General features: G+C 67.6%; 46 protein-coding genes. 30 read left to right on the top strand and 16 right to left on the bottom strand.

Annotation, left to right across the window (positions count from 1 at the left end):
- Nucleotides 1–81 precede the first annotated feature (81 nt).
- The 3 genes from SAZ01S_RS13860 to SAZ01S_RS13870 all read right to left on the bottom strand — a co-directional run bounded on the left by SAZ01S_RS13860 (nt 82) and on the right by SAZ01S_RS13870 (nt 3,754).
- Entirely contained in the window at nt 82–1,536 is a 1,455-nt protein-coding gene (locus tag SAZ01S_RS13860; protein WP_084582865.1) for a carbohydrate porin, read from the bottom strand.
- Nucleotides 1,537–1,737: 201 nt separating this feature from the next.
- Nucleotides 1,738–2,679: a VOC family protein gene (locus SAZ01S_RS13865; protein ID WP_245824863.1), complete on the bottom strand. Its 942-nt coding sequence runs from the start codon at nt 2,677–2,679 to the stop codon at nt 1,738–1,740.
- 67 nt (nt 2,680–2,746) lie between these two features.
- The gene (locus SAZ01S_RS13870) at nt 2,747–3,754 is read right to left on the bottom strand and encodes a LacI family DNA-binding transcriptional regulator (RefSeq protein WP_084582866.1); all 1,008 of its coding nucleotides are present in this window, start codon (nt 3,752–3,754) and stop codon (nt 2,747–2,749) included.
- A gap of 150 nt (nt 3,755–3,904) precedes the next feature.
- Between SAZ01S_RS13870 and SAZ01S_RS13875 the strand changes: the two genes are divergently transcribed.
- The 14 genes from SAZ01S_RS13875 to SAZ01S_RS13940 all read left to right on the top strand — a co-directional run bounded on the left by SAZ01S_RS13875 (nt 3,905) and on the right by SAZ01S_RS13940 (nt 17,877).
- Nucleotides 3,905–5,128: an MFS transporter gene (locus SAZ01S_RS13875; protein ID WP_084582867.1), complete on the top strand. Its 1,224-nt coding sequence runs from the start codon at nt 3,905–3,907 to the stop codon at nt 5,126–5,128.
- Complete coding sequence (locus SAZ01S_RS13880) at nt 5,125–6,189, top strand: sugar phosphate isomerase/epimerase family protein (protein ID WP_084582868.1); 1,065 nt, start codon at nt 5,125–5,127, stop codon at nt 6,187–6,189. Before SAZ01S_RS13875 ends, SAZ01S_RS13880 begins: the two co-directional genes overlap by 4 nt.
- A complete protein-coding gene (locus tag SAZ01S_RS13885) occupies nt 6,186–7,331 on the top strand; it encodes a Gfo/Idh/MocA family protein (RefSeq protein WP_084582869.1) in 1,146 nt (381 codons plus the stop codon). The genes SAZ01S_RS13880 and SAZ01S_RS13885 overlap by 4 nt, the downstream gene beginning before the upstream one ends.
- The gene (locus tag SAZ01S_RS13890; RefSeq protein WP_084582870.1) at nt 7,328–7,693 is read left to right on the top strand and encodes a c-type cytochrome; all 366 of its coding nucleotides are present in this window, start codon (nt 7,328–7,330) and stop codon (nt 7,691–7,693) included. The genes SAZ01S_RS13885 and SAZ01S_RS13890 overlap by 4 nt, the downstream gene beginning before the upstream one ends.
- The gene (locus SAZ01S_RS13895) at nt 7,690–8,592 is read left to right on the top strand and encodes a hydroxypyruvate isomerase family protein (protein WP_084582871.1); all 903 of its coding nucleotides are present in this window, start codon (nt 7,690–7,692) and stop codon (nt 8,590–8,592) included. Before SAZ01S_RS13890 ends, SAZ01S_RS13895 begins: the two co-directional genes overlap by 4 nt.
- A 190-nt stretch (nt 8,593–8,782) precedes the next feature.
- A complete protein-coding gene (locus SAZ01S_RS13900) occupies nt 8,783–9,613 on the top strand; it encodes a 3-keto-disaccharide hydrolase (RefSeq protein ID WP_084582872.1) in 831 nt (276 codons plus the stop codon).
- Complete coding sequence (locus tag SAZ01S_RS13905; RefSeq protein WP_174596118.1) at nt 9,610–10,173, top strand: gluconate 2-dehydrogenase subunit 3 family protein; 564 nt, start codon at nt 9,610–9,612, stop codon at nt 10,171–10,173. The genes SAZ01S_RS13900 and SAZ01S_RS13905 overlap by 4 nt, the downstream gene beginning before the upstream one ends.
- Nucleotides 10,170–11,015 carry a sugar phosphate isomerase/epimerase family protein gene (locus SAZ01S_RS13910; protein ID WP_084582873.1) on the top strand — a complete coding sequence of 282 codons (846 nt, stop codon included), beginning with the start codon at nt 10,170–10,172 and terminating at the stop codon, nt 11,013–11,015. Before SAZ01S_RS13905 ends, SAZ01S_RS13910 begins: the two co-directional genes overlap by 4 nt.
- A gap of 32 nt (nt 11,016–11,047) precedes the next feature.
- The gene (locus SAZ01S_RS13915; RefSeq protein WP_084582874.1) at nt 11,048–12,721 is read left to right on the top strand and encodes a GMC family oxidoreductase; all 1,674 of its coding nucleotides are present in this window, start codon (nt 11,048–11,050) and stop codon (nt 12,719–12,721) included.
- Nucleotides 12,722–12,799: 78 nt separating this feature from the next.
- The gene (locus SAZ01S_RS13920) at nt 12,800–13,567 is read left to right on the top strand and encodes an ATP-binding cassette domain-containing protein (RefSeq protein ID WP_084582875.1); all 768 of its coding nucleotides are present in this window, start codon (nt 12,800–12,802) and stop codon (nt 13,565–13,567) included.
- A complete protein-coding gene (locus SAZ01S_RS13925; RefSeq protein WP_084582876.1) occupies nt 13,564–15,087 on the top strand; it encodes an ABC transporter permease/substrate-binding protein in 1,524 nt (507 codons plus the stop codon). The genes SAZ01S_RS13920 and SAZ01S_RS13925 overlap by 4 nt, the downstream gene beginning before the upstream one ends.
- A gap of 124 nt (nt 15,088–15,211) precedes the next feature.
- Nucleotides 15,212–16,063: an alpha/beta fold hydrolase gene (locus tag SAZ01S_RS13930; RefSeq protein WP_084582877.1), complete on the top strand. Its 852-nt coding sequence runs from the start codon at nt 15,212–15,214 to the stop codon at nt 16,061–16,063.
- 12 nt (nt 16,064–16,075) lie between these two features.
- Complete coding sequence (locus tag SAZ01S_RS13935; protein ID WP_084582878.1) at nt 16,076–16,900, top strand: alpha/beta fold hydrolase; 825 nt, start codon at nt 16,076–16,078, stop codon at nt 16,898–16,900.
- 41 nt (nt 16,901–16,941) lie between these two features.
- Nucleotides 16,942–17,877 (top strand): MBL fold metallo-hydrolase, encoded by a 936-nt coding sequence (locus SAZ01S_RS13940; protein ID WP_084582879.1) that lies wholly within the window; start codon nt 16,942–16,944, stop codon nt 17,875–17,877.
- A gap of 36 nt (nt 17,878–17,913) precedes the next feature.
- Here the strand turns inward: SAZ01S_RS13940 and SAZ01S_RS13945 are convergent, their stop codons facing one another.
- Both SAZ01S_RS13945 and SAZ01S_RS13950 read right to left on the bottom strand, forming a co-directional pair.
- Nucleotides 17,914–20,892, bottom strand: a complete 2,979-nt coding sequence (locus tag SAZ01S_RS13945; RefSeq protein ID WP_167693161.1) for a sensor histidine kinase — start codon at nt 20,890–20,892, stop codon at nt 17,914–17,916.
- Nucleotides 20,893–20,932: 40 nt separating this feature from the next.
- Nucleotides 20,933–21,703, bottom strand: a complete 771-nt coding sequence (locus SAZ01S_RS13950) for a sensor histidine kinase (RefSeq protein ID WP_084582881.1) — start codon at nt 21,701–21,703, stop codon at nt 20,933–20,935.
- A gap of 207 nt (nt 21,704–21,910) precedes the next feature.
- On the opposite strand from SAZ01S_RS13950, the gene SAZ01S_RS13955 reads away from it, so the two are divergent.
- Nucleotides 21,911–22,510, top strand: a complete 600-nt coding sequence (locus SAZ01S_RS13955) for a response regulator (protein ID WP_439951228.1) — start codon at nt 21,911–21,913, stop codon at nt 22,508–22,510.
- On the opposite strand, the gene SAZ01S_RS13960 is transcribed toward SAZ01S_RS13955, so the two are convergent.
- The 3 genes from SAZ01S_RS13960 to SAZ01S_RS13970 are packed head-to-tail and all read right to left on the bottom strand — an operon-like array spanning nt 22,497 to nt 25,336.
- Complete coding sequence (locus tag SAZ01S_RS13960) at nt 22,497–23,678, bottom strand: M48 family metalloprotease (RefSeq protein ID WP_084582883.1); 1,182 nt, start codon at nt 23,676–23,678, stop codon at nt 22,497–22,499. The two genes, SAZ01S_RS13955 and SAZ01S_RS13960, sit on opposite strands and share 14 nt — an antisense overlap.
- Nucleotides 23,679–23,737: 59 nt before the next feature.
- Nucleotides 23,738–24,502: an SDR family oxidoreductase gene (locus tag SAZ01S_RS13965; RefSeq protein ID WP_084582884.1), complete on the bottom strand. Its 765-nt coding sequence runs from the start codon at nt 24,500–24,502 to the stop codon at nt 23,738–23,740.
- A gap of 30 nt (nt 24,503–24,532) precedes the next feature.
- Nucleotides 24,533–25,336 (bottom strand): SDR family NAD(P)-dependent oxidoreductase, encoded by an 804-nt coding sequence (locus SAZ01S_RS13970; protein WP_084582885.1) that lies wholly within the window; start codon nt 25,334–25,336, stop codon nt 24,533–24,535.
- Nucleotides 25,337–25,443: 107 nt separating this feature from the next.
- On the opposite strand from SAZ01S_RS13970, the gene SAZ01S_RS13975 reads away from it, so the two are divergent.
- Nucleotides 25,444–26,388 carry a GlxA family transcriptional regulator gene (locus SAZ01S_RS13975; RefSeq protein ID WP_084582886.1) on the top strand — a complete coding sequence of 315 codons (945 nt, stop codon included), beginning with the start codon at nt 25,444–25,446 and terminating at the stop codon, nt 26,386–26,388.
- 102 nt (nt 26,389–26,490) lie between these two features.
- Here SAZ01S_RS13975 and SAZ01S_RS13980 read toward each other — a convergent pair whose 3' ends face one another.
- A complete protein-coding gene (locus SAZ01S_RS13980; protein WP_084582887.1) occupies nt 26,491–27,114 on the bottom strand; it encodes a glutathione binding-like protein in 624 nt (207 codons plus the stop codon).
- Nucleotides 27,111–27,521: a hypothetical protein gene (locus SAZ01S_RS13985; RefSeq protein WP_084582888.1), complete on the bottom strand. Its 411-nt coding sequence runs from the start codon at nt 27,519–27,521 to the stop codon at nt 27,111–27,113. The genes SAZ01S_RS13980 and SAZ01S_RS13985 overlap by 4 nt, the downstream gene beginning before the upstream one ends.
- Before the next feature lie 173 nt (nt 27,522–27,694).
- Between SAZ01S_RS13985 and SAZ01S_RS13990 the strand changes: the two genes are divergently transcribed.
- The 5 genes from SAZ01S_RS13990 (at nt 27,695) to SAZ01S_RS14010 (ending at nt 32,850) form a co-directional block, all read left to right on the top strand.
- Nucleotides 27,695–28,156, top strand: a complete 462-nt coding sequence (locus SAZ01S_RS13990) for a (2Fe-2S)-binding protein (protein WP_084582889.1) — start codon at nt 27,695–27,697, stop codon at nt 28,154–28,156.
- A complete protein-coding gene (locus tag SAZ01S_RS13995; RefSeq protein WP_084582890.1) occupies nt 28,153–30,297 on the top strand; it encodes a xanthine dehydrogenase family protein molybdopterin-binding subunit in 2,145 nt (714 codons plus the stop codon). The genes SAZ01S_RS13990 and SAZ01S_RS13995 overlap by 4 nt, the downstream gene beginning before the upstream one ends.
- A 1-nt stretch (nt 30,298) precedes the next feature.
- The gene (locus SAZ01S_RS14000; protein WP_084582891.1) at nt 30,299–31,633 is read left to right on the top strand and encodes a c-type cytochrome; all 1,335 of its coding nucleotides are present in this window, start codon (nt 30,299–30,301) and stop codon (nt 31,631–31,633) included.
- A 118-nt stretch (nt 31,634–31,751) separates the two neighbouring features.
- Nucleotides 31,752–32,399 carry a response regulator transcription factor gene (locus SAZ01S_RS14005; protein WP_084582892.1) on the top strand — a complete coding sequence of 216 codons (648 nt, stop codon included), beginning with the start codon at nt 31,752–31,754 and terminating at the stop codon, nt 32,397–32,399.
- A gap of 106 nt (nt 32,400–32,505) precedes the next feature.
- Nucleotides 32,506–32,850 carry a carboxymuconolactone decarboxylase family protein gene (locus SAZ01S_RS14010; protein ID WP_245824867.1) on the top strand — a complete coding sequence of 115 codons (345 nt, stop codon included), beginning with the start codon at nt 32,506–32,508 and terminating at the stop codon, nt 32,848–32,850.
- A 33-nt stretch (nt 32,851–32,883) separates the two neighbouring features.
- Here SAZ01S_RS14010 and SAZ01S_RS14015 read toward each other — a convergent pair whose 3' ends face one another.
- Together SAZ01S_RS14015 and SAZ01S_RS14020 are read right to left on the bottom strand one after the other, a co-directional pair.
- Nucleotides 32,884–33,756 carry an aldo/keto reductase gene (locus tag SAZ01S_RS14015; protein WP_084582894.1) on the bottom strand — a complete coding sequence of 291 codons (873 nt, stop codon included), beginning with the start codon at nt 33,754–33,756 and terminating at the stop codon, nt 32,884–32,886.
- Between the two features lie 3 nt (nt 33,757–33,759).
- Nucleotides 33,760–35,187 (bottom strand): aldehyde dehydrogenase family protein, encoded by a 1,428-nt coding sequence (locus SAZ01S_RS14020; protein ID WP_245824869.1) that lies wholly within the window; start codon nt 35,185–35,187, stop codon nt 33,760–33,762.
- Nucleotides 35,188–35,380: 193 nt separating this feature from the next.
- Between SAZ01S_RS14020 and SAZ01S_RS14025 the strand changes: the two genes are divergently transcribed.
- From SAZ01S_RS14025 to SAZ01S_RS14065, 9 genes are all read left to right on the top strand, one after another.
- Nucleotides 35,381–35,752 carry a response regulator transcription factor gene (locus SAZ01S_RS14025; RefSeq protein WP_084582896.1) on the top strand — a complete coding sequence of 124 codons (372 nt, stop codon included), beginning with the start codon at nt 35,381–35,383 and terminating at the stop codon, nt 35,750–35,752.
- A 214-nt stretch (nt 35,753–35,966) separates the two neighbouring features.
- Nucleotides 35,967–36,686, top strand: coding sequence for a hypothetical protein (locus SAZ01S_RS14030; RefSeq protein ID WP_084582897.1), 720 nt, complete (start codon nt 35,967–35,969; stop codon nt 36,684–36,686).
- Nucleotides 36,687–36,689: 3 nt separating this feature from the next.
- On the top strand, nt 36,690–38,318 hold the full coding sequence (locus SAZ01S_RS14035) for an FAD-dependent oxidoreductase (protein WP_084582898.1): 1,629 nt from the start codon (nt 36,690–36,692) through the stop codon (nt 38,316–38,318).
- Nucleotides 38,319–38,448: 130 nt separating this feature from the next.
- Nucleotides 38,449–40,425: a PAS domain-containing sensor histidine kinase gene (locus tag SAZ01S_RS14040; protein WP_084582899.1), complete on the top strand. Its 1,977-nt coding sequence runs from the start codon at nt 38,449–38,451 to the stop codon at nt 40,423–40,425.
- Nucleotides 40,426–40,499: 74 nt separating this feature from the next.
- Nucleotides 40,500–41,333, top strand: coding sequence for an alpha/beta fold hydrolase (locus tag SAZ01S_RS14045; protein WP_084582900.1), 834 nt, complete (start codon nt 40,500–40,502; stop codon nt 41,331–41,333).
- A 508-nt stretch (nt 41,334–41,841) separates the two neighbouring features.
- The gene (gene proA / locus SAZ01S_RS14050; protein ID WP_084582901.1) at nt 41,842–47,832 is read left to right on the top strand and encodes an anti-phage protein ProA; all 5,991 of its coding nucleotides are present in this window, start codon (nt 41,842–41,844) and stop codon (nt 47,830–47,832) included.
- Nucleotides 47,829–48,959, top strand: coding sequence for a metallophosphoesterase family protein (locus tag SAZ01S_RS14055; protein ID WP_245824871.1), 1,131 nt, complete (start codon nt 47,829–47,831; stop codon nt 48,957–48,959). The genes proA and SAZ01S_RS14055 overlap by 4 nt, the downstream gene beginning before the upstream one ends.
- Nucleotides 48,956–51,580 (top strand): AAA family ATPase, encoded by a 2,625-nt coding sequence (locus tag SAZ01S_RS14060; protein WP_084582903.1) that lies wholly within the window; start codon nt 48,956–48,958, stop codon nt 51,578–51,580. Before SAZ01S_RS14055 ends, SAZ01S_RS14060 begins: the two co-directional genes overlap by 4 nt.
- Nucleotides 51,581–51,686: 106 nt before the next feature.
- Complete coding sequence (locus SAZ01S_RS14065) at nt 51,687–52,589, top strand: HNH endonuclease (RefSeq protein ID WP_084582904.1); 903 nt, start codon at nt 51,687–51,689, stop codon at nt 52,587–52,589.
- A gap of 481 nt (nt 52,590–53,070) precedes the next feature.
- Here SAZ01S_RS14065 and SAZ01S_RS14070 read toward each other — a convergent pair whose 3' ends face one another.
- From SAZ01S_RS14070 to fumC, 4 genes are read right to left on the bottom strand one after another with little or no spacing between them, the layout of a single operon-like run.
- Nucleotides 53,071–54,312: a threonine/serine exporter family protein gene (locus tag SAZ01S_RS14070; protein ID WP_167693162.1), complete on the bottom strand. Its 1,242-nt coding sequence runs from the start codon at nt 54,310–54,312 to the stop codon at nt 53,071–53,073.
- Nucleotides 54,305–55,807 (bottom strand): malate dehydrogenase (quinone), encoded by a 1,503-nt coding sequence (gene mqo, locus SAZ01S_RS14075; protein ID WP_084582906.1) that lies wholly within the window; start codon nt 55,805–55,807, stop codon nt 54,305–54,307. Before mqo ends, SAZ01S_RS14070 begins: the two co-directional genes overlap by 8 nt.
- Entirely contained in the window at nt 55,804–56,199 is a 396-nt protein-coding gene (locus tag SAZ01S_RS14080) for a cupin domain-containing protein (protein WP_084582907.1), read from the bottom strand. Before SAZ01S_RS14080 ends, mqo begins: the two co-directional genes overlap by 4 nt.
- A gap of 12 nt (nt 56,200–56,211) precedes the next feature.
- Nucleotides 56,212–57,660, bottom strand: a complete 1,449-nt coding sequence (gene fumC / locus SAZ01S_RS14085) for a class II fumarate hydratase (protein WP_084582908.1) — start codon at nt 57,658–57,660, stop codon at nt 56,212–56,214.
- Nucleotides 57,661–57,671: the final 11 nt, after the last annotated feature.

Consider the following 57,671-nt stretch of genomic DNA (forward strand, 5'->3'; position numbering starts at 1 on the left):
ATGACGGACGATCGGCGGATTCGCTGCCAGATCAGCCCCCACCCCAACCCCTCCCCTGAAGGGGAGGGGCTAAGGAGCACCCTACAACGTCAGCGCGAACTTCATCCCCACCACGCCGACGTCCTTCGCGTTCCGCACCCCGCCCGGCTGATGGATCCACTGCACGTTGGGCTGCACCACCAGCCATTCGGTCGGCGACACGCTGTAGTAGAGTTCCGCCGCATATTCGGCATCGCGCGGCCGCTTGCCGGCCAGCCGATCCGCCGTCTCCAAGCGGCCGTTGACGTTGGTCCGCGCGACCGCCAAGCCGATCACGTCGCCCGGCAGGCTCGGTGCGAGGCCTTTGTAGAACAGGCCGACCGAGACCTGGTTGTCGGTCAGCGTCGTCGCGCGATCGGCGAAGGTGACGTTCGCGAACATGCTGAAGCCGGTCAGCGCACGCCCGTCCTTCGAGGCCCCCGTCAGCTGCTGCTGGACGCTGCCATAGACGCCGTAGCGGCTCGAATGCTGGAGCGGCGCGAGACCCGTCACCGCGCGCGGCTGGCGATTGATGTCGAGCACCAGATCGTCGCCATCGGCGGTCGAGATCCAGCCGCCCAGCTTGTACGAGCCGACATGCCCGTTGTCGCCGCCGCGCGTCCAGCCGATCTCGGCAGGCAGCAGCACGCCGGTCGCGCCTTTGAAATGCCCGATGAAGAAGGTGTTCTCCAGGTTGCGCGGGTTCACCTCATAGGCGCCGCCCTGCACATAGACGCCCGGTGCGACGTCGACATGGACGTTGGCGCCCCATTGGCTGACCGGCCAGTTGTACCAATAGTCGCCCGCGAGATTGCCCGGCTGCGCGCCGCAAAAGCTCAGATTCTGAAAGTGGCACGAGAAGACCGCGAAATCCTCGCCGGGATTGGTGCGGCCCAGCTTCACTTCCACCTTGTCGCCCAGCTTCTGCTGGAGCCACAGTTGGGTGACGCGCACCGTCTGGCCGCGACCATAGACTTCCTGCACCTGCTGCAGCGTGCCCAGTCCGGCGGTGGTGGTGAGATCGATGCCGCGCCGCCAGGTAACGGTCCCCTGCAGCGCCGCGCCACCCCAGCCGACCAGCTTGTCGAGATCGAGCAGCGCGCCGAAATCGAACTGGCCGGTCTCCGCCACCAGGCTGCGATCGCCGCCCGTGAAATTATAGGCGGTCTCGGAAGCATAGCGCGCGGAGAGGCCGATGCCGCGCTCGCCCATGCGGGTGCGGACCTTCTGCCAGTCGCCGATCAGGCCCGGCGGCGGCGCGCTCTGCGTGTCACCGGCCAGCGACGAGGGTGACGGATCGCGCGGGTGGAGCATGTGGCTGCGCGCACGGCGCTGGGTATCGGCGCGCGGCCCCGAGCTCGCATCCTGCTGCGTCGCATCGGGCTTCGGCTTGTTGAGTTCGTCGGCAGGCGGCGGCGGCGCGCCGACATCGACCTGCTGCGCCAACGCGGGCGTCGATGCCACCCCCATGATCGCGAGCAGCGCCCCCTGCGCCACGCGCCAACTCCCACGCTTCATTGCACATCCTTATATGTCGCGGCGCATCAAAGAACCGAGCGGCCATTTGGTTGCGCGAAGTTGCAAGCTCAGCCAAATCCTTCGCACAGGTGGCGCCGTATCGAAGCGCCGTGCGCTACCGGATTGCACGAGGGTGCGAGAGCTATACGATGGATGGGGTGGCTAGATCCCGGCCGAGGCGTTCGCTGCGCCGCCGCAACGTCAGCGTTCCGGGCTCGCCGCGGTGAAGGCCGAGCAGCACGGCTTCATCACCGGCTTGAACTCCATCAGTTCCACGCGGGTGCCGTCAGGATCGTAGAAATTCGCCTGCCACTTGCCGTCCAGCCCCATTTGCGGACCGTCATGGCGCGGGCTCAGCCGGTTCTCGCGATATAGCGTCGTCACCGCCGCCTGCATGTTCACCACGCCGAGCGACACATGGTTGAGCACGCCGAGCTGCCGCGCGTCCACCTTGTCCATCGTCACGTCGGAGCCCGGCCCCACCATCATATATTCCAGCCAGTCGCGGCCGTCGGGCAGCTGCTGCGAGACCCAGTCGACCTTGTCTTCGTGGAATGCGCCATACCAATAGGGCCGGAACCCGAGCAGCGCGCGGTAGAAGCCATCCTGCTTCGCACGATCGTGCACGGCATAGCCGACATGGAGGATGCGGCCGCTGATCGCGCCCCGCTCGGGCGCCGTCGCACGGCTGGCGGGCTGGACGAACTGGACGGCGTTGCCTTCGGGATCGCGTCCGCCGAACCATTGGTCGCCCCCCGCCCCGCGCTGCACCGGCGTGAGGTCCCCGGCCCCATGTGCGGCGAGCCAGGCCCGCAGCTTGCCCGCATCTGCCGTGATATAGCCGACATGCGCGAGCATGCTGGGCCCATGGTCCTTCGCCGCGGGCAGCACTTCGACGAACTGGCGCGGGCTGAAATAATAGCGGACCCCCGCCGGATCCTCCGGGTCTGGGCCTTTCCGCGCGCCGAGCACGACGCGGTAGAACTGATCGGTGGCAGCCATGTCGGTCGCATAGACCGCGAGGTGCGAGATGCCGGTGATCGCCGGCCGACCCGCTTCCGGCGGCGCGGCGCCGATCATCGCTGCAGCGATCAGGCCGAGCGCAGCACAGCGCCGCGACCGCGCGGCATGGAACATCGGCATCCTCTCTCTCCCGGCAGCGCGCAGTTTCGCACGCCTTTCCAGCAGCATAGCACGCCTTCACGGCGTGTCACCGGGTGTTTGGCGCGGGGCCCGTGCTGGTGCGGCGGATCAGTTCATGGGCCAGCGTGAGTTGCCGCTCGACCGGCTCGATACCGCGCAGGATGCCGACCAGCAGTTCCACCGCGCGCCGGCCGATCATCCCCTTGGGTTGGGCGATGGTCGTCAGTGCGGGATGGAAGAAGCGCGCCAGCGGCAGGTCATCAAAGCCGATCACCGACACGTCGCGCGGGCAGGACAGCCCCGCAGCGCCCACCGCGCTGATTGCACCCAGCGCCATCTCGTCGCTGAAGCAGAACAGCGCGGTCACGCCCTCCGCAAGGAGCTCCCGGGCGGCACGATGTGCGGAGTCGGCGCCATAATCCCCCTCGCGCAGGCAAAGCCGGTCCTTGAGGCCATGCCGCTCCGCCGCGCGCAAGGCGCCGGTCAGGCGGTCGCGGCTGATCGGACTGATCGGCGGCCCGGTGATCACGCCGATATCGCGATGCCCGAGTTGCACCAGATGCTCGATCGCATCGGCGCTGCCCGCGGCATTGTCGATATGGACGCTCGGCACGCCAATCTCGGGGCTGTACTCGCAGCCATTGACGATCGGTGCCGACGCCCCCTGGCGCGCGACGAGGGCCTCAAGGCTGGCCGGCAGTCGATGACCGAGGAACACCAGCCCGTCGACCTCGCGGCGCGACAGCATCTCGGCATATTGATCCTCGACTTCCGGATCGTGCCGCGTATCGCCCAGCACCATGGCATATCCCGCGTCGCGCGCGGCCTCCTCTGCGCCGCGGATGACGCTGGCGAAGAAGGGGTTGGAGATATCCGGCACCGTCAACAGGATCTTGGCCGCGCGCAGCGTGCGCAGCGTGCGTGCGGCGACATTCGGCCGGTAATCCAGCGCCGCGACCACCTCCATCACCTTGGCGCGCGTCGCCTCTGCCACCCGCCCGGGCTGGCTGAGCACGCGCGACACCGTGGCGGTGGAAACACCCGCGGCCGCGGCGACTTCGATAATCGTAGCCATGCAGATATCTTGTCGCTTGCGGCGAGCCGTGTCGAGCCCTGCGGATGTAATCCTTTACATCACCCCTCCTTCTGCATAGGCTGTGATTCGAACAGCGGCAAAGCCGCACCGGGGGAGAGGAAGCGCATGGTCGCTGCTGGAGGGGTCGTCATGAACCGCGCACAGCCGGTATCGGGATTGCTGACGGGGCGTCTCAGCGCCTTGATGTTCATGCAGTTCTTCGTCTGGGGCGCATGGAACGTCACGCTGGGGCTGGTGATGCAGACGGTCGGCCTCGGCAGCCTGATCGCCAACGCCTTCTCGGTCGGCCCGATCGCCTCGATCGTCGGCTCCTTCCTGCTCGGCATGGCTGCGGCGCGGTTCCTCAGCCCCAAGATGCTGATGGTGGTGCTGCACCTGATCGGCGGCGTGCTGCTCTTCATCCTGCCGACGCTGCTCACGCCCGAGCATGGCGCCAGCTTCGTCTGGCTGCTGCTCGGCTACATGATCCTCTACATGCCGACGGTGGGCCTCGCGAACACGATCGCGCTCAAGAGCTTCGGCGAACGCGTCGATCGCTTCCCCTTTGTCCGCGCCTTCGGCACGCTCGGCTGGATCGTCGCGGGGCTGATCATCGGCTGGGCGCACCTCTCGGCCAGCCCGCAGATCTTCCAGGTGGCGGGCGTCGTTTCGCTCGCGCTGGGCCTGTACAGCATCACCCTGCCCAATGTTCAGCCCGATGCGCCGCAGGGCAAGAGCCTGGCCGCGGAGGTGTTCTGCACCGAAGCCTTCGGGCTGATGCGCAACCGCTCCTTCCTGATCTTCATCCTCTGCGCCACGCTGATCTCGATCCCGCTGGCGATGTACTATGCCTATGCCTCGCCGTACGTCGGCGCGGTGGGAATCGAGAATGTGGGCGGCACGCTGGCGATCGGGCAGATGTCCGAACTCGTCTTCATGTTCTCGATGCCCTGGCTCTATCGTCGCTTCGGGGTGAAGCCGCTGCTGCTCGTCGGCATGGTCGCCTGGGCGCTGCGCTACGCGCTGTTCGCGATCGGCGACGGTGGCGCGGGCATCTGGGCGATCTATCTCGGCGTCGCGCTGCACGGCGTCTGCTACGACTTCTTCTTCGTCGCCGGCGCGATCTACACCGGCACCATCGCGACGCCCAAGGGCGTCAATGCGCAGGCGCAGGGCATGCTGACGCTGTTTACCTATGGCGTGGGCATGCTGCTCGGCTCGCAGATCGGCGGGCTGCTCTATGCCCAGCTGCCGGCGAACGCGACCGTGGCCGACTGGCACCATCTCTGGTGGTATCCGGCGATCGCCGCCGCCGTGATCGCGCTGCTCTTTCAGTTCACCTTCAAGAACACCCGTACGGAGACACACGCATGACCGCGATGCAGGGGCCGGGCATCTTCCTGGCCCAGTTCCTCGGCGACACGGCGCCGTTCGACACGCTCGACCACATGGCGGAGTGGGCCGCAGGCCTCGGCTATGTCGGGGTGCAGATTCCCTGCGATCCGCGCCTGATCGATTTGAAACAAGCCGCCGAGAGCCAAGCCTATTGCGACGACCTCCGCGCCCGGCTCGACAAGTTCGGCATCCAGCCGACCGAGCTTTCGACGCACCTCCAGGGCCAGTTGGTCGCGGTGCATCCGGCGTACGATACCCTGTTCGACGGCTTCGCGCCGGCCGAGTTCCACGGCAAGCCCGCCGAGCGCCAGGCCTGGGCGGTCGAGCAGGTCAAGCTCGCCGCCCGCGCCAGCGGCCGGCTGGGGCTGAAGGCGCACGCCACCTTCTCCGGCGCGCTCGCCTGGCCCTATGTCTATCCGTGGCCGCAACGCCCCGCGGGCCTTGTGGAAGAGGCCTTCGCCGAACTCGCCCGCCGCTGGCTGCCGATCCTCGACGTGTTCGAGGAAGCGGGTGTCGACTGCGCCTATGAGATCCATCCGGGCGAAGACATCCACGACGGCGCGAGCTGGGAGCGGTTCCTCGACGCGGTGGACCACCATCCCCGCGCGCGCATCCTGTTCGATCCGTCGCATTATGTGCTGCAGCAGCTCGACTATCTCGACTTCATCGATCGCTATCACGATCGGATTTCGTGCTTCCATGTGAAGGACGCCGAGTTCAATCCGACCGGCCGCAACGGCGTCTATGGCGGCTATGAGAGCTGGGTGAACCGCGCCGGCCGCTTCCGCTCGACCGGCGATGGCCAGGTCGATTTCGTCGGCATCTTCAGCAAGCTCGCCCAATATGGCTATCGCGGCTGGGCCGTGATCGAGTGGGAATGCGCGCTGAAGAACAGCGAGGACGGTGCCCGCGAAGGCGCGCCGTTCATCCGCGACCATATCATCCGCGTCACGGAACGCGCCTTCGACGACTTTGCGTCGAGCGGCGTCGACAAGGCGGCGATCCGCAATCTGCTCGGGCTTGGAAGCCGCGACGCATGATCCGGCATCCGCTGAAACTCGGCATGGTGGGCGGCGGCGAAGGCGCGTTCATCGGCGCCGTGCACCGCATGGCCGCGGCGCTCGACGGCGACTGGCGGCTGGCGGCCGGCGCCTTCAGCACCGATGCAGGCAAGAACACCCGCACCGGCGACCTGCTCGGACTGGATCCGGCGCGCGTCTATGCGACCTATGACGACCTGCTCGCGGGCGAAACGGCGCTGCCGGAGAGCGAGCGCATCGACGCCGTCGCGATCGTCACCCCGAACCACCTCCACGCGCCGGTCGCCATCGCCGCGCTGAACGCCGGCTTCCACGTCTTCTGCGAAAAGCCGATGGCGATGAACAGCGACGAGGCCCGCGCCATCGCCGCCGCCGCGCGGGCCAGCGGCAAGCAGTTCGCCCTCGCATTCACCTATAGCGGTTACCCGCTGGTCGAGGAGGCCCGCGCCCGCGTCGCTCGCGGCGACTTCGGCGCGATCCGGCTGGTGCAGGTGGAATATATCCAGGGCTGGCTGAGCCGCTCGCTCGACACGGAGGGCAACAAGCAGGCCGAGTGGCGCACCGATCCGGCGCGCGCCGGCCTCGGCGGTTGCCTCGGCGACATCGGCACCCACGCATTTCACTTGGCCGAGCTGGTCTCCGGCCTGCGCGTCGAGACCCTGTCCGCCGAACTCGCGACCCATGTCCCCGGGCGGAGACTGGACGACGATGTCAGCGCGCTGCTTCGCTTCGAGAATGGCGCCCGGGGCACGCTCAAGGCGACCCAGGTCGCCGCCGGCGAGGAAAATGGCCTGCGCCTGCGCATCCACGGCGAGCGCGGCGGGCTGGAATGGGCGCAGATGGAGCCGAACACGCTCACCCTGCGCTGGATTGATCGCCCCGCGGAAATTCTCCGCGCAGGCGGGCCCGGCCTGGGCGCGAGCACTACCCCCCTGCTCCGCACCCCGGCCGGGCATCCCGAAGGCTATATCGAAGCGTTTGCAAATCTTTATCGTGGCTTCGCCGCAATTGTTCGCGGCGATTCGGCGCAGGTGCCGGGCGTCGCGGACGGGCTGCGGACGATGGCGTTCGTCGAGGCGATGATCGCCAACGCGACGGCCGACACCAAATGGACCGAGATCGTAACCGGAGAGCGTGAATGAAGTTCTGGATGGCACTTGCCGCGACCGCGGCGCTGACGGCGAGCGCGCCCGCCTGGGCGCAGACGGCCGCCCCGCCCGCCTTTGCCGCGTGCAAGGCATGCCACACCGTGGAAAAGGGCGGCAAGAACGGCGTCGGCCCCAACCTCAACGGCGTGGTCGGCCGCCCGGCGGCCTCGGCGCCCGGCTTCAACTATTCGACCGCGCTCAAGAACGCCAAGCTGACCTGGGATCCGGCGACGCTGGACCAGTTCATCGCCGCGCCGATGAAGAAGGTGCCGGGCACCCGCATGCCGATCGGCATGGCCGATCCCGCCAAGCGCCAGCAGATCATCGCGTACCTCAAGGCGATGAGCGGCAAATGAGCGTGACGCGCCGCACCGTATTGGCCGGCGCGACGGCGATGCCCCTGGTGGCATCCTCGGCGCGCAGCCAGTCGAATGCGGCGCGCTTCTCGCTCCACTTCGCGCCCCATGAGGGAAGCTTCGCCAGCCGGGGCAACCGGCTGGAGCAGATCGCCTTCGCCGCCGACCAGGGCTTCACCGCCTGGGAGGATAACGAGGCCGCCACACGCCCGGTCGACGAGCAGGTGGCGATGGCCAGGGCGCTGTCCAGCCGCGGCATGACGATGGGCGTGTTCGTCGCCTCGATGCCCAGATGGGGACAGTCGCGCCCGATCCTCGGCGCCAATGACGGCGCCGAGCGCGAGGCGTTGCTGGCGGACATCCGGTCGTCGATCGATGTCGCCAAGCGGCTCAACGCCACGCGGATGACAGTGGTGACCGGCTTCCTCGATCCCAAGGTGCCGCTCGACATCCAGACCGCGCGGGTGATCGACTTGATGCGCCGCGCGGGCGACCTGGTCGCGCCGCACGGCATGGCGCTGGTGATGGAGCCGCTCAACACCCGCACCAACCATCCCGGCGTCTACATGCAGAGCATCGCGCAGGGCTATGCGGTGGCGCGTGGGGCGAACAGCCCGGGGGTGAAGATCCTCGCCGACCTCTATCACGAGCAGATCCAGTCCGGGAACCTGATCCCGGTGCTCGACACCTGCTGGAGCGAGATCGGCTATATCCAGTTCGGCGACAATCCCGGCCGCAACGAGCCGGGCACCGGCGAAATCAATTTCACGAACATCGTCCGCTGGTTGCGGGCGAAACCCTATGCCGGAGTGATCGGCATGGAACATGGCAATTCGATCAAGGGGCGCGCGGGCGAGGAGCGGCTGATCGCCGCCTATCGCACGATCGACGCCGTCTGAGGGGTTAAGGATGGGCTTTCGGGACGACGCCCCGCCAATCAACCACCGTCATTCCCGCGAAGGCGGGAATCCATTCGCCTGTGCGCTGGGGGAAAGAACCGCAGCACCGGCGCGAATGGATCCCCGCCTTCGCGGGGATGACGATGGGGATGGTGGAGCCCGACAGCCTGAAAAATGCAGGGAGAGAAGCATGTCGAGACGCACAAATGTGCTGCTCGCGGGTCTGGCGGTGCTTGCCGCGACGCCCGCCGCGGCACAGGAAAAGCCGGGGTTCAAGGACACCCCGATCCTGCCGGGCGGCGGCAACTGGCATGTCCATGACTCGGACCGCCCCTACCCCGATGTGGTCACCCCCGCCGCGCAACCCGGCGGCGCGCCCTCCGATGCGATCGTGCTTTTCGATGGCCGCTCGCTCGATGCCTGGACCGCCCAGCGCAAACTGTGGCCGATCGCGAACGGCGTGCTTACCGTGCCCACCCGCGCGAGCAGCGGCGGCGAAAATGCGCTGATCTCCAAGCAGAGTTTCGGCGACGTCCAGCTGCACCTCGAGTTCCGCTCGCCGTACCCGCCGACCAAGAGCTCGCAGGATCGCGGCAACAGCGGCATCTGGTTCATGCAGCGCTATGAGATCCAGATCCTCGACGGCTACCAGAACCCCACCTATGCCGACGGCACCGTGGGCGGCGTCTATGGCTGGAAGCCGCCGCTGGTGAACCCGTCGCGCAAGCCCGGCGAATGGCAGAGCTACGACATCGTGTTCGAGCGCCCGCGCTTCGCCGCCGACGGCAAGCTGCTGCGCCCGGCCTATATCACCGCCTTCCTCAACGGCGTGCTGGTGCAGAACCACCAGGCGATGCTCGGCACCACCAACTGGCGCCACGTCGCCGAATACACCGCGCATGCCGATGCCCTGCCGATCCAGCTGCAGGACCATGACTCGCCGGTGTCGTTCCGCAACATCTGGGTGCGCCCGCTGTCCGAGGCAGCCATCGCCCAGGACCTTCCGGGAGACCGCAAATGATCGTCGACCGCCGCGCCGCGCTGACCGGCGTGCTCGCCCTGTTCGGGGCGGGCGTGTTCGCCCCCATCGCCCGCGCCGCGCAAATGACCGCGACGCAGCTGATCCCCGACGGTCCGCCCAGCGTCGCGGTGTTCAACCCCGCCCAGCGTGCGCTGATGACCGCGCTCAGCGAGCGGGTGATCCCCACCACCGACACGCCGGGTGCCATCGCCGCGGGCGTGCCCGCCTTCATCGAGAAACTGCTCGCCGACTGGGCGATGCCCGACGACCGTGTGCCGATCGTCGCCGGGCTCGACGCGATCGAGGCGCGGTCGCAGCAGGACTATAAGGTCGCCGCCGCCACGGCGACGCCAGCCCAGCAGGACGCGCTGCTTACCCTGGCGATGAACGGCCAGATCCCGGGCGGCAAGACCTTCTTCGAAGCGTTTCGGCAACTGGTGATCACCGGGTACTACACCTCGGAGATCGGCATCACCCAGGAGCGCGAATATCTGCCGGTGCCGGGCGAATATAACGGCGCCTTCCCCTATGCTCAGGTCAACAAGGTGTACAGCGCATGATGATCACCCGTCGTACCCTGCTCGCCGGCGCCGGCGGCGTCACCGCTCTCGCCCTCATGGATCGCCTGATCCCGCCAGCGTTCGCCGCGCAGATCCCTGCGGTGGGCATCCAGCTCTACACCGTGCGCGATATCTTCCAGAACGATCCGGTCGGCACGCTCCAGGCGATCGCGAAGATCGGCTATCGCGAGATCGAGTTCGGCGGTGGCGGCTACGAAGCCATGGACCCGGTCATGCTCCGAAACACGATGGACAAGGCAGGTCTCCGCTGCCCGTCGCTCCACATCGGCTATGACGCGCTGCTCGGCCAGTTCGACAAGTCGGTGGCGATGGCCCGCACGCTCGGCGCCAAGACCGTGGTGCTGCCCTACATGACCGACCAGCACCGTACCGAAGCGGGCTGGAACGCGGCGCTGCCGAACTTCAACAAGTTCGCCCACGACCTCAAGAAAGCCGGCTTCGATTTCGCCTATCACAATCATGATTTCGAGTTCACGAACAAGCCCGGCGGCGTGAGCCTCTACGACCGGTTCCTCAAGGCGACCGACCCCGCGCTGGTGAAGAGCGAGCTCGACCTCTACTGGGCCAAGCATGCCGGCGAGGATCTGGCAGCACTGGTCGACCGGCTGAACACGCGCCTCTACTCGTACCACGTGAAGGACATGCGCGCCGATGGCAGCATGGCGGCGGTGGGTACCGGCACGATCGACTTCGCCGCGCTGTTCAAGCGTCCGGCGAGCGCCCATGTCCGCCACTTCTATGTCGAGAACGATCAGGCGCCCGCGCCCTATCTTCCGGACATCACCACCAGCTTCAAGACGCTGCAAACGCTGCGCTTCTAAACCAATAACACGCCCTGGGAGAGGGAAACATCATGGCTGCAACCAACAGGTTCGACGCGATCGTGATCGGCTCGGGCGTCAGCGGCGGCTTTGCCGCGAAGGAACTCACCGAGAAGGGACTGAAGGTCCTGATGCTCGATCGCGGCCGCATGGTCGAGCATGGCGAGGATTATCCGTACGACGGCAAGCCCGCCTTCGACGTGCCCGCGCGCAACATCATGCCCAAGCCGCTGCAGGAAAAAGACTATTTCATCGCCAAGCGCGGCTATGTGCAGCCCAGCAACATGGGCTTCTACAACAACGACCGGATGAACCCCTATGCGTTCGACGAGGGCAGCAAATTCTACTGGATCCGCCCCGGTGCGGTCGGCGGCAAGTCGCTGATCTGGGGCCGCTGGAGCTTCCGCTGGGCGCCTGAGGATTTCGAGGCGAACAAGCGCGAGGGCGTGGATGGCGCCTGGCCGATCGGCTATGACGATCTCAAGCCCTGGTACGCCAAGGTCGAGGACTATATCGGCGTCTCGGGCTCGCGCGAGAACCTGCCCTATCTGCCGGACAGCAACTTCCAGCCGGCGATGCCGATGAACATCGCCGAGAAGTGGCTCAAGCAGCAGCTCGAGACCAAATTTCCCGGCCGCAAGCTCATCAACACCCGCCTCTCCAACATGACCGAGGACAAGCCGGACCAGGGCCGCACCAAGTGCCAGTTCCGCAACCAGTGCGGCAATGGCTGCTCGTTCGGCGCCTATTTCTCGACCCAGGCGGTCACCCTCCCCGCCGCCCGCGCGACCGGGCGCCTGACGCTCCAGTCGGACGCGGTGGTGACCAACATCGAATATGATGCGGCGAAGAAGCGCGTTACCGGCGTCCGCTATGTCGATGCCAAGACCGGCCAGGCGCAGGTGGTGAACGCGGATCTGGTGTTCCTCTGCGCCTCGGCGATGGGATCGAACCAGATCCTGCTCAACTCGCGCGCGGCGGGCAGCGAACGCAGCCATTTCGACAGCAGCGGCACGCTCGGCCGCTATGTCATGGACCATATCTTCCGCGTCGGCATCGACGGCGAGATCCCGGGCATGACCGATTTCATCGAATATGGCCGGCGGCCGGGCGGGGTGTACATTCCGCGCTTCCGCAACATCGGCGGCGAGGAAGGCGTGGGTTTCAAGCGCGGCTATGGCTATCAGGGCAGCGCATGGCGCGCGCCTGCCGGGCCGGTCGGCTTCGGCGCCGAGATGAAGCATGGCATGCGCCGCTATGGGCCATGGCGGTTCAGCATGGGTGCGTTCGGCGAGTGCCTGCCCTACAAGGACAATCGAGTTTCGCTCCACCCGAGCAAGGTCGATCGTTTCGGAGTGCCGCTGATGCGCTTCGACGTCACCTTCCGCGAGAACGAACTCAAGCTGATCGCCGATGCCAAGGTGCAGGGCGAGGCGATGCTGCGCGCCGCGGGCCTGCAGAATGTACGGAGCAACGAGGGGGAACATGTGCCAGGCGACGCGATCCACGAAATGGGGGGCGCGCGCATGGGCACCGATCCGCGCAACTCGGTGCTGAACGGCTTCAGCCAGGCGCATGACGCGCCGAACCTCTATGTCACCGATGGCGCGCAGATGGCTTCGGCCTCGTGCGTCAACCCGTCGCTCACCTTCATGGCGCTGACGATGCGTGCCGCCGACCATGCGGTGAAGCAGCTCCGCGCCTGACCGACACGCCGGTCGCCCTGTCCGGGGCGGCCGGCTTTGTTTTGACTGTTGCCCCGACATTCCGCACAGTTGCGGGTGATGCCGGATCCCTTGCGCAGCGTGGCCTTTGAAGGCGTCGGCAAAAGCTATGCGCGGGGCGTGCGAGCGGTAGACGACGTCTCGCTGACGATTGCCGGCGGCAGCTTCGTCGCGCTGGTCGGCACCTCGGGATCGGGCAAGTCGACGCTGCTCAAGATGATCAACCGGCTGGTCGCTCCCAGCGAAGGCCGGGTGACCATCGACGACGTGCCGGTCGATGCCGAACCGGCGCACCTGCTCCGCCGCCGCATCGGCTATGTCTTCCAGAATGTCGGCCTGTTCCCGCATCTCAGCGTCGGCGAGAATGTCGCGGTCGGCCTGCGGCTCGCCGGTCTGCGCGACCGGGACGCGCGCGTTGCCGAGCTTCTCCATCTTGTCGACCTGCCGCAGGACATGGCCGCGCGGATGCCCGATGCGCTTTCCGGCGGCCAGCGCCAGCGGGTCGGCGTCGCCCGCGCGCTCGCCACCGCGCCCAAGCTCTTGCTGATGGACGAGCCGTTCGGCGCGCTCGATCCGGTCACCCGCGATGCGCTGGGCAAGGCGATCCGTACGCTGCACGATTCCATGGGCCTCACCACCGTGCTCGTCACCCATGACATGGCCGAGGCGCTGCTGCTCGCCGATCGCATCCTGGTGATGGAAGCCGGCAGGCTGGTCGGCGACGCGACCCCGCGCACGCTGCTCGCTGGCAAGGGCGGTGCCGCTGCCGACGCGCTGGTCGCGGTGCCACGCGAACAGGCCGAGCGGCTGGCGGCGCTCGCCCGATGAGCGCCGCCTTCGCCCGCGTGCCCGAATTGCTGGCGCAGCACCTGCTGCTCGCCTTCGCCGCGCTGCTGCTCGGCATCGCGATCAGCCTGCCGCTGGCGGTGGTTTCCGCACGCCATCGCGGCGTTGCCCGCGTCACGCTGGGTCTCGCCAGCCTGATCCAGACCATCCCCAGCCTCGCGCTGCTCGCGCTCTTCTACCCGCTGCTGCTCTCGCTCTCGGCGCTGGTCGGCGGGGGCATCCCGGCGCTCGGCTTCCTGCCCTCGCTGCTCGCACTCACCCTGTATGCCCTGCTGCCGATCCTGCGGAACGCCGTGACCGGCCTCGTCACGCTCGATCCGGCGGTGCGCGAGGCGGCGGACGGCGTCGGCATGACGCGCTGGCAGAAGCTGCGCCTGGTCGAGGCGCCGCTGGTCGCGCCGGTGGTGATGGCGGGCATCCGCACCGCCGCCGTGTGGACGATCGGCGCGGCGACGCTGTCCACCACCGTTGGCCAGCCGAGCCTGGGCGACCTGATCTTCGCAGGGCTCCAGACGCAGAACTGGACGCTGGTGCTGGTCGGCTGCCTCGCCGCCGCCGCGCTGGCACTGGCGGTCGATGCGCTGCTCGGGCTCGCCGAGTGGGGCATTGCGCGGCGGCGGCTGGGCGTGGTGTGGCTGAGCCTCGGCCTGCTCGCCATCGGCGCGCTGGCGGCGCTCGCCCCCGCCTGGCCGGCCCCGCGCGGCACGGTGACGATCGGCGCCAAGGGCTTTTCGGAGCAATATATCCTCGCCCGGGTGATCGGCGCGCGGCTGGAAGCGGCGGGATACCGGGTGCGCTATCGCGAGGGCCTCGGCTCCGGCGTCGCCTATGGCGCCCTCGCGAGCAACGCAATCGACGTCTATGTCGACTATTCGGGCACGATCTGGACCAACCAGATGCGCCGCACCGATGTGCCTGGGCGCGCGGCGATCGTCCGCGGCGTCGCCGCCTGGGCGAAGCGGACCAGCAACGTCACGCTGCTCGGCACGCTCGGCTTCGAGAACGCCTATGCGTTCGTGATGCGCGGGGACGACGCGCGCCGCCGCGGCATCGCCACCATCGCCGACCTCGCCCAGGTTTCGCCGTCGCTGAAGCTTGCCACCGACATCGAGTTTCTCGAACGCTCCGAATGGAAGGCCGTGCAGGCAGCCTATGGGCTGCGGTTTGCCGAAGCCCATCCCTATCAACCAACCTTCATGTACCGCGCGCTGACCAGCGGCGCGGCAGACGTGATTCCGGCCTTTTCCTCGGATGGCCGCATCGCCGCGCAGGGCCTAGCAGTGCTGCAAGACCCCAAGGGCGCGATTCCTGGTTATGACGCCATCCTGCTGGTCGCGCCGTCCCGCGCCGGCGACCACCACTTCCAGGCCGCGCTGCGTCCGCTGATCGGCGCGATCTCGGTCGAGCGGATGCGGCAGGCCAACTACATGGTCGATCGCGATACCGACAAGCAGAGCCCCGATGCTGCCGCCCGCTGGCTGGCGGCGCATCTGGGCAATTGATCCTCTAGCCGAGGGCTCGCCCCGGCACCCCATACCCCGGCATCCCCCTCCCCTCCCGCAGACCGATAGCGAACCGCATCCGAAAGGCGGAATTTGCGCGCGCCATCGCCGCTTGGAGCTTCGGATGCCCACACCTGATACCACCATCACCGCCCCCACCCGCTTCGTCGAAGCCGCCAATGGCGTGCGCTATGCCTATCGCCGCTTCGGCACGCCCGGCGGCACTCCGCTCGTGCTGCTGCCGCGCTTCCGCGGCGACCTCGACACTTGGGACCCCGCGCTGCTCGATGCGCTCGCCGAAACCCGCGAACTGGTCCTCGTCAACAATCGCGGGGTAAGCAGCAGCAGCGGCACCACGCCCGCCACCATCGCCGATATGGCGCGCGACCTGATCGCCTTTCTCGAGGCCCTGGAGTTGCGCAGCATCGACCTGCTCGGCTTCTCGCTCGGCGGCTTCGTGGCGCAGGAGGTGGCGCTGATCCGGCCCGATGGGGTGCGCCGTCTGGTCCTGGCCGCCACCGGCCCGCAGGGCGGCCCCAACATGCATGGCTGGCGCAAGGATATCGCCGACGCGGTCCGCAAGGACGAACCCGGCGCGGCCGAGCTGCTCTACACCTTCTTCAAGCCGACCGAGACGAGCCAGGCGGCCGGCCGGGCCTATCTCGGCCGCTTCCTTGCGCGGACCGAAGATCGCGACGTCCCCAGCAGCCTCCAGACCCGCGATGCCCATTATGATGCGGTCTGCGCCTGGGGCGTTGCCGACCATGCCAAGCTGCAACGCCTGCAGAGCATCCGTCAGCCGACCTTCGTCGCCAATGGCGACGCGGACGCGATGATCCCGCCGAGCCTGTCCCATCTGATGGGCGGGCTGATCCCGCAGGCCGAGGTGAAGATCTACCCGGATGCCGGGCACGGCTTCCTGTTCCAGCATCACGCCGAATTCGCCGCCGACGTGAACGCCTTCCTCTCGGCCTGAAGGAGCACCGCGATGACGACCATTCTCTCGCCCATGCTGGAAACGCGCACCGTCGACGGCATCCGCATCCGGCTCCGCAGGGGCGGCGGCAGCGACGGCATCCCGCTGCTGCTCACCGCTCCTTGGCCGGAGAGCATCCGCGCCTTCGACGCGATCTGGCCCGCGCTGGAGCAACTCGGGCCGCTGGTCGCGGTCGATCTGCCGGGCTTCGGGCTGTCGGAGATGCGGGAAGACCTGTTGTCGCCGCGCGCGATGGGCGCGTATCTTCCGACGCTGCTCGACGCGCTCGGACTAGACCGCGTCCATGCCATCGTGCCGGACGTGGGTACGCTCGCCGCGCTGTTCGCGGCGGCCGCGTATCCCGATCGGTTCGAAAGCATCGTCGGGGGCAGCGGCGGCATCGCCATGCCGCTGCTCGGCGCGCCGCTCCAGCAGATCGTCGCCAGCAGCCGGGCAGACTTCGCCGGCACCGATGGCGGCGCCCAGGTGGTGAGCCTGATCCGGTCGAGCCTGGCGCTGCCGGAGGATGTGCTGGAGGATTACGGCAACGCCTCTGCCGGCAGCCGCTGGAACGAAGCCGCGGATTTCGTCCGCGCCTATGCCCGCGACCTGCCGGCGCTGGAGGGGCTGCTCGGCACGATCGCCACGCCGACTCTGGTCATTTCGGGCCGCACCGATCCGTTCGTGCCGCCCGCCAACGGTGCCTTTCTGGCGGAGCACCTGCCGCACTGCGTTCATGAGGTGGTCGAGAGCGGCCACTTCGTCTGGGAAGCGGCGCCGGCCCGCTACGCCGAGCTCGTCACTGACTGGGTACGGGCCGGCTACCGCGCGGCGTGAACCGCGACCGATTGCAACGAACCTCCAACGGGAGACACAGGATGAAGAACGCAGAATTTCGACGGCGCATGACCTCGGTCGCGGCGCTGGTCGCGGGCCTCTGCGCGCCGGGGATCGCAGCCGCGCAGCAGACGCCGTACGACACGATCAACGCCGCCGCCGCCGCATCGGAGATCACCGCAACGCCGCTGCGCGGGGGCGTGGTGCTGCTCCAGGGCTCGGGCGGCAACATGGTCGCGATGCCGGGGCCGGACGGGCTGCTGATGATCGACGACGGGATCGCGCTTTCCAAGGCGAAGGTGGAAGCCAAGCTGCACGAGATCCAGCCGACCGGCATCAGATATGCGGTGAACACGCACTGGCACTGGGACCATACCGACGGCAATGTCTGGGTGCATGATGACGGCGCGACGATCATCGCGCAGGCCAACACCGCCAGGCATTTCGGCGAGACGATCCGCGTCGTCGAATGGGGCCACACCTTCACGCCGCTGCCCGCCGGCGGCCGTGCGGCGATGCTGGTCGCGAAGGAAAAGACGCTCGCCTATGGCACCGACGTCATCCGCCTGCGCGCCTATATGCCCTCGCACACCGACGGGGACCTCTCCGCCTATTTCACCAGGGCCGACGTGCTGCTGACCGGCGACACCTATTGGAACGGCCTCTACCCGTTCATCGACTATGTCGCGGGCGGCAGCATCGACGGGATGATCGCGGCGGCCGACGCCAACATCGCCATGGCGGGCGAGAAGACGATCGTCGTTCCCGGCCATGGCCCGCTCGGCACCCGCGCGGACCTGATCGCGTATCGCGACATGCTGGTGACGATCCGCACCAACGTCGCCGCGCTCAAGAAGCAGGGCAAGACACTCGAGGAAGCCATCGCCGCCCGGCCGACCGCCGCGTTCGACGCCAAATGGGGCCAGATGATCATCAGCCCCGCGCTGTTCACCACGCTCGTCTATCGCGGCGTGTGACCGTGCAGGGCTGCCGCGTGCCGGGCGCGGCGGCCCTCAGCGCCGATCCTTGCGCCCGTCACGCCAGAAAGGCCGCCGCACATAGGCGCGCCGGGCGGGAACGGTGATCTGGACGATCGTGCCGCCCGCATGCCCCCGCGCCACTACCAAGGTGCCGCCCACCCGCAGCGTCCGCTCGCGCATCCCGATCAGGCCGAAATGATCGTCGCCAGCGCTCGCGATCCGCGCGTCGGGAATGCCGATGCCGTCGTCCGCGATCCGCAGCACCAGCCGAGCGCCATATTCCAGCGATGCTGCGATCCGCGTCGCCTGCGCATGCGCGATCGCGTTCCGGATCGCCTCTTCACCGATCCGCACCAGCTCGTCCGACACCGCGGGCACGATAGGGCGCGGCCGACCGGTCGTGTCGGTCTCCAGCCGGAGACCCGTGCCGGCAAGCAGCGGCTCGGCGAAGCGCGACAGGTTTGCCAGCGGGTCGCCGCGCATGCCGGACCGCAGGTCGAGCACGCGGTGACGCGCCTCCACCACCACCTGCTCGGCCTGGGCGAGCGCCTGCTCCAGGGTCTCGCGGCGGGCGGCATCGACCGGGAGTTGGTCGGCGACGGTCTGGAAGCGCAGCATCAGCCCCTGCACGCTCTGCAACAGCGTATCGTGCAGGTCGCGGGCGATACGGGTGCGCTCCAGCGTGCGGATATGGAACTGGCGCCGCATGGCGCGCGTCACCTGGCGCATGCGGAGCGCATAGAGCAGTGCCGCAAGCCCCAGCGCACCCAGCACGCAGAGCCAGAAAAAGCCGGCGGACTGGAGAAAGGTGGGCGGCAGTTCGATCGCCAGCGTCGCGCCCGCGCTGCTCCAGGGTCCGTTGCGGTCGGCCGCCTGCACCTCGAACCGATAGTGGCCGGGCGAGAGGTTGGTGAAGGTCGCCTCGCGGGCGCTTCCCGCCTCAACCCAGTCGCCATCGGCGCCGTCCAGCCGGTAGCGGAACCGCAACTGATCGGGTGCGGAGAGCAGTGCGCCGGTGTAGCGGATGCGGAGCTGCCGGGTGCCGGCAGGCAGCGTCAGCTGCTCCGGATCGCGCGCCGCGCCGGTTCCCCAATTGGCCGCCAGGATCGCCGCGCGCACCGGGGTCGGCGACACTGCCAGATGGGCAGGATCGACCCAGGCGACCGCGCTGAGCGTGTTGAACCACAGCCGTCCGTCGCCGCCAGTCACCGCGCCGGGGCCGGAGCCGCTGAGGCCTAGGTCTGGCAGCCCCTGGGCGAACGACAGCATCATGGGACGAAGCGCCTGTCTCGCGTCACGGAAGGCCCGGTCCAGGCTGGTCCCGTCGATCCGCGCGATCCCCATGCGCCCGATCATCCAGACGCTGCCGTCGCGCGCCTGCGTGATGCCGGTGACCCGTGCCGCCCATGGCGCACGCGATTGGGGCAGCGATTCTACGGTGTCGCCAATCACGCGGTAGATTCCGCTGCGCCCGGTGAAATAGGTAGCGGCACCGGTGCGCGTCGCGCCATCCGGATCGAGCCCGTCGTCGAGCGCGACGAGCGTGGCTTTGGGGCGGCCATCTTCCCCGAGCCGTTCGAGCCGCCCGTCCTGCGTGCCACCCAGCACCTGTCCGTCCGCCGCCGTTAGTATGATCAGGAGGTAGCGCGCACCGGGCGCCGGGCGATCCAGCACGCGCCAGCCGCTGCCGTCGCGGCGGAACAGCCCGGCACGCCCGCCATTTGCCCATAGCCTGCCGCGGCCGTCCACGGTGCAGTTCAGCACGCCCAACGTCGGCCGGTAGGGCCATGGCTCGACTGAGGCGCGCGCTCCGCGAAACCGCAACAGTCGATCCTGGACGAAGACGAGCGCGCTGCCGTCCCGATCCTCGCAGCTGCCGGCGGGGCCCGGGTCGCCTCGCCAGACCAGTTGGGGGCGCATCCCCGGCGCGACGCGATAAATGCTGTCCTGCGCGGCGATGAACACCGCCCCGTCGCGCGTACGCAGCAACTGGTAGCCATAAGGGGGCGGCGCTCCAATTTCCGGTTCGGCCACCACGTCGGTGCGCGAGATACGGTTGAGCCCCAGCGACGATCCCACCCACAAATTGCCCTCGGCATCTTCCAGCAAGGCGCCGAGCTTGCTGGAGGTGAGGCCGTCCTGCCGGGTCAGCGTCTCCGCCGCCGCCGCACGCGGTGCGATTCGGAACAGCACCTCCCCGTTGATGCCCCACAGATTGCCCAGGCGGTCAACGCGGAGCGCGATGTTGCGTACAGCGGCGGGTATCCGACGAGGCGCATCCTGCGAAACCGGCGCACCATTTCGGAATACCGGGCGCGCGCCATCGTCATCGGCCAGCCAGACCGTCCCCGCCCTGTCGCTGGTGACGCCGGCATGGCCGTGTACCGCCATTACGCGCTCGAACCGCCGCTGCCCGGGCGGCAGGCGATACAGCGCGTCCAGGGTCGTTACCCACAGGCTGCCCTCGTCCGCTGCATGGATGCTTATCAGCCACTGCGAAGGGAGTCCCCAACTCTCGCCAACCGATTGCCAGCGGCCGCCGGCATAGCGCAGCAACGGCATGCTCGGCTGCGCCAGCGCCGCCCAGATCGCGCCGTCGCCGGTTTGCGCGAGATACATCACCCGCTTGCGGACCGGCGGCTCGGGCAGCGGCCGCAACGCACCATCGCGATAGCGGGAGAAGCGGCCGCTCTGATAGCCGGTCCAGATGGTGCCGTCGCGCGCGGCGAGCATCGCGGTCGGCACATCGGCGCCGGCAAGGCTGCCGCCGGGGCCGATCCGCTCGAACTGGGCGCCGTCGAAGCGATAGACGCCGGTCGATGCGGCGATCCACAACAAGCCGTCGGGAGACTGGGCGAGCCCGATGATCCCGGGCGGCGCGCCGTCCTGAGTCCGCCAGGTCGTCAGCCGATATTGCGCGAGCGTGCGCTCCGGGACCGTCTGCGCCCCCGCAGCACAAGGCAGGAGCGCCGTGAGCCCGAACAACAGGAGTCCGGCCAGCGCCTGTCTCACTCCTTGGTCTCCGCCCCGCATCCGCTGACGGTGATATCGGCTAGTGCGCGCCAAGGCCAGTCACGGCTGGAGCGGGCTCGCTCCGCGGCAAGGGCAGCTGCAGCAGCACCCGCAGCCCCCCCTGCGCGCCGCGCGCCGCCGACAATTGCCCGCCATTGGCAGTCGCGAAGGCGCGGGCGATGCTCAGGCCGATGCCGGTATGGCCAGGCTTGGTGGTGTGGAAAAGGGTGAACGGCACTTCGGGATCGTCGCAGCCAGGCCCGTCATCCTCGATCGACACGACCAGGAAGTCGCCGTCCTGGCCGGTGGCAATGCGGATCTCTCCCGCGCGCTGGCCGCCACTGGCTTCGGCAGCGTTGCGGATCACCTCCCACAACAGCCGCTCGATCTGCGACCGATTGGCCGAAATGCCAGGCAACGACGGCGCAAGATCGAGCACGAACTGCAGCCGCCCGCCCAGCGCCGAGGCCGCGATGCGCATCGCCACGTCGCGGATCAGCAGGTCCAGGTCGATCCGCGCCCATTCGTTGGTCTTGTTGAGGACACCCAGCGCCTGCAGCACGGCGGCATTGGCCCTGCCGCTGGCCGCGCGCAACCGTCGCGCGCTCTGGCAGAGCCGATCACGATGCGCGCTCAGGTCCGCATCGCCAAGCCGGCAGATCGCCTCGCTATCGGTCGCGATCGTAGCGAGCGGCTGGGACACGGCCTGTGCCAGCGCGATCGCGAAGCCGAACATCGTCAACGCGTCGGACGCCTGGACCGGGCGCGGCGCTGTGCCGGACCCCATCGTGGCGTTGCTGGACTCTTGCATGGCTGATCTCCCCGGCGCGGCACGCGGGTGCCGGGGCAGGTTATGCGCCGCTCCCACAGCGTGGCACAGCGCACAAAGAGCGGTTTGCGGCTACCTAGATTTAGGTAGGCGACCTGCGTAAGAGCGGGGCATTCCGCCCAGCCGGCAAGAAGGGGTCGCACGCTGCAAACAGGTCTGGACGAGTCCCCCGCGCCGATCCGCGTCCTTCTGGCGGACGATCATGCGCTGTTGCGCGACGGCGTCGCGAGCTTCATCGCCAACACGTCCGACATCGTGGTGGTGGGCGAAGCGGAGAACGGCACGCAGGCGATCGAAATGTATCGCCACCTGTTGCCCGACATCCTGTTGCTCGACCTGCAGATGCCCGTCCTGGGCGGGCTCGACGTCATCGAGACACTCCTGCGCGAATTTCCCGAGGCACGCATCATCGTGCTGACCACCTATCACGGCGATGTCCAGGCGATGCGAGCGATGCGGGCGGGAGCACGCGGCTATCTGCTGAAGAGCGGACTGCGGCGCGACCTGGGGGACGCGATCCGGCAGGTCCATGGCGGGCGCCGGGTGATCCATCCCGAGATCGCCAGCGCCATGGCGGAGGGCGCGATCGACGATGCGCTCAGCCCGCGCGAATGCCAGGTGCTCAAGCTCGCCGCGAGCGGCAATGCCAATCGCCAGATCGCCCATCTCCTCGGCGTGACCGAGGAAACGGTGAAGACCCATATGCGCAGCATCCTCTCCAAGCTGGACGCGAAGGACCGCACCCACGCCGTGACCATCGCCCTGCGCCGCGGCATCATCGAGCTGTAGCACGCGCGGGGGCGGAATGCGCGGCCTTCCACACCATCGCATTCTCCAGCCGGTGACGAATGCTTGGATGCTCGTAGAACAGGACTTCCTCCAGCCGCCCCGGTGACGGCGCGCGATAATCGACCGTCTTGAGCAGCGCGCGGGCGGCGCCGTCAGGCTCGCGGGCATGCTCCAGGCCGTAGCGATCGGCATCGAGCTCGACGGTTCGCAGCGCGGTGTTGATCAGCGGCGAGGTGAGGAACACGAAGGTGGCGAAGATCACCGCCAGCACGGGCAGACCGGCGGGATCCGCTAGACTGCGGTCCCCCGCCCCGAGCAGCCGCGCAACCGGCGCGAACAGCCGGTCGATCACCAGCAGCGCGACGCCGACCAGTACGGTCATGAACAGGGTGAGCCACAACAGGTGCTGGTGCTGGTAATGACCGATCTCATGGCCGACGACCGCACGCAGCGCCGCGGTGTCGACCGGGGTCGCGACCAGCCCTTCGCCCAGCACGATTCGGGCGAAGCTGCCCAGCCCGTCGACGCGGGCGGTGTAGCTGGGGCCGTCGCCGCCATGCGCGATCACGATCTGCTCGGCGGGGGTGCCGGTTTCGTGCGCGATCGCCATCACCGTCTCGCGTACCGGGCCTTGCGGCAATGGCGTGAACTTCTGGAATACCGGGCCAAGCAGGACCGGCTGGAGCACGATCGCCGCGAACAGGGCAACCGCCGAGATGCCAGTCCCCCAGATCCACCAGCGCCGGCCCGTCCTGCGGATCAGCAGGTACAGCAGCACCAGGAAGACGCCGCCGGAGAGGGCCGAGAAGATCGTGCTGATCGCCGACTGCGCGAACCATGCCCCGCCTGAGATGCTGGTGATCCCGTAGCTGCGCTCGCGCCACCAATCGGCATAGACGCTCCACGGCAGCAGCAACGCCCAGTGGAGCAGGAAGAAAGTCACCGCCACCGCGAACACTGCGCGGTTCTTGCGATCCTTCTCGCCTGCCACCTTCGCGGCGATGCGGCGCATCAGGCCCGGGCGCAGAATCACGATCGGCACGAGGACGGAGAACAGCCACCCCCACAGCACCAGCCAATGGCCGCCTTGCGTGTAAGCGGTGGCCAGTGCCGCGCGGGCGGCGGGGATGGTGGCGAGATAGTGATCGGTTGCGCTTGCCGGGTCCATCGAACGATCGCCTTGGGGAAAGAGAAAGGCGGCGGGGGCGTCCCCCGCCGCCGGATGGATCAGGCGCCGACCGGGATCGGGTTCTCGACCAGCGACTGGTTGAAGGCATCGAAGAAGGCGTGTTCGCCCGAGCCCGGATTGTCGCGCAGCATCTGGATCGCGTCGACGAACACTTCCGGCGCGTCGCCGCCCAGCTTCGACATCGTCTCGGCGATGAACGCGTCGAGCGGCATGGCGCGCGGGTCGCCGCTCTTGTGGATCAGGTCGGTGTCGACCCAGGGCGGCGCGATTTCCTGCACCTGCACGTGCGTGTCCCGCAGCTGGAAGCGCTGCGACAGGGTGTAGGAATGCAGCGCCGCCTTCAGCGCCGAATAGACGCCGTTGGTCGCGATCGGCACATAGGCCAGGACCGACGTGTTGTTGAGGATCGCGGCATAGGGCTTGGTCTTTAGATGCTCGATCAGCGCCGAGGTCATGCGGATCGGCCCAAGGAAGTTGGTCGTGTAGATCCGGTCGACCAGTTCGTCGGCGATCGGCGCGCCGGGATCGTCGAACGGCATGATGCCGGCATTGTTGATCAGCACGTTGAGGTCCGGATGCTCGGCGAGCAGTTGCTTCGCGGCCGCCTGGATGCTGGCCGGATCGGTGATGTCGAGCGCGATGCCCGCCATGCCCGGGTTGGCGGCGACGATGTCGTCGATCAGCGCCTGGCGACGGCCCGAGACGATCACCTTGTTGCCCAGCTTGTGGAACGCCTCGGCCAACGCGCGGCCGATGCCGGAGGTGGAGCCGGTGATGAAGATGGTGTTGCCCTGCAGTTGCATGGGGAAGTTCCTTTCGATGAAGAAGAGAGGTCAGGCGAGCGCGGCGGCGCGGTAGCGCGGGGCCGGCTGGGCATGGGCGAGGTCGGCGGCGATGGCGCGACGCTCGGCGTCATGCGCTTCCCAGCGGCCGTCCTGCTGGAGCGGCGGGATGGTGACGAGCTCGCCCAGGTCGAAGCCGGCAAGGGCGGCATCGACCATGTCGGTCGCGGCCATCACCTTGGGGCTCTCGGCATAGGCGCCGAAGCCGGCGATGTCCCAGAACTCGGTCGCCGTGCCGCCGGGCAGCACCGCCTGGACGCGCACGCCCTTATCGGCCAGTTCGTGGTGCAGGCTCTGCGAGAAGGCGAGGACATAGGCCTTGCTGCCGCCATAGACGCCGTTGAGGATTTCCGGGCCGATCGCGACGATCGAGGAGATGTTGATCACCGCCCCCGCGCCGCGCGCCACGAAGCCGGGCACCGCGGCATAGGTGAGCCGGGTCAGCGCGGTGACGTTCAGGTCGATCATCGCTTCCATCTTGTCGATGTCGCTGCCGAGCAGCGGCGTGACCGAGCCGAAGCCGGCATTGTTCACCAGCAGGGTGATGCTGGCATTGTCGCGCAGGATCGCCTCGACGCGGCGCAGGTCGGCGGGCACGCCCAGATCGGCGGCGACGACGTTGACCGAGCGGCCGGTTGCGTCGGTGATAGTGCGGGCGACCTCCTGCAGCCGCTCCTGGTTGCGGGCGACGAGGATCAGGTCATAACCGCGCCGTGCCAGCCGGTCCGCGTAGATCGCGCCGATACCGCTCGATGCGCCGGTGATGACGGCGGTGCCCTTGGAATTCGCGTTCATGTTCAGTCTCCCTTGAAAGGCCTCGCTGGCCATGACGTTGTTCTAGGCTTGTCGTTCTCCGTCCGAAATGTCATAAACACGGCGATTTCGGACATTGGATGACACGTATGCGCAAGGTCGGTTTTCTGATTCACCCCGGCTTCTCGCCGATGGGATTCGCGGTCGCGACGGCGTTCGAGATCGCCAATCTGCAAGCGGGGGCGCCGGTCTACGCGGTCCACATGCTGTCCGAGCGCGGCGGCCCGGTGCGCACCTCGGTCGGCTTCCCGGTGATGACCGAGGCGCTCGACGCCGAGGATTATGACCTGCTGCTGATCGGCGGCGGCATGGAGGAATCGAGCGCCGAGACGATCGCCTTCGTCCGCCGCGTCGCGGAACGGGCGCGCCGCGTGGCGGCGACCTGCACCGGTGCGTTTCTGCTGGCCGAGGCGGGCCTGCTCGACGGCCGCCGCGCGACGACCCACTGGGCCCGCGCCCGCGAGCTGCAGGAGCGCTTCCCCGCCATCAAGGTGGAGGAAGACCGCATCTTCATCGCCGACGGCCATGTCTGGACCTCGGCGGGCATGACCGCCGGCATCGACCTCGCGATCGCGCTGATCGAGGAGGATATCGGCATCGAGGCGGCGCGCGGCGTCGCCCGCAAGCTGGTGATGTACCACCGCCGCACCGGCGGGCAGTCGCAATTCTCCGCGCTGCTCGAGCTCGAGCCCAAGTCCGATCGCATCCAGACCGCGCTCGCTTTTGCCAAGCGCAACCTCGCCCAGCGGCTGAGCGTCGAGGATCTGGCGGAAGTCGCGCATCTCAGCCCGCGCCAGTTCAGCCGGGCGTTCCAGGCCGAGACCGGCCAGTCGCCCGCCAAGGCGGTGGAGCACCTCCGGCTGGAGGCGGCGCGGGCGATGATGGAGGATTCGAACCACTCGATCGACGTGGTCGCCCAGCAAACCGGCTTCGGCGACCGCGACCGGATGCGCCGCGCCTTCCTGCGCGCGTTCGGCCAGCCGCCCCAGGTGATCCGCCGCGCCGCGCGGCCGGGCATGTCGATCGCCGCCTGAGCGTGGTGGAATGGAGCGGGATGCCGGCATGGCCCAGGCTGTACCCGCGCCATGCCCCGTCTTCCGATCATACCCGGGTATCACCGGGCACAGACGGCCGTCTCAGGGCTGCGGGATGACGACCAGTCCCTTGCCCTCGGCCGCCATCGCCGCCTGCACGGCGGGCCGGTCGTTCACATCGGCAAGGAAGCGTTCGAGCTGCGGCAGCTTCGCCACCTCGAACCCGAAATAATAGGCCCAGCCCGCGATCACGAACAGATAGGCGTCGGCGGCGGTGAAGGTGTCGCCGGTGAGGTAGCGCCGCCCTGCCAGTGCCGCATCGGCGATGGCGAGCCGCTTGAACAGCCGGTCCCGCGCGAAGGCCATCGCCTCCGGAGAGAGGGCCCAGCGCAGCGGGATATAGCCCTTGTGCAGTTCGGCGGCGACGAAGCTCTGCCACTCCATCACCCGGTAGCGCGCCATGCTGCCCGCCTCGGGCATCAGATCCTGCCGGCCGGCACGGTCGCAGATATACTGCGCGATCACCATGTTCTCGGTGAGGCTGGAGCCGTCGTCGAGTTCGAGCAGCGGGACCATGCCGCGCGGCGCGACGCCACGATAGTCGCTGCCGTCGGGCCGGGTCTTGGCGCTGACGTTCACCACCTCCAGCTCGAACGGCAGGCCGACTTCGCGCAGCAGGATATGGACCGAGAGCGAACTCGCGCCGGGATGGGTATAGAGCTTCACTTTATCTCCGCGCGTGGCTGGGTTTGCGCCTGTTCGAGGCTGGCGAGCAGCAACAGCAACTGGCCATTGGAATATCCGGCGCGGCGAAACAGCGCGACATCCTCGTCCGCCAGCCGCACGCCGCCGATCTGGGCACACGCGGCGACGCGGCTCAGCACCTCCAACCGATCGACGGCCATGCGCCGTACGCGCGGGCCGCCGAACAGCCCGCGCAGCAGCGCGCCCAGCCGGAACAGCCCGCCGCGCGCCTCGACGCCCTCCTGCTGGCCGATCGCGATGGCGAGCCATTCGAGCGGGGTGAAGCCGCAGCGGCCCGTGTCCAGCCCCGACGTCCCGGGCACGAGACCCAGCGCCTCGGCATAGGGGTGCGCAGGACCTTCGAAGCGAAGCTGCGGGCCGTGCATCATCGGGTGCCTCCTCCGGCTGCGACTGCGGGTTGGTGGAGCTTGAGGATCGTCGCCTTTGCGCAGTTCCGAAATCGTACGATCGGCCAAGCGGGGCATACGGCCGTATGGCTGCGCGCAACCTCCCGCGCGGGTAGCGTCGGCGGCATACTCAACCCGGCTTTCCAGAGGGGCGCATGCTCGAGCTATCGATCAACGGCGAGGCGCACCACGCCGACGTGACGGCGGACGTGCCGCTGCTCTGGGTGCTGCGCGATGTGCTGGGCATGACCGGCACCAAGTTCGGCTGCGGCATCGCCCAGTGCGGCGCCTGCACCGTGCACCTCGACGGCCAGCCCGTCCGCGCGTGCCAGCTGCCGGTCGGCCTGGTCGGCGCGCGCAAGATCACCACGGTGGAAGGCGTCGGCGCCACGCCGGCCGGGGCTGCCGTGCAGAAGGCCTGGCTCGACCTGGACGTGATCCAGTGCGGCTATTGCCAGTCCGGCCAGATCATGTCCGCGGCGGCGCTGATCGCCAGCACCCCCGCCCCCAGCGATGCGGACATCGACGCGGCGATGGCGGGCAATATCTGTCGCTGCGGCACCTATGTCCGCATCCGCGAGGGCATCAAGAAGGCCGCGGCGGAGCACCACGCATGAACGCCGTCGCCCCCACCCGCCGCCAGCTGCTGCGCGGGATGGCCGCGGGCGGCTTCGTCCTCGCGGTCGGCCTGGCCGGCGGGCAGCTCGCCGTGGCGGGCGACGACGCCCATGCCGCGGCCTTCGCGCCCGACGCGTTCATCCGCATCGGCACCGATGGCGCGATGACGCTGATCATGCCGCAGGTCGAGATGGGCCAGGGCATCTACACGACGCTCGCCATGCTGATCGCCGAGGAGCTGGACGTCGATCTCGCCACGGTGACGCTGGCGGAGGCGCCGCCGAGCGACGCGCTGTACGGCAACCCGCTGTTCAAGATCCAGATGACCGGCGGCTCGACCTCGGTCCGCGCCTATTTCCTGCCGATGCGCAGGGCCGGCGCCGCCGCCCGCGCGATGCTGGTACAGGCCGCCGCCGCACGCTGGCGCGTCGATCCGGCGAGCTGCACGACCGAGGCGGGGCAGGTCCGCCACGCCGCCAGCGGCCGGTCGATCGGTTATGGCGCGATCGCCGGCGCCGCCGCCCGGCTCAAGCCGCCGGCCGAGCCGGTGCTGAAGGACCCGAAGACCTTTCGCCTCGTCGGCAAGCCGCACCACCGGCTGGACACCGCGCACAAGGTCGACGGCAGCCTGAAATACGGCATCGATGTGATGCCCGAGGGCGTGAAATTCGCCACGCTCGCCGCCAGCCCGGTGCTCGGCGGCAAGGTGGCGCATGTCGACGACAGCCAGGCCAGGGCGCTTCCCGGCGTCCGCCAGATCGTCGTGCTCGACGATATCGTCGCGGTGGTCGGCGACCATATGTGGGCGGCCAAGCAGGGCCTGGATGCGCTCGCCATCACCTGGGACGACGGCGCCAATGCCGCCGTCTCCACCGAAACGCTGTGGCAGGGCCTGCAAGCCGCCGCGGCCCAGCCCGGCGTCGCCGCCACCAAGGCCGCCCCGATCGACGCCACTGGCGAAGACGTGGTTTCGGCGCAGTACGAGATCCCGCTGCTCGCCCATGCGCCCATGGAGCCGATGAACTGCACGGTGCACGTCAAGCCCGGCGCCTGCGAGCTGTGGGTCGGCACCCAGGTCAGCACCAAGGCGCAGGGCATCGCCGCCAAGGCGCTCGGCATCCCGCCCGAAGCGGTGACGGTCAACAACCACCTGATCGGCGGCGGCTTCGGCCGGCGGCTCGAAGTCGACATGGTCGAGAAGGCCGTCCGCGTCGCGCAGAAGGTCGACGGCCCGGTCAAGATCGTCTGGACCCGCGAGGAAGACATCCAGAAGGCGATGTATCGCTCGCTCTATGGCAGCTGGATGAGCGCCAGGCTGCAGGACGGCAAGCCGGTCGCCTGGGAGCACAAGGTCGTCGGTCCGGCGGTGATCGCGCGCTTCCTTCCCCCGGCCTTTACTGGCGGCATCGACATCGACGCCGTCGACGGCGCGGTCGAGACGCCCTATGTGCTGCCCGACATGGCCGTCCGCTATGTCCGGCACGAGCCGGTGGGCGTCCAGACCTGCTTCTGGCGCGGCGTCGGGCCGAACAACAACGTCTTCTCCACCGAATGCTTTGTCGACCTGCTGGCGAACAAGGCGGGCACGGACCCGCTCGACTATCGCCGCAGCCTCACCGATCCCAAGGGTCGGGCGCGGCACGTGCTCGATCTCGCCGCCGAAAAGGCCGGCTGGGGCACGCCGCTCCCGGCACGCTCGGGGCGCGGCATCTGCCTGCAATTCGCCTTCGGCAGCTATCTCGCAACCATCGCCGAGGTCGCCGTGGCGGACGACGGCACGGTGCGCGTGCAGCGCCTCGTCACTGCGGTGGATTGCGGGGTCACCGTCAATCCGGACGGGGTGATCGCGCAGATCCAGGGCGGGCATGTGTTCGGCCTCTCCGCGGTGCTCCACCAGCAGATCACGCTGGAAAAGGGCCGCGTGCAGCAGAGCAATTTCCACGACTATCGCGTGCTGCGCATCGACGAGATGCCGCAGATCGAGGTCCATCTGGTCGCCAGCGCCGAGGCGCCGGGCGGCATCGGCGAGCCCGGCACGGTGAGCGTCCAGCCGGCGGTGGCCAACGCGGTCTATGCCGCGACCGGCGTGCAGCTGACTCGCATGCCGATCGATCCCGCTCTCATCGCACGAAAGGCCTGACATGGCGATCCGCACCCGCACCGTCGCCCTGCTCCTGGGCGCTGCCGTGGTGATCGGCGGCGGCGCCGTCGCCGGCCGCATGCTGTTCCTCCCCGGCCCGCTCGACTTTGCGGGCGGCACCAGGGTCGCGCTCGCCGACTATAAGGGCCCCTCCCCCATCGGCGTGCCGGCCAAGCTGGCCCATGCCAGCCTGATCGAGAAGGGCCGCTACCTCACCGACGCGGCCGATTGCCGCGCCTGCCACACCGCCAAGGGCGGCACGCCCTTCGCCGGTGGGCGGCCGTTCAAGCTGCCCTTCGGCACGCTCTACACGCCCAACATCACGCCCGACAAAGCCACCGGCATCGGCAACTGGACCGACGCGCAGTTCCTCCGCGCGGTGCACCAGGGCATTTCGGCGGACGGCACGCGGCTCTACCCGGCCTTGCCCTATGCCTCCTATGCGCTGATGCCCGATGCGGACGTGCTGGCGATCAAGGCCTATCTCTTCTCGCTCCAGCCGGTGCGGCAGGCCAACCTGCCCAACAGCTTCACCTTTCCCTACAACCAGCGCTGGCTGATGGGGTTCTGGGGATATTTCTTCAACAAGGACAAGCGCTTCGAGCCGATCGCCGAGCGCAGCCCGGAATGGAACCGCGGCGCCTATCTGGTCGAAGGCCCGGCGCATTGCGGCGAATGCCACACCCCGCGCACCCTGGCGCAGGCGATGAATACCCGCCAAAAATTTGCTGGCGGTGCGGCCGAGGGCTGGAATGCCTACAACATCACCGGCGACCGCACGACCGGCATCGGCGCGTGGAGCAAGCCGGAAATCGAGGCCTATCTCGCCACCGGCCATGCGAACGGCCGCAGCGTCGCCTCGGGGCCGATGCGCGAGGCGGTGGATCTCAGCTTCTCCAAGCTGACCAAGGGCGACATCGCCGCCATCGCCACCTACCTCCAGACGATCCCGCCGATCCACAGCGCCCGCCTGGGGGCTCCTGCCGCATTCGCCGCCGCATCGCACGCACAGGGGCCGGCCGACAACCCGATCGGCAAGCGCGTGTTCGAGCAGGCCTGTGTCAGCTGCCATGCCTGGAGCGGCAAGGGCGCGCTCGTCGCCGATGCCCAGCTCACCGCCAAGAAGGCGGTCAGCGACCCCACCGCGGCGAACGTCGCGCTGATGGTGCTGCAGGGCACCGGCCCGCAAACCGCCGGCCGCCCCTACATGCCGGGCTTCGCGCGCAGCTACAGCGATACCGAGATCGCCGCCGTCGCCAATTACGTGACCGCGCGCTTCGGCACGATGCCCTCGAAGATCGCGCCCAGGGACGTCGCCAAGCTCCGCGCCGAATAGGTCCGCACCCCATACCCCGGTAGGGGCATCCGGGATTTTACGGAGAGCGGCCGATGCGATATGCTTCGTTTCGTTGCTGCAACGCGCCGTTCGGGCCCGCTCCAGCAGGAGAATGGGAATGCTGGCATTGCGAGAAGAGCGCCCCGCCCCGACAACGTTGAAGGCAAGCCAGATCTTCGTCGTCGACGACGACGCGATGCTTCGCGAAGCCCTGGTCGACCTGTTCGGATCGGTGGGGCTGCACGCCGAAGCCTTCCCATCCACCCGCGCCTTTCTCGACGCACCGCGCCGCGACGTGCCGAGCTGCCTCGTGCTCGATGTGCGCATGCCCGAGGAAAGCGGCCTCGACCTCCAGCGCCGGATGAACGACCAGGGCTTGCGCATCCCGATCATCTTCATCACCGGCCACGCGGATGTGCCGATGTCGGTGCGGGCGATGAAGCTGGGCGCGGTCAACTTCCTGCCCAAGCCGTTCCGCGACCAGGAATTGCTCGACGCCGTGGGCGAAGCGCTCCGTCAGGATGCCGAGCAGCGCGCCGCCGAGGCCGACACCGCCGAGTTGCGCAAGCTCGCCGAGCGGCTCACCCCGCGCGAGCTGGACGTGCTCAAGGCGGTTGATCGCGGCCTGCTCAACAAGCAGATCGCCTATGAACTCGGCATCGCCGAGATCACCGTGAAGATGCACCGCAGCAGTGCCTTCCGGAAGCTCAAGGCGACCACCGTGGCCGACATGATCCAGAAGGTCCGCGCGCTCAATCTGCGCTGAGCGGGGCGGCTACCAGCCCCTGCATACCTCCGTCTAGTGCGTCCGATCCCCTGCCGCCTGCTACACCGTTTCCGGCCCGCAACGGGCAGGAATTCGGAGAAACATCATGCACATGCTGGATTGGAACACCTATCGCGAGCAGGTTCTGGCGGGGGTCGGCAGCCTCGGCAAGCTCACCCCCGACACGGTGCGCGGCTATGCGATGATCGGCGGTGCCGGCGCCAAGACCAACCATCTCGACGCCAAGACGCGCGAACTGATTGCGGTCGCCGTGGCGATCAGCCTGCGCTGTGACGGCTGCATCACCGTCCATACCGACGCCGCACGCAAGGCGGGCGCGACCCAGGAGGAACTGGCCGAGGCGCTGGGCGTGGCGATCGGCCTCAATGCCGGTGCGGGCCTGGTCTATTCGACCCGCGCGATGGACGCCTTCGCCGCCGCGGGAGAGTGAGCGGGCGCTCCCCTCCCGCGCGCGGGAGGGGAATTACCCCCGCCCGGCCTCGTCCAGTTCGGCAAAGGCTTCCTCGCTCAGCCGGATCGCGGCGGCGGCGACATTTTCCTCGAGATGATGAACCTGGCCGGTACCCGGGATCGGCAGCATCACCGGGCTGCGTTGGAGCAGCCAGGCCAGCGCGATCTGCCCCGGTGTCGCACCATGGTCTTGCGCGATCCGATCGAGCACTGATCCCTTTTCGGTCAGCTTGCCCGCCGACAGCGGATACCAGGGGATGAAGCCGATTCCCTCGCGCGCGCAATAATCGAGCACGTCCTCGCTGCTGCGGTCGCCCAGATTGTAGCGGTTCTGCACCGTCGCCACCGGGAACACCGCACGCGCAGCCGCGATCTCCGCCACCGTCACCTGGCTGAGGCCGGCATGGCGAATGACGCCTTCTGCCAACAGCCGCGCGATCGCATCGAACTGCTCGCCCGCCGGCACCTTGGGATCGATGCGATGCAGCTGCCAGAGGTCGATCGTCTCGACCCCGAGCAGCTCGCGGCTGCGATGCGCTTGGGCGATCAGATAGTCCGGATCGCCATGCGGCGCCCACTGGTCCGGCCCGGGCCGCTTGAGCCCGGCCTTCGTGGCGACGAACAGCCCGTCATAGGGATGCAACGCCTCGCGGATCAGCGGTTCGGAGATGTCCGGGCCATAGGAATCGGCGGTATCGATGAAATTCACGCCCAGCGCGGGCAGGCGGCGCAGCGTCGCCAGCGCGGCCTCGCGGTCGCGGGGCGGCCCCCACACGCCGGGCCCGGCGATGCGCATCGCGCCATAGCCGAGGCGGACGACCTCCCTCTCGCCGCCGATCTTGAAGGTGCCGGCCGCGCGCGTGTCCGGGGTGCGAGTATCGGTCATGGCTCAAAAGCTCCTTGCGACATTGACGATGCGCAACTGGGTAAAGTCTTCCATGCCCTCGTGCCCGTTCTGCAGGCCGAGCCCGGATTCCTTGGCGCCGCCGAAGGGCACGTCATAGGGCAGCGACATGTGCCGGTTAACCCATACCGTGCCGCTCTGGATCCGCGAAGCGACCGCGATGCCGCGCGCCACGTCGGCGGTCCAGATCGAGCCGCCCAGGCCGAACGCGCTGTCATTGGCCTCGGCGATCACCTCCTCCACGCTGTCATAGCCGAGTACCGGCAGCACCGGGCCGAACTGCTCCTCGCGCACCAGCTTCGCCGTACGCGGCAGGTCGCGCACGATCGTGGGCGCGATGAAATAGCCCCGGCCCAGCGCCTCGCCGCCGGTGAGGATGGTGCCGCCCTCGTCGCGGGCACTCTGGATGAAGCCGAGGACCTTCTCGAACTGCATCCTGTTCTGGACCGGCCCGATGGTGGTGGCGGGATCGAGCCCGTCGCCCAGCACTGCCGCGCGGGCGAGCGCCGCCAGTCCATCGGCGACGGCATCGAGCATGGACGCAGGCGCATAGATGCGCTTGGCGGCGTAGCAGACCTGGCCGGCATTGATCATCGCGGCGGCGAAGATGCGCGGCAGCACCACGCCCAGATCGGCATCGTCGAGAATGATCGCGGCATCGTTGCCGCCCAGCTCCAGCGTGAAGCGCTTCATCGTCTCCGCCGCGCTGGTCAACACCTTCTTGCCGGTCGGCGTCGATCCGGTGAAGCTGATGTGCGCGACGTCCGGATGGCTGGTGAGCAGCGGCCCCAGATCATTGGCGTCGACCAGCGTCTGGAATACCCCGGGCGGCAGGATGGTGCTGGCGATCTCGCCGAGCAGCAGCGTCGCGAGCGGGGTGGTCGGCGCCGGCTTGGAGATCACCGTGTTGCCGGTAATCAGCGCCGGGCCGAGCTTGAACGACAAGAGCGTCATGGGCCGGTTCCACGGCGTGATCGCCACCACCACGCCCTGGGCATAGCGCTGGCCGACGATCCACTCCGCTGCGGTATCGCGGCGGACCTCGTCTTCCAGCCGCTGGTCGGCGAAGTGGCGGATCGCGCCGGCCGCGATGCCCACTTCGCGGCGACATTCGGCGATCGGACCGCCGCGCTCGCGGGTCAGCACCGTGGCAAGTTCCTCGACCCGCGCGTCGATCGCGTCGGCCAGTGCATGCAGATAGGGCCGGCGGCCGTCATGGCCGAGCGCTTCCCAGCCCGGCTGGGCGGCCCTGGCGGCGGCGATCGCCTGCTCGGCCTGCGCGACGCTAGCGCGCGGCGCCCGGGCGAACACGGCGCCGGTGGTGGGATCGATCACGTCGAGTTGCGCGTCGCCGGCGACCAGCGCGCCGTCGATCAGCAGGTATCGGGCGGCGGCGGGATCGGACATGGGCATCGGAGAGCCTCGTCATTAGGATTGGGATAAGCCCGATCTGGTACGCCGCACCGACAAGCCGGTAGCCATACCGCAGTATGCGCGGCAGAAACGCGCCCCCGGCGCTCGGCGCCGCATACTCGGGTATGGGTTGCTCGCAGCGCAGAAGGGTCGAGAGGTGGCAGGGTGAGAGGTCGACAAGAAGGTATTCCGGGTGCGTGACGTTCCACTCGTCTCCATTGTCGACGACGATGCCGGCGTTCGCGAAGCGCTTGCCGATCTGTTCGAAAGCAGCGGGATGCGCATCTGCAGCTTCGCGTGCGCGCGGGACTTCCTGGAGGCGGACGTCGCGAGCCGATCGCACTGCATCGTCAGCGACATCCAGATGCCCGGCATGAGCGGGATCGAACTCTCGCGCCAGTTGCGCGCGGATGCCATCCAAACCCCGATCATCCTGATCTCCGCCTACGCGAGCGACCCGATCCGCCGCAGCGCCGAGGCCATCGGCGTCACGTGCATGCTCGCGAAACCGTTCGATCCCGTGGAACTGCTCACCTGTGTAGAGGCCGCACTTTCCGCAGGGTGACGGTTCCCGCGACGAAGGATAGCGTCCCGAATACCCGCGTATACTGGTCCGGCGACGGCCTGCCGCATAGCCTTGCGCGGTCGGGCGGCATTGCCCCTGCCCCCCCGCCGCCCGACACCCCTTCACCGGTCCGCCTCCCCTGCTCCTACCCGCGTATGATGGCGCGGTGGTCCCCCGTCCCTAAGCTTGGGCGAAACCGCAAGGGACCCCCATCATGCACAAGCTCGCCGCCGACATCCTCGACGCCCATGGCGGACTCGACCGCTGGAAGCGCCACGACCGCCTCACTGCCCACCTGGTCCAGGGCGGCGTACTCTGGCCGCTCAAGGGCCAGGCCGGCGTGCTCGACGACACCAGCGTTACCGTCAGCCTGCGCGAGATCCATGCATCGCACGCGCCGTTCGGCACGATTGCCGCCCGCTCGGACTATCGCCCGGACCGCGTCGCCCTGCTCGACGCCGCCGGTGGCGCGATCGAGGCGCTCGATCAGCCCCGCGCCTCCTTCGCCGGCCACACGCTGGAGACGCCCTGGACGGCGCCGCAGCTGGCCTATTTCGCTGGCTGCGCGATGTGGACCTATTTCAACATGCCGTTCCTGCTCGCCTGGGACGGCGTGGAAACCGACGAACTGGATGTCTGGGAAGAGGACGGGCAGCGCTGGCGCCGCCTGCGCGTGCAGCTTCCGCCGACGATCGTCAGCCACAGCAGCGTCCAGACGCTCTATATCACCGATGAGGGACTGATCGCCCGCCACGATTATGATGTCGAGATCGCCGGTGGCACGCCGGGCGCGCATTACCTGACCGACTATGTCGAGGTGGACGGCATCCGCCTGCCCACCCGCCGCCGCATCTATCCGCGCCAGCCGGACGGGCAGCGCGTGCCGGAACCGCTGGTCGTGTCGATCGACATCGACCACTACGTGTTCGGCTGAGCCATGGCGGACGCGGACACGACCCTCAGGCCCGAGCCCCCGGTCCATGCGCGCGAGGAACAGATCTTCCCGCGGCTGGCACCGCCGCTGATCGATCGCATCGCTGCCTATGGCACGGAAGAGTCGCCCGCGTCCGACACGCTGCTGTTCGGCCGCGGCGACCGCGGACCGGATTTCTTCGTCGTGCTGGACGGTGCGATCGACCTGTTCGATGGCGAGGGGGGCTATGTCCGCAGCTATTTGCCTGGCCAGTTCAGCGGCGAGCTGCATCTGTTCAGCGGCCGCGCCTCGCTGCTCGACGGGCGCGCGGCGCCGGGCACGCGGCTGCTCCGCCTTTCGCCCCAGGCCTTTCGCAGCATGACCTCGGCCGAGCCCGATATCGGCGAGATCGTCATGCGCGCCTTCATCCTGCGCCGTGTCGACCTGCTCGCCACCGGCTTTGGCGGCATCACGCTGGTCGGCTCGGCCGAGGATCCCGAAACGCACCGGATCCGCGCCTTCCTCACCCGCAATGCCCACCCGCATCGCTTCATCGATCTGCGCGACCCCACCGCGCCCGAAGCGCTGACCGCCGCCGAACTGCCGGCGGTGCTGCTCCCACACGGCCAGGTGCTCTCCCGCCCCTCCGCCACCCAGCTTGCGGACCTGCTCGGCCTGAACGCCAGCCCGGCAGGCGACACGACCTATGACCTGGTGGTGGTCGGCGCCGGACCAGCCGGTCTTGCCGCCGCCGTCTATGGCGCGTCCGAGGGGCTCTCCACCTTCGTCGTCGAAGCGGAGGCGCCGGGCGGGCAAGCCGGCACCAGCAGCCGGATCGAGAATTATCTCGGCTTCCCCACCGGCATCTCCGGCCAGGCGCTTGCGGGGCGCGCGATCACCCAGGCGCACAAGTTCGGCGCGGTGCTGCGCGTGTCGCGCCGGGCGGAGCATCTCGATTGCAGCAGCCGTCCGTTCCGCATCGCGCTCTCGGGCGGCGAGACGGTTGCCGCCCGCGCGGTGGTGATCGCCACCGGCGCGCGCTACCGCAAGCTCGACCTGCCGAACTATGCCACGCTGGAAGGCCGCGGCATCTACTACGCAGCGACGCCGATGGAAGCGCAGCTCTGCGCCGGTGCCGAAGTGGTGGTCGTCGGCGGCGGCAACTCCGCTGGCCAGGCGGCGATGTTCCTGTCGCGCAGCTGCGCCAAGGTGCACATCCTGGTGCGCGGCCCCGGCCTCGCCGCGACCATGTCGGACTATCTGGTCCAGCGCATCGCGAGCAGCGCCAATGTCGCGCTGCACCCTTTTTGCGAGGTAACCGGCGTCGAAGGGACGGACTTCCTCACGCGCCTGCGCTGGCGCGATTCCGCCAACGGCGTCACGGAAACCCGCGACGTTCGCGGCCTGTTCGTGATGATCGGTGCCGCGCCGAACACCGAATGGGTGGCAGACTGCCTGCCGCTCGATCCTGCCGGCTTCGTGCCGACAGGCGTCGATTCGGACGGGCGCCCCCTCGCCTCGCCCTATGCGACGATCCTCGACGGCGTCTTCGCCGTGGGTGACGTGCGCGCCGGATCGGTGAAGCGGGTCGCATCGGGCGTCGGCGAAGGTGCCGCCGTGGTCTCGGCCGTGCACCGGTACCTCGCCGGTTGAACGCCCCCATGGTCCTCGGGTCGCCCCGGTGATAGCAGGGGCATGCTCGCGCTGCGCCCGGCCGCGCGACTAGCGGGGGACCGACGTGCAGCGAGTGCCAGCGCAATTGCTGGATCTTTCAAGCGAGAGCATGATCTCCACCGCCGGCGGCGCGGCGATCACCAGTTGGAATCTGGCGGCAGCGGCGCTCTATGGCTGGCAGCCGAACGAGGCGCTGGGCAAAGCGCTGCCGGATCTCGTCGGTGCCTATCCCGTTCGCGCCATCGACGAAGTCCGCGCGCGCGGCTTGTGGGAAGGCCGTATCGAACGTCGCTGTCGCGATTCCTCCACCTGTACCGTCCGCGTCCGTGTCGCCCGCGCAGGGGACAGCGAGTGGATGGAAATTTCTTCTCCGATAGACGTCGCCCATCCGGCCGAGGTTGCACTGGCGGCCAGCGAATATCGCTATCGCAACCTGTTCGGGGCCGTTGCCGCCTCCTTCTGGGAAATGGATTTCAGCGGCGTCGGCGCGCTGCTGCGCCAGTTGCGCGAGCAGGGCGTCGCCAACATCCCCGGCCACCTGCGCGCCAATCCAGCGCTGGTCCGCGCGATGATGCGCGCGACGCGGATTGTCGACACCAACGATCGCTCGATCGAGATGTTCGGCCCGGGCACCAAGCGGGACCTGATCGCCACCCCGCTCGACCAATATTGGCCCGAAGCAAGCACGCCTGACTTCACCGAAAGCGTCCTTGCCGCGGTCGGCGGCAAGCCCCGCCACGTCGCCGAAACGCGGATGCGCGCGCGCGACGGCCGCGAATTCGACGCGCTGTTCACCGTCTCCTTCCTACCCGGCACCGTCGGCAGCGGCACGCTGCTGGTCGGCTTCACCGACATCTCCGATAGGGTGCAGGCCACGCGCCAGCTCGGCGAGGCGAGCATGCGTCGCAAGATGCTGATGGATGTGCCGACCATCGCGCTCTCCGAACTCGCCGCGCCGGAGGCCAGCGCGGCCTTCAACCGGCTCCGGTCGCAAGGCGTGACCGACCTTCCCGCCTATATCGACCAGCATCCCGGCTTCGTGGACGAGGTGGCGGCGACCCTGCGGTTCACCGCCGTCAACGACGCGACCGTGCGCCTGTTCGGTGCGCGCTCGGCCGACGAGCTGATCGGCCGCCCGCTGACCGGGCTGATCCAGCCCGGCTGCGACGTGCTGCGCCGCTCGATCGAAGGTTCCTATGTTCGCGAGCTGGTGTTCCAGAGCGAGATCCGGATGTTCCGGCTCGACGGCACGCCCGTCGACACGCTGTTCTGCCGCGTCTCCAACCCGGACCCGGCCAGCCCCGAGGTGCTCGTCGCGCAGATCGACATTACCGAGCAGGTGAAGGCCCGCCACGAGATCGATCGCATGCGCCAGCAGGCGGCGCATGCCTCGCGCATCGCGCTGCTCGGGCAGCTCTCCGCCTCGATCGTGCACGAGATCAGCCAGCCGATCACCGCCATTGCGATGCACGCCTCGGTCGCCGAGCGTCTGGCCAAGGCACCCGAGCCGGCGCTCGACAAGCTCGCCCGGATCACCGGCCAGATCGGCCAGAACGCACTGCGGGTGGGCGAGATCATCCAGCGTATCCGTGCGCTAGCCGCCAATCGCGAGATCCCGATGGTGCCGCTCGCGCTGCCGGCCATCGTCGCCGAGACCCGGCTGCTGCTTCAGCAGGAACTGACCGAGAAAGGCGTGCAGGTCACGCTCACCCGCGATACCGAGTTGCCCGATATCTGCGGGGATCGCATCCAGCTGCAGCAGGTGCTCGCCAATCTGATGGTCAACGCGATCCAGGCGATGGACGGCACGCCTTCCGGGGAACGCCGCATCGATCTGGCGCTGCGGACGACCGACGCCGTGGTTTCGCTGGAGGTGGCGGATACCGGCCCGGGCCTGCCCCCCGGCTTCCAGGCGGCGCCCTTCCAGAGCTTTCGCACCACCAAGCCCGACGGGCTCGGCATCGGCCTCACCATCTGCCGCTCGATCGCCGAGGCGCATGGCGGCTGGATCGAGGTCCGCGATCGCGCGCCGGGCCCCGGCGCGGCCTTCACCCTGGTGCTGCCCGTGGCCGGCGCGACCGACTGACGGCAGGGCAATACCGTCGTCCATATCGTCGGGGGACGGCGAACGCTCCATGCTGGGCGGCAAGGAGATCGCCGATGCACACCCATGCCACCGCCCCCACCCAGTTCGTCGACGCCGGCGACGTCCGATACGCCTATCGCCGCTTCGGTGCGTCCTCCGCGGTTCCGATCGTGCTGCTCCAGCACTTTACCGGCGGGCTCGACCATTGGGATCCGGCCTTCACCGACGGCCTTGCCGCCGATCGCGAGGTGATCCTGGTCGACAATGCCGGTGTCGGCGCTTCCACCGGTGAGACGCCGCAGACGATCGAAGCCATGGCCGATTGCATCCGGGACTTTGTCGACGCGCTGGGGCTGGCACGCTTCGATCTGCTCGGCTTCTCGATGGGCGGCATGGTCGCACAGGCCTATGCCAAGCAGCATTCGGACCGCATTCGGCGGTTGATCCTGGTCGGTACCTCCCCGCGCGGCGGCGATCCGACCCCGTTCGCGGCGGAGGTCGCGAAGCGCGCGCGGGGCGACGCCGGCGAGGCGGAAATGGCGTGGCTGTTCTTCGGCCATTCGGACGCCGGCCGCGCCGCCGCCGCGCGCTACTGGGCGCGCCGCCACGCCCGCACCGAGGATCGGGATCCACCGAGCGGCATGCCCACCATCCTCGCGCAGGTCGCCGCGGGTCGCGACTGGCTGGCCCCGCATGGCGAGCGCTTCGCCGATCTCGCGCAGATCACCGTACCGACGCTGGTGGCCAACGGCCATACCGACGTGATGCTGCCGACGATCAACTCCTTCTATCTGCAGCAGCATCTGCCGAACGCACAGCTGATCCTCTTTCCGGATTCAGGCCACGCACCGCACTTCCAGTATCCGGAGCACTTCCTCGCCCACGCGCGGCTATTCCTGTCGGAGTGATCGAACCGCCCGCGCCCACGATCCGTGTCGATATGCCCCACAAAGCAGCCCCACAGGAGACGCGAAGCGGGTAGCACGAGCACGCGAGCCACGGATTTCTAGAAACTGGCTGGGGCGGGAGGAGCCTCACCCCAACTTTTGAATCCCAGCTAAACTGACATTTCCGGGCATTCGAGGATGCCGATCAAGAATGGCTCTGTAGCAGCTGACCTGTACAAACCGTCAAGATCGAACCGCACCGACTGGGCCGGCGCCTATAGGCAGGTTCCAACCGAACGAATGCGAAAAACCGTCGTTGCTACGGGGCCCAATTTTGCCGGCAGTTCGTGACCAGACCCGACCGTTCATATTACCTTCGGTGAAAGTCCGGACCTGATGGCAGGTGTCGTTCGGGATGTGCCCGGCCGCCATCGACACGCGCCTAGGCCCGGCGGACTTACGCCTCCATAAAACGACCTTTTCTCGATTTGAGTAATTGTTTAGCGTAGCCCCCGGGCAAGGGGGCATCATGCAAGGCTGCGACACAGACACGTCGTCGAACGTTGTTTCCGGCGAGGTTCAGAAAGATCCGACGATTGTGGCGGATATCGCAGGAAGCTTCACATACGCGTCCTATCAGAATGCCGTACCCGTTCTGCGAGCGATCAGCATCGACAACACCAATGGGCGGCATCATCACAGTATCCGCATCGACCTAACCTCGTCGCCAGCGTTCCTTCGCGCGAAGTCTTGGACGATCGACCGATTGGCACCGGGGGACGTCCTGCCACTCAGTGACCGGAAAATCGATCTCGATGCCGACTATCTGGCTGGTCTAGATGAAGCCGAGCGCGGCGAGATCACCCTGCGGCTGCTTTCGGGTAACGCGGTGCTAGACGAGCAGCGCTTCCCGGTACGCCTGCTGGCACGCGATGAATGGGGCGGCGTTGCGGATATGGCACAACTGCTGCCCGCTTTCGTCATGCCAAACGATCCAGCAATTGCCCGTATCCTACGCAGCGCAGCCGATCGCCTGGCTGAGAGCGGCCACCCAAGCGGGCTTGACGGCTACCAGACTGCCGACCCGCAACGAGCCTATATGCTTACGGCCGCGATCTATTCTGCAATTGCGGGCTTGGCGATCCATTATGCCGAGCCGCCGGCTAGCTTCGAGGATCGCGGACAGAAGATCCGCCGGCCGGGGACGATCGCCGAGGAACGCTTGGGCACATGCCTCGATACGACGCTGCTGTTCGCGGCCGCACTGGAGGGTGCCGGCCTATATCCGACGATCCTGATGTTCCATGGCCATGCTGCAGCAGGTGTCTGGCTGACCAAACGCACGTTCGGCAACACGATCGAACCGGATCAGATGGAAGTGCGCAAGGCTCTCGCCTCGCGTGAATTGATCGTCTTCGAGACCACAGGGGTGACGCACCGGCCGGCGATGACGCTGGAACTAGCGCAGCGCGCACTCGATCATCGCATGCAGGAGGAGCAGGCGTCGGCCTTCGTGGCGGCGATCGACGTGCGTCGGGCACGCAGCGGCGGCATCACCCCGCTGGCCTCGCATCAGGCCGTCCGTCCCGGAGATGCAGCCGATCAAGACACCCCTCACGATGCGGCATTGTCGCTGCCGGCCGCGCCGTCCTTCAATGTTCTGCCGGATTTGCAGGTCGAGGAGAAACCAACCACTGCTGCAGGTCGCATCGATCGCTGGCAGAAAAAGCTGCTCGATCTGACGCTCCGCAACCGGCTGCTCAACTTCCCGGACTCCAAGAAGACGATCCCCTTCCTCTGCACGGACGTTGCCTATCTGGAAGACCGCCTTGCCGATAATGTCGCCATCCAGATCGTTTCTTTACCGCAGCAGAACCCGCTCGGTGAACGCGACGCGGCCTTGTATCGGGAAGTGCATGGCCGCGATTTGCACCGCAGCTTCGCCGCCGAAGCACTTGAGCGTGACGAATTGCCGTCTCTGCTGGACGCGCGTCAGCTTGAAGCGCGATTGATCGATCTGCACCGGCAGGTTCGAAACGACATGGCGGAGGGTGGCGCAAACACCCTGTTCCTCGCGGTCGGCTTCCTGCGATGGAAGAAGAAACCGGAGGACGAGCGAAGCTATCGTGCGCCGCTGCTGCTGATCCCCGTAAAGCTGGAACGGCGGAGCGCCAGCGCGCCCTTCCGGCTGCGCTTTCATGAGGACGAGCCGCGGTTCAACGCGACCCTTCTCCAGTTCCTGGAGCGTGAATTCGATCTGAAGCTGCCGCAGTTCGGCGGCGAACTGCCGCGCGACGACAGCGGCATCGACGTGCCGCGCGTTTTGACGGCGATGCGCCATGCCGTCCGCGACGTGCCGGGTATGGAAGTGCTCGACGAAACGGCGCTTTCGACCTTCAGCTTCGCAAAATTCCTGATGTGGAAGGATCTCGTAGAACGAACGGAATCGCTTCGAGAAAACCGTGTCGTCCGGCACCTGATCGATACGCCGGACAAGCCCTTCGACAGTGACTCGGCCGGCTTCTGCCAGGAAACAGAACTCGACCGCGCTTATGCGCCGGCCGACATCATCAGTCTGCTGCCGTCGGATTCCTCCCAGACCGCAGCCTGCCTTGCTGCCGCGGAAGGTCGGGACTTCGTCATCATCGGGCCGCCGGGAACCGGCAAAAGCCAGACGATCGCCAACATGATCGCCCATTGCCTGGGCGTGGGCAAAACGGTGCTGTTCGTGGCGGAGAAGACCGCCGCACTCGATGTCGTCTATCGGCGCCTTCGTGAAAATGGGCTCGGCGATCATTGCATCGAGCTACATTCCAACAAGGCGGATCGCCGGCATTTCCTGTCCCAGCTCAAGGCTGCCTGGGAACATGGCGGACGTGTCGATCCAGCGGAATGGGTGGCGGTGAACGAACGCCTGCGGCTGCGCCGCGATACCCTCAACGCCTATGTTGAAGCCCTGCACACTTCCTATCCAAGCGGCTGGACGCCCTATCGCGCGCTGGGGATCGCGCTGCTCGGCGCAGATGCCCCTGCCCCTTCCCTGGGCTGGCCAAAGGATCAGGTATATGACGCGGCCATACTGGCGTCGCTGGAAGAGCTTGCCGGCGAAGTGGGCCTCGTCTTCGCATCCGTCGAGCGGCGTCCGGCATTGGAGCTCGTCGATATCGAAGAGCTTGGTGCTGCGCGACAGGACGAGCTCGTCGCTGCGGGCCAGTCGCTGCGCAATGCCGCCGATCTGCTGGCGGGAGCATTGGATGCCTATCGCAGCGTGCTGGGGCTCGCCCGCGCAGACCACCCCGTTGCCATTGAAGTCGATTCACTCGCCGGTTTGGCCGCAGCGATGGAAGCCGGGCGGGACCGGGACCTGTCGGTCGCCTTCCACGAGGATTTTGCGGCCTCCACGGGAGAGCTCGCCGCATTGACGAGGGCGATCGAGGCCTATCAGGATGCCGAACAGCAACTCGCAGCGACGTTTGATCCCGCCAACGTCCGCACGATCGATACGGATGCGCTGGATCGTCAATGGCGCGAGGCAAGTGCCGCCTTCTGGCCGTTCTCGGCCTTGGGGCGCCGAAAGGTCGCGCGCCTGCTGCAGAGCTATGCCGAGAGCGGTGCGGTAAAGCCGGAAAGCGACCTGCCCCGCCTTCGTCGCATGAAGGAGCAACTGTCGGCGATCGAAGGCACGCCGTTGCGCAACCGGCCGCTTCCGGTCTCCGGTCTCGACACGGACACGGCCGCGATCGGCGAAACCCTTGAGCAAGCCGCGCTCCTGCGCGCAGCGCTTCGTCTCCGGGGTAGAGACGCGGATCAGATCAAGGTAGCGACCGACCGCATCGCCACGATCCTCCGCGAGCGAGCGGCGGATGACGGTCTGTGGCAGGCGGGTGGCAAGTTACTCGCGGCTCGGCAGGGATTTGAGAACGCGCTTGCCCGCTTCGGCAAGGCGGCGGGGCGCGATGTCGTAATCGGCGATCGGCCGGATGCACTGGCGGACCTCGCTGCGAAGCTGGCAGCGCTGGTCGAAGCCCGCCATCTGCTACGAGATTGGTCGGCATGGTGCCGCGTCCGCAACCGGGCTTCGGCCTCGGGGCTAGGCTCGCTGGTCGAGCAGATCGAAAGTGGCATCGTGCCGCCCACTCAGGCACGCTCGGCGTTCCGGCTCGCTTATGCCCGCTGGTGGTTGCCGACGGTGCTGGATGCCAATCCTGTGCTTCGCGATTTCCGCCGCTTCCAGCACGAGAATGCGATTTCCGAATTTAGGGAGATCGACGACCTTGTGCGGGCCCATGCATCGAGCAGGGTGATCGGGGCACTCGCCCATGACCTGCCGGCCGTGCAGAGCGTGCCGCGCAACTCCGAGCTGGGCTTGCTGCGCTACCAGATGGAATTGCAGCGCCCCAGCCAGTCGATCCGCGACCTGATCAGCAAGATGCCGGAGAATTTCGGCAAGCTGGCGCGATGCGTCCTGATGTCGCCGCTGTCGATCGCGCAGTATCTGCCTCCCAACCAGGCCCTTTTCGATGTGGTGATCTTCGACGAAGCGTCGCAAATCACCACCTGGGATGCGGTAGGCGCGATCGCCCGCGGGCGGCAGACGATCATCGTCGGGGATCCCAAGCAGCTTCCGCCGACGAACTTCTTCGGCAGCAACGACGACGAGGAAGACGTTGCCGACCATGAGAAGGACATGGAGAGCATTCTCGACGAGGCGAAGGCGTCGGGCATCCCGGTTCGCGATCTGCGGTGGCATTACCGGAGCCGCAGCGAGTCGCTGATCGCCTTCTCCAACCATCATTATTATCAGAACAGGCTGGTGACGTTCCCCTCGCCGCAGGTGGAGGACCGCGCCGTGCACCTTCGCAAGGTGCCGAACGGCGTGTACGATCGCGGCAAGAGCCGTACCAATCGTATCGAGGCGCAGGCGGTTGCGGATGAGGCGGTCGCCCGGATGCGCAATTGGCTGGCGCTTCCGGACAAGGATCGTCCGACCCTGGGCATCATCACCTTCAACGCGCAGCAACAATCGCTCATCCTGGATCTGCTCGACCTCGCCCGGCGGGATGAGCCCGAACTGGAATGGTTTTTCGCCGACGATCGTGTCGAACCCACCATCGTCAGGAACCTGGAAAATGTGCAGGGCGACGAGCGCGACGTCATCCTCTTCTCGATCACGTTCTGGAAGGATGCCGCCGGCAAGGCGACCATGGACTTCGGCGCGCTGAACCGCGACGGCGGCGAGCGGAGGCTGAATGTCGCCGTGACGCGTGCGCGACAGGAACTGATCGTCTTTTCCGGCTTCACCGCGGATCAGATTGATCCCACGCGGACCAAGGCGCTGGCGATCCACCATCTCAAGACCTTTCTTGATTACGCCGAGCGGGGTGCGGTTGCGCTGCCCGCGCAGACGGCCGGTTCGGTGGGCGGCTTCGACTCCCCCTTCGAGGAAGCAGTGGCTGCTCAACTGGAACAGCGAGGATGGATGGTGGTACCGCAGGTCGGCATTTCTGGCTTCCGCATCGACCTGGGCATCCGGCATCCAGACCTGCCGGGCGCCTATCTCGCGGGTGTGGAATGCGATGGCGCCACCTATCACAGCGCAGCCACCGCCCGCGACCGCGACAAGGTGCGCGAACAGGTTCTGACCAGCCTCGGATGGAACATGCTCCGCGTCTGGTCGACGGACTGGTGGTATGACGCCGCCGGCTGCGCGGAGAGGCTGCACACCGCACTTAACGCGCTTCTGGAAGCGAGCCGGGCAGCGCAGGCCGACGACGATATCGCGACGCAGGAAGAGCCGAGTCAGGGGGCCGAAGCGATCCAGCCCCTTGATGAAGAAGCCGCGCCTCAGCCAGCAGCCATCGTGCCCGAAACGGCGCCGGTCGAAGCCGAACGTGTGTCGGCGGAAGCTTCGCCACCCGTCATGCCGGTCCGAATCGCTGCAGCGATGCCTGCCGCTTCGGATGCACCCGATTTGAAGACAGCCGCAGAGCCGTACCAAATCACGGATCTGACCGGCTTCGCGACCGACCCCGCCCGCTTCTTCGAATTCGCCTATCGCGACACGCTTCGAGCGATGGTGCACGCCGTGATCGAGACGGAAAGCCCGATCCGCGCCGACATCCTCTACCAGCGGATTGCCCGCGCGCATGGGTGGCTGCGGACCGGAGGAAAGATCCGGGAGCGAATCGACATGCACTTGGGCGATGTCGGCAGAACACTGGAATCGAGCGGCGAATTCATTTGGAAGGCGGGCGCGGTGACGACGGTTCGGCCCTATCGAATACCGAGCAGCGACGAGGCGCGGCGGGGTATTCCTGAAATTCCGATCGCGGAGCTGGCGGCGGTGGTGCAAGACAATCCCGCCTTGCTCGAGGAGCCCGATCCCGCGCGCGAACTCGCCAGGCTGCTGGGGGTGGAGCGACTGGCTGCAGGTTCCCGCGCGCGTCTCGACGAAGCGATCGCTCGGGCTAAGGCTGATGGCGTGCGCTCGCCGGCCACACCACTGACCGGAGCAGCATGATCATGATGCGTTTCCTGCACTCCAGCGACCTGCATCTTGGCAAGCGCTTCGGAAATTTTGCCGGGGACTTGCCGGGCCGATTGCGCGAGGCCCGGCATGCGGTGCTGGGCAAATTAGCAGCGCACGCCCGCCAGCACGGTGCCGAAACGATCCTTCTGGCCGGCGACACCTTCGATACCGAAACCCCCGCGGCTGACGTTCGGCGGCAGGCCCTCACCGAGATGGCGCACCATGCCACCCTCCGCTGGGTGATCCTTCCGGGCAATCACGACTCGCTACAGGCGTCCGAATTGTGGGCCCAGCTTGTGACCGAGGCGCCCGACAACGTCGTGCTGGCGACCGCCGCGGCGCCGATCATGCTGGCCGACAATGCGGTTCTCCTTCCCGCACCCTGCGTAAACCGCCGGCCCGGCCGTGACCTGAGCGCGTGGATGGACGACGCCGCTACGCCTGAGGGTGCCATCCGCATCGGCCTGGCGCACGGCGCGGTTCAGACCTTTTCCGAAGATGCTGCGGGCGCCGAGGTGATCGCGCCGGACCGTGCGCGACGGGCGGGGCTCGATTATCTGGCGCTCGGCGACTGGCATGGTGCTCTGGCGATCGACCCCCACACCCATTACTCCGGTTCGCCCGAGCAAGATCGGTTCAAGCATGATCGCTCCGGTACGGCATTGCTGGTGGAAATCGCTGCAGCAGGCGCGGTGCCGGCAGTAACGCCCCTCCCCACCGCGAGCTTCGCCTGGCGCACGCTCGACCTTCACCTTCTGGCGAGCGATGATCCCAATGCGGCGCTCAGCGCGCTGCTGCCGGAATTGCGGGATAGGCGGCAAACCCTGGCAAAGGTTCTGGCGAGCGGCCATGCGGGCCTGGCCGCTCGCACCACGCTTAACCGCGCAATCGAGCATGCCGCCCCGGATTTCGCCTGGCTCGACCTCGACGACACGCAACTGGCGACGGAGTGCGACGTCGAAGATCTCGACCAGATCGATCGCGCCGGAGCGCTCCGGGAGGCGGCCGATGCGCTGCTGGCCGAAAGCGTGGACACGAACAATTCAGCTGGCGAGCGTGCGATAGCTGCGGCTGCCCTTGCCCGCCTCTATGGCTACGCGCAGCAGGTGTCGCAATGAAGCTCGCCGGAATCCGCTTCCACAACGTCAAGCGCTTCGCCGGGCGGGGCGTAGCCGTGGAAGGCATCGAGGACGGCGTCAACGTCCTTTGCGCACCCAATGAATTCGGCAAGTCGACCACCTTCGAGGCGCTGCACGGTCTGTTCTTCCTGCCCCATTCCAGCACCGCCGGCGGGGTACGCAACCTGCGGCCTTATTGTGGCGGCAATCCGCTGGTCGAGGCGGACATCGCGGTCGGGGAAGCGCGGTACAGGTTGACGAAGCAATTCTATTCCGGGCGCTTCGCCAAGGTGGTCGATCTCGCGTCCAACCGGCTGATCGCCCAGGCCGATGAAGCGGAAAGCTTCATCACCCGCCTCGTACAGGGCGGTGCGGGCGGACCCGCCGGGCTGCTCTGGGTGCGGCAGGGCATCACCGGGATCGAACCTCGCAGCCGGTCCGATGAGGAGAGCGACCGCCAAGTTCGCGCCACCCTGCTGGAATCCGTTCAGGGCGAAGTGGAGGCGGTTACCGGCGGGCGGCGGATGGCCGCCGTCATCGCCGCCGCCGCGGAAGCCACGGGCGCCTTGCTGACACCAAGCGGGCGCCCCAAGGCCGGCGGTCGCTATGCCACCGCGATCACACTCCGCGACCAGCTGGCCCAAGAGGTGCAGCGCTTGGAGAGCGAGGTAACCGCGTTGCGGGACGAGCTCGATCAGCGGGGCGTTGCGCAACGCAGGCTGGCGGAGCTGGACAATGCCGACGCCCGTCAGGCGCGCCAGCAGGACATCGCCAAGGCCGAGCATGCCTTCGAGACGGCCCGGGCCCAGGCCGACCGACTGAAGACCCTGCGCGCAGAACTCGACCTTGCCCGCGACCGGCGCGATACAGCGATGCGTGAGCATCGGCAGTTCGATGAGGCACTGACCGAAGCCCGTCAGGTGACGGAGGAAAGCGAGGCAGTCACCCGCCGTCGGGAGGATGCGGTAGCGCGCCGTCGGGCAACCAGCGAGACGATTGCCGCCGCACAAGCCGAGATGGAATCAGCCGAGGCGGACGAGATCGCCGCGCGCGACCTGCTCCAGCTGATCGAGAACGCAGAAAAGGCCCGCAACGCAGCCGAACGACGACAGGAGCTAGAAGACCGGCTGCAACATGCGGAGAGCGTCCGCGCGACGATCGAGCACTGTGACGCGCAACTCGCCGGACTTCGCCTGCCGAACGGGGCGCTGGAAGAACTAGCGGATCTGGACGTGGAGATTGCCCGCATCCGCGCGGTGCAGGATGCAGGCCGCCCGTCCGTGGTGGTCGCCTATGACGATGTCGCTATCGCGAACCTCACCATGGGCGGCATCGCCCTAAAGCACGGCGAAGAGCGCAGCTATGACGGCCACGCGCAACTTGTTGCGCCAGGCATTGGCACGATCACCTTGCGATCCAACGTTGAAGATCGCGATAGTGATCGCCTGGAGAGGGCAGAATCGCATCGACACACGCTGCTCGCTTCTATGGGCGTGCCCAACCTGGCGGCCGCGCGCGCGCAGCAGATCCGCGTCCAGAAGCTAGAAGCGCAGGGGAATGAAGCGCGCGCACAACTCAAGGTCATTGCCCCGGAAGGGCTGGACGAGTTACGCAAGGTCGTTGCTGCACTGGCCGATATCGACCTGGCGCGGATCGAAGTGAAGGCGGATCCCGTCTTGACGCGAGCCACCTCCGAAGGCGCCGAACAACGCCGCCGCCATGCGATGCAGATGATCCGCACCACAGAGCCGGTGCGTGCGCATGCCGATGAAGCATTCATTGCGGCGGAAACCGCCCTCGCCAGCCTGCGCACGCGGGAAGAGCAGATCGCGGCCATCCTGGGCCCAGCGGAAGAGCATCAGCCTCGGCTAGAATTGCTGCAGGCGGCCCTGGCCGATCGCGAGGCTGCACTCGCGGAAGCACAGCGGGTATATGATGCCGAACATGCAAGCGTGCTCGATCTGGATGCGGCAGAGTCGGCGCTTCGTCGCGTTCGTTCGGTCGAACAGGCGGCAGCGAACGAGATCCAGCAGCTGCGGGAAACCATCGCTGGCCTGAATGCTCGCATTGTCGTCCGATCCGACGACGCGGTCGAGGAAAAATGGCGTGAGCAAAAGGAAGCGCTGGAAGCCGCGGAGGCGCGTGTAGCCGCCTTCGAGCACGAGGTGGCGGTACTGACCCGTCTCACCCAGGCGCTGGAGGCGGCACGCTCGGACGCACGCGACCTCTATTTGAAGCCGGTAATGACCGAGCTTCGGCCGCTGCTAGGGCTTTTGTTCGACGATGTGGAAATCGCGTTCGACGACCATAGCCTGCTTCCGCAGACGATCGTCCGCAGGGGGCAGGAGGAGGATGTCGACCGTCTTAGCGGCGGCATGCGCGAGCAATTGTCCGTTCTGACCCGCCTCGCCTTCGCCCGCCTGCTGGCCCGCGACGGGCGCCCGGCACCGGTGATTTTGGACGACGCACTCGTCTATTCCGACGACGACCGCATCGAGCGCATGTTTGATGCGCTCCATCGGCAGGCACGCGATCAACAGGTCATCGTCTTCTCGTGTCGACAGCGCGCGTTCCAGAAACTGGGTGGAAACGCCCTTAGCATGACGGATTGGCAACCATGATTCACCGCGATTCGTCGGTTCATCCGACGATGGCCATGCGAGCGCCTGATTGTCGGGCAACGCCTGGCGCTCCGCATTCGCACGCCGCGCGGCGGTAAAGAGCGGCATGGCATTCGGCGTCTTCATCCATCGCTCGGATTCGATCTACGACGACACACCGGCCGAGCGATATCAGTTCCCGCCACAATATCTCAGCCGCGCCCGGGCGTGCGTCGACGACTGGATCGTCTATTATGAGCCGCGCAAGGTGCCGAACACGCGCGGGTACTTTGCCGTCGCGCGGGTGGAACGCATCATTCCCGATCCTAGCGCGCCGGGCATGTATCTCGCCCTGATCGAGCCCGGCAGCTATCTCGATTTCGCGCATCCGGTCCCTTTCGCCGATGCCGACGGAACGGTGATAGAGCGAGGCGTACTCAACGAGGCCGGTCGCCTCTCGGGCCGTGCGCAGGCTGCCGTTCGCGGTCTGTCGGCATCCGATTTCAACCGCATCGTCGAGGCAGGACTGGCTGAGCCGGACCCGCTACTCCCCCGCGTAGGCTTCACGGAAACTTCGTCGGTCGTCCGCGAAGAGCGCACGCCGTTCGGCTGCGACGAAATTCGCGATCGCGTCGACATGTTGGTGTCGCGCGTGGTCCGCGACCGTGTGTTCCGGCGAATCGTTCTGCGCGCGTATGACGAGCGTTGCGCCGTGACAGGGCTGAAGCTGATTAACGGCGGCGGCCGCGCGGAGGTAGAGGCGGCGCACATCCGGCCTGTCGAGGCAAATGGCCCGGACATCCTCAGTAACGGCCTCGCACTATCTGGCACCGCCCACTGGATGTTCGACCGCGGTTTGATCAGCCTAGACGACGACATGCGGATCCTGATCTCTCGGCAGGCGAACGACCCCGACAGCATCCGCTCGATCATCAATGCAAGCGGGCTGGCGATCCTACCGCCGCGTGCCGGCGACCGTCCCCACTCGCAATTTGTGCGATGGCATCGTGAACACTGCTTGAAGAAGTAGCGGTGCCCTAGACGCCGTCAGCTCAGCGCCCAGACTACTCGCTCAGATGGCAAATTATTCAATGATTTCATCGTTAAATACTAGTGATATTTTGCTTCGATTCAGCAGAATGGCACAGGTTAAAAACGTGCTCAGCGAAGAGCCTATTAAAACTAATCCCGTCGGAACCTACACATGCATTGCCTTCAAGGGGCAGCGTTTACCCCGCTGAAACACGAGGATGTTCTCGCCGCCGCCAGTTTTCATAGAAGAGGCAGCGGTCGACCAGAATGCGTCATTCGCCGAACGGCGTTGAACGGCAGCTTATGCCAAAATTAGCCATTCGCTTAACGCAGGCCTCCTGTCGGCAATGCCCCCGTTCAAGCCGGTTGGCTGGCGAATCGACGTTCCTGAAAGCGGACGTGAGGACGGGGCAATCAACTTCAGATCGTCACGGCAGCGGCCAACATACCTGCTCCCGCGGGCAGCTGAACCTGTTCCTTCAATCCCCCATTCCCGCGCCTATGGCGGAAGCGAGCAGAAGGCCGATACCGATGGCGACGGTGAGTATTGCAGCGCCGATCAGCGCTGCCGCACTGGCCGCGAGCAGCGCCGGAGACGTCTCGGTACCTGAGCGAAGAATGTCCATAGCTCCAATCAGCCCGCGGAACGCATAGGAGCCCGGCACCATCGCCACCACGCCGGGAAAGGCCAGGGCGGTCCAGGGCGCGCGCAGGCGGCGGCCGGTCCACAGGGCGAGCAGCCCCGCCAGCATCGCGCCGGCGGCGGTGGCCACGGCGATATCCGCGCCGACCGCCATGAGAGCGGTGCGCAGGCCGTGGCCAAGCGCACCGGTCAGCACGATCGGCAGGATCGTCCGGCGGGGTGCGTTGAACAGGATGGAGAAGCCGAACGCAGCGATCGCGGCGAACAGCGAGTCCCAGGGGAGTCGCAGGTTCGGGGTGCTGAGCGCAACGGGCAGGTGCACGCCGGTCGCGAGGCTCGCTGTTGCCAGGCCCGCGGCGATCGCCAGCACGATCATGCCGCCATTGGCGAGCCGCGCCAGCCCCACCCCGGCATGCCCGCGCACCAGATCGCGTACGCCGTTGATCAGCGGCACGCCCGGCACGAGGATCATGCCCGCGGCGACCAGCGCGAGCGTCGGGTCGGCGCCGATCAGCCGAAGCGGCAGCGCGCCGGCCATGCCGCTGATCGCGGCCGTGAGCACTGCCGCCGCTGCCGGCACGACGCCCCACCGCGGTAAGGCGCGGCGCAGCACGGTGTTGACCAGTCCCGCGAGAAACGCGGCGCCGACGACCGGCCAGCTCGCGCTGAACAGGCGGGCGAGCGCGGCCGCGGTTGCCGCCACCGCAAGCACGGTGAGCCAGGCGGGATAGGCGGGCTTGCGCGCGGCGATGACGAAGAGCCGGGCGTCGGCATCCGCCACCGTGATCGCGCCCGACGCCAGCATCGCCGCGACCTGCTCCAGTGCCACCAGCCGCCCGGCATCGATGCCCATCGCGCCGATCGCGTGGCCCATGCGGGTGCGATAGGCCTGATCGTCCCCGAGCATCAGCAGCAGGCGCTCGCTGCCGAGGAACAGCTGGGCCGCGAAACCCAGCCGCTCGGCAAGTGCCTCGATGCGGCGGCGGACATGCTCGCTGTCCGCGCCGGCCTCCAGCAGCAGGCGAGCGAGGAACAGCAGGACATGGCCGGCCGCATCGAGGCGACGCGTCTCAGGCATCGATATTGTCGATCTTGAGGACCGGGGCGGTCGCCGCACGGGTGGCGCGGCAGGCCTCGGCATTCTCGATCAGGTCGATGCCCCAGGTGGGGAAGATCGCCCGCAGCCTGGGCAGCCACGCCGCGTCCGTCAGCTTGTCGGCGAAGCAGGTCTGCAGCACCTCGACCGCGATGGCCGCGGCCGTAGAGGCGCCCGGCGAAGCGCCGAGCAGCGCGACCAGCGATTTGTCCGCGGCGGCGACCAGTTCGGTGCCGAACACCAGCCTGCCGCCATGGTCCTCGGTATCGGGCTTGATGATCTGTACGCGCTGCCCCGCGACCGCTTCCTGCCAGTCGCCGCGCTTCGCCTGCGGGAAGAACTGCCGGAGCATCTCGAACTGGTGGTGGCGGCTCTGGAAGACCTGGCCGATCAGATATTCCTCGAGCCCCGCATTGTCCTTCGCCACGTCGAGCAGCGGCAGCAGGTTGTGCGCGGTGATCGATTCGAACAGATCGGCCTCCGACCCATGTTTCAGGAACTTGGTCGAGAAGCCGGCATAGGGGCCGAACAGCAGCGAGGTCTTGCCGTCGATCACCCGTGTGTCGAGGTGCGGCACCGACATGGGCGGCGACCCGCTGGCCGCCTTGCCATAGACCTTGGCGTGGTGGCGCGCGGTGATCGCGTCGACGTCGCAGCGCAGCCAGATGCCGCTCACCGGGAAGCCGCCATAGCCCTTGGCTTCGGGGATGCCGGACATCTGGAGCAGCTCGATCGCCGCCCCGCCCGCGCCGATGAAGACGAAGCCGGTGGTGATCGTCTGGCGGGTGCCGTCGAACACGTCCTCGAAGGTGACGGACCAGCGCCCGTCCCCGGCGCGCTCGATACCGACGACCTCGCGATTGTAGCGAATGTCCGCGCCTTCGGTCTGGAGATGCTGCACCAGCAGATGGGTGAGCGCGCCGTAATCGACATCGGTGCCGGTGATCATGCGCGTCGCGGCGATCTTCTCGGCGGGGTCGCGGCCCTCCATGACCAGCGGCGCCCATGCGGCGATCTGTGCCGGGTCCTCGCTATATTCCATGCCGTGATAGCAATGGTGTGCGCTCATCGCCGCATGGCGCGCCTTGAGGAAGGCGACATTCTCCTCCCCCCAGACGAAGCTCATATGGGGGCAGGGGTGGAGAAAGGCGCGCGGATCGGGGATGGCGCCGGCGGTGACGAGATGCGCCCAGAGCTGGCGCGAAACGTCGAACTGGGTGTTGACCTTCAATGCCTCCGCGATGTCGATGCTGCCATCGGCGCGCTGGGGCGTGTAGTTGAGCTCGCAGTTCGCGGCGTGGCCGGTGCCCGCATTGTTCCACGCCATCGAGCTTTCCTGCGCGCAGTCGCCCAGCCGCTCGAGCATGGTGATGCGCAGATTCGGATCGAGATGGTGCAGCAGCGTGCCGGTGGTGGCGCTCATGATGCCGGCGCCGATCAGCAGCACATCGGTTTCATTGCTCGTCGAGAAGGTCATGCCTGCGCCTCCTTGGGCGTGAAGTGTAGGTCGGCGCCGGCGTCGTAGACGACATAGGCGCGGCGCCAGGGCTCGCTGCCGATCAGCCGCCAGCGGTGGCCGCTGCCGGTGTTGTCCTGCGCGAGCAGCACGTCGCCGGGATGGAGGGTGAAGGTCGCGCCCGACTTCACTTCGAACTCGATCGTGCCGGCCAGCGTCAGCACGAATTGCGGCTGCGGATCCTGGTGCCATTCGAAGCTGCCGCCGCTGGCGGTCTCCTGGAACGAGAGCTCGTTGACGGCGATCGGCAGGCCGGAAGCCTTGCCGTGCAGGCCGGCGCCGATATCGAGCTGGCCTTCCTCGAACAGCGAATTGCCGTCCGGGCCGGTCCACATGCGAACACAACGGATCATGGATCTATCTCCTCAGGCGCCGGCCAGGCCGTGGCCGACCATGTCGAGCGGGCGGATGGTCTTGTCGAACAGCGCTTCGTCGACCTTGCCGGAGGCGAGGGCCGCCGCCTTCAGCGTGGTGCCGTCGGCGATCGCCTTCTCGGCGATGTGCGCGGCGTTCTGGTAGCCGATCACCGGCGACAGCGCGGTCACCAGCATCACGCTGCCCTCGACATAGGACTGGATCTTGTCGCGCAGGATCTCGGTGCCCTCGACCGAGAATTCGCGGAACCGGTCGCAGCCATCGGCGAGGATGCGGATCGAATGCAGCACGTTGTTGATGATCACCGGGCGCATCGCGTTGAGCTCGAAATTGCCCTGGCTCCCGGCAAAGGCGACCGCGCTGTCGTTGCCGAGCACCTGGATGGCGATCATCACCATCGCCTCGCACTGGGTGGGGTTCACCTTGCCGGGCATGATCGACGAGCCGGGCTCGTTGTCCGGCAGCTTGAGCTCGCCGAAGCCGCAGCGCGGGCCCGACGCGAGCCAGCGCATGTCGTTGGCGATCTTCATCAGCGCGACCGCCAGCCCGCGCAGCCCCGCCGAGGCGCGAACCATCGCGTCGAGCGAGCCTTGGGCGGTGAACTTGTTGGGCGCGGTGACGTAGGGCTTGTTGGTGAGGTCGGCGATGGTGGCGGCCACGTCGTGCGAGAAGCCCGCCGGCGCATTGAGCCCGGTGCCGACCGCGGTACCGCCGACCGCCAGTTCATAGAGCCCGCCACGGCTCTCCTCGATCGCGGCGATGCAGGCGCGGATCTGCCCGGCCCAGCCATGCCATTCCTGGCCGACGGTGAGCGGCACCGCGTCCTCCAGATGGGTGCGGCCGATCTTGACCACGTCCATCCAGCCATCGGCCTTCTTCTCGATCACCTCGACCAGCCGGGTGACGGCGGGCAGCAATTCCTCGTCGATGGCGAGGATCGTCGCCACGTGCATCGCGGTGGGGAAGGTGTCGTTGGACGATTGGCCCATATTGACGTCGTCATTGGGGCCGATGGGGTGCTGGCTGCCGAGTGTGCCGCCGAGCAGCTGGATCGCGCGGTTCGACAGCACCTCGTTGACGTTCATGTTCGACTGGGTGCCGGAGCCGGTCTGCCAGACGTAGAGCGGGAAATGCTCGTCGAGCTTGCCGGCGATCGCCTCGTCGGCGGCCTGGACGATCGCATCGCGCTTCCAGTCCGGCAGGCGGCCTGCCGTGGCGTTCACCAGCGCGCACGCCTTCTTTACATAGCCATAGGCGTGGTAGACCGCCTTGGGCATGCGATCGCCGCCGATGTTGAAATGGTGGAGCGACCGTTCGGTCTGCGCCCCCCAATAGCGGTCGGCCGGGACGGCGACGGTGCCCATGCTATCGAACTCGTCGCGCGTGCCGCTGGCCTGAATGCCTATCGGGATCGCCTGCAAGATTGGGGTGTCGGTCAACGCAACGCTCC

It is taken from the genome of Sphingomonas azotifigens NBRC 15497, from assembly GCF_002091475.1.
GTDB classification, from domain to species: Bacteria; Pseudomonadota; Alphaproteobacteria; order Sphingomonadales; family Sphingomonadaceae; genus Sphingomonas; species Sphingomonas azotifigens.

Coding starts and splice junctions, on each gene's coding strand:
- SAZ01S_RS13975 (WP_084582886.1), top strand. CDS start 25,444: ATGCGCAAGGTCGGTTTTCTGATTCACCCCGGCTTCTCGCCGATGGGA.
- SAZ01S_RS13905 (WP_174596118.1), top strand. CDS start 9,610: ATGATCGTCGACCGCCGCGCCGCGCTGACCGGCGTGCTCGCCCTGTTC.
- SAZ01S_RS13965 (WP_084582884.1), bottom strand. CDS start 24,502: ATGCAACTGCAGGGCAACACCATCTTCATCACCGGCTCCACCTCCGGC.
- SAZ01S_RS14070 (WP_167693162.1), bottom strand. CDS start 54,312: ATGCCTGAGACGCGTCGCCTCGATGCGGCCGGCCATGTCCTGCTGTTC.
- mqo (WP_084582906.1), bottom strand. CDS start 55,807: ATGACCTTCTCGACGAGCAATGAAACCGATGTGCTGCTGATCGGCGCC.
- SAZ01S_RS14035 (WP_084582898.1), top strand. CDS start 36,690: ATGGCGGACGCGGACACGACCCTCAGGCCCGAGCCCCCGGTCCATGCG.
- proA (WP_084582901.1), top strand. CDS start 41,842: ATGCAAGGCTGCGACACAGACACGTCGTCGAACGTTGTTTCCGGCGAG.
- SAZ01S_RS13950 (WP_084582881.1), bottom strand. CDS start 21,703: ATGCAAGAGTCCAGCAACGCCACGATGGGGTCCGGCACAGCGCCGCGC.
- SAZ01S_RS13915 (WP_084582874.1), top strand. CDS start 11,048: ATGGCTGCAACCAACAGGTTCGACGCGATCGTGATCGGCTCGGGCGTC.
- SAZ01S_RS13920 (WP_084582875.1), top strand. CDS start 12,800: ATGCCGGATCCCTTGCGCAGCGTGGCCTTTGAAGGCGTCGGCAAAAGC.
- SAZ01S_RS13900 (WP_084582872.1), top strand. CDS start 8,783: ATGTCGAGACGCACAAATGTGCTGCTCGCGGGTCTGGCGGTGCTTGCC.
- SAZ01S_RS14055 (WP_245824871.1), top strand. CDS start 47,829: ATGATCATGATGCGTTTCCTGCACTCCAGCGACCTGCATCTTGGCAAG.
- SAZ01S_RS13875 (WP_084582867.1), top strand. CDS start 3,905: ATGAACCGCGCACAGCCGGTATCGGGATTGCTGACGGGGCGTCTCAGC.
- SAZ01S_RS13925 (WP_084582876.1), top strand. CDS start 13,564: ATGAGCGCCGCCTTCGCCCGCGTGCCCGAATTGCTGGCGCAGCACCTG.
- SAZ01S_RS14020 (WP_245824869.1), bottom strand. CDS start 35,187: ATGCCCATGTCCGATCCCGCCGCCGCCCGATACCTGCTGATCGACGGC.
- SAZ01S_RS14010 (WP_245824867.1), top strand. CDS start 32,506: ATGCACATGCTGGATTGGAACACCTATCGCGAGCAGGTTCTGGCGGGG.
- SAZ01S_RS14045 (WP_084582900.1), top strand. CDS start 40,500: ATGCACACCCATGCCACCGCCCCCACCCAGTTCGTCGACGCCGGCGAC.
- SAZ01S_RS13990 (WP_084582889.1), top strand. CDS start 27,695: ATGCTCGAGCTATCGATCAACGGCGAGGCGCACCACGCCGACGTGACG.
- SAZ01S_RS13940 (WP_084582879.1), top strand. CDS start 16,942: ATGAAGAACGCAGAATTTCGACGGCGCATGACCTCGGTCGCGGCGCTG.
- SAZ01S_RS14000 (WP_084582891.1), top strand. CDS start 30,299: ATGGCGATCCGCACCCGCACCGTCGCCCTGCTCCTGGGCGCTGCCGTG.
- SAZ01S_RS14030 (WP_084582897.1), top strand. CDS start 35,967: ATGCACAAGCTCGCCGCCGACATCCTCGACGCCCATGGCGGACTCGAC.
- SAZ01S_RS13895 (WP_084582871.1), top strand. CDS start 7,690: ATGAGCGTGACGCGCCGCACCGTATTGGCCGGCGCGACGGCGATGCCC.
- SAZ01S_RS13930 (WP_084582877.1), top strand. CDS start 15,212: ATGCCCACACCTGATACCACCATCACCGCCCCCACCCGCTTCGTCGAA.
- SAZ01S_RS14080 (WP_084582907.1), bottom strand. CDS start 56,199: ATGATCCGTTGTGTTCGCATGTGGACCGGCCCGGACGGCAATTCGCTG.
- SAZ01S_RS14015 (WP_084582894.1), bottom strand. CDS start 33,756: ATGACCGATACTCGCACCCCGGACACGCGCGCGGCCGGCACCTTCAAG.
- SAZ01S_RS14065 (WP_084582904.1), top strand. CDS start 51,687: ATGGCATTCGGCGTCTTCATCCATCGCTCGGATTCGATCTACGACGAC.
- SAZ01S_RS13885 (WP_084582869.1), top strand. CDS start 6,186: ATGATCCGGCATCCGCTGAAACTCGGCATGGTGGGCGGCGGCGAAGGC.
- SAZ01S_RS13890 (WP_084582870.1), top strand. CDS start 7,328: ATGAAGTTCTGGATGGCACTTGCCGCGACCGCGGCGCTGACGGCGAGC.
- SAZ01S_RS13880 (WP_084582868.1), top strand. CDS start 5,125: ATGACCGCGATGCAGGGGCCGGGCATCTTCCTGGCCCAGTTCCTCGGC.
- SAZ01S_RS13970 (WP_084582885.1), bottom strand. CDS start 25,336: ATGAACGCGAATTCCAAGGGCACCGCCGTCATCACCGGCGCATCGAGC.
- SAZ01S_RS14005 (WP_084582892.1), top strand. CDS start 31,752: ATGCTGGCATTGCGAGAAGAGCGCCCCGCCCCGACAACGTTGAAGGCA.
- SAZ01S_RS13935 (WP_084582878.1), top strand. CDS start 16,076: ATGACGACCATTCTCTCGCCCATGCTGGAAACGCGCACCGTCGACGGC.
- SAZ01S_RS13995 (WP_084582890.1), top strand. CDS start 28,153: ATGAACGCCGTCGCCCCCACCCGCCGCCAGCTGCTGCGCGGGATGGCC.
- SAZ01S_RS13865 (WP_245824863.1), bottom strand. CDS start 2,679: ATGCCGATGTTCCATGCCGCGCGGTCGCGGCGCTGTGCTGCGCTCGGC.
- SAZ01S_RS13870 (WP_084582866.1), bottom strand. CDS start 3,754: ATGGCTACGATTATCGAAGTCGCCGCGGCCGCGGGTGTTTCCACCGCC.
- SAZ01S_RS13910 (WP_084582873.1), top strand. CDS start 10,170: ATGATGATCACCCGTCGTACCCTGCTCGCCGGCGCCGGCGGCGTCACC.
- SAZ01S_RS13985 (WP_084582888.1), bottom strand. CDS start 27,521: ATGATGCACGGCCCGCAGCTTCGCTTCGAAGGTCCTGCGCACCCCTAT.
- SAZ01S_RS13960 (WP_084582883.1), bottom strand. CDS start 23,678: ATGGACCCGGCAAGCGCAACCGATCACTATCTCGCCACCATCCCCGCC.
- SAZ01S_RS13860 (WP_084582865.1), bottom strand. CDS start 1,536: ATGAAGCGTGGGAGTTGGCGCGTGGCGCAGGGGGCGCTGCTCGCGATC.
- SAZ01S_RS14060 (WP_084582903.1), top strand. CDS start 48,956: ATGAAGCTCGCCGGAATCCGCTTCCACAACGTCAAGCGCTTCGCCGGG.
- SAZ01S_RS14040 (WP_084582899.1), top strand. CDS start 38,449: ATGATCTCCACCGCCGGCGGCGCGGCGATCACCAGTTGGAATCTGGCG.